Source organism: Paenibacillus sp. RC73 (genome assembly GCF_044908085.1).
Lineage (GTDB): Bacteria > Bacillota > Bacilli > Paenibacillales > Paenibacillaceae > Paenibacillus > Paenibacillus terrae_A.
This window is the reverse complement of the sequence record NZ_JBIYCV010000003.1, coordinates 634,385-692,055: the sequence shown is the minus strand read 5'-3', so window position 1 is coordinate 692,055 and position 57,671 is coordinate 634,385. Positions and strand designations below refer to the sequence as shown.

Annotated in this window: 42 protein-coding genes (2 of these 42 running past the window's edge); 5 read left to right on the top strand and 37 right to left on the bottom strand. The window is 41.3% G+C overall.

What is annotated here, in order from left to right:
• From ABH897_RS09940 to ABH897_RS09830, 23 genes are all read right to left on the bottom strand, one after another.
• Positions 1-677, bottom strand: the 5' portion of a protein-coding gene (locus ABH897_RS09940) for a phosphatidylinositol-specific phospholipase C/glycerophosphodiester phosphodiesterase family protein (protein ID WP_283653480.1). 196 nt of this gene lie to the left of the window's left edge; the window shows 677 of its 873 coding nt (coding positions 1-677); its start codon is at positions 675-677; the stop codon falls past the left edge of the window.
• A gap of 106 nt (positions 678-783) precedes the next feature.
• Positions 784-2,184 (bottom strand): undecaprenyl-phosphate glucose phosphotransferase, encoded by a 1,401-nt coding sequence (locus ABH897_RS09935; protein ID WP_283653481.1) that lies wholly within the window; start codon positions 2,182-2,184, stop codon positions 784-786.
• Complete coding sequence (locus tag ABH897_RS09930; protein ID WP_404521883.1) at positions 2,181-3,089, bottom strand: glycosyltransferase family 2 protein; 909 nt, start codon at positions 3,087-3,089, stop codon at positions 2,181-2,183. The genes ABH897_RS09935 and ABH897_RS09930 overlap by 4 nt, the downstream gene beginning before the upstream one ends.
• Before the next feature lie 307 nt (positions 3,090-3,396).
• The gene (locus tag ABH897_RS09925; RefSeq protein WP_219727884.1) at positions 3,397-3,489 is read right to left on the bottom strand and encodes a putative holin-like toxin; all 93 of its coding nucleotides are present in this window, start codon (positions 3,487-3,489) and stop codon (positions 3,397-3,399) included.
• A gap of 184 nt (positions 3,490-3,673) precedes the next feature.
• Entirely contained in the window at positions 3,674-4,597 is a 924-nt protein-coding gene (locus ABH897_RS09920) for a glycosyltransferase family 2 protein (RefSeq protein ID WP_404591764.1), read from the bottom strand.
• Positions 4,598-4,747: 150 nt separating this feature from the next.
• Positions 4,748-5,623, bottom strand: a complete 876-nt coding sequence (rfbD, locus tag ABH897_RS09915; RefSeq protein ID WP_404591762.1) for a dTDP-4-dehydrorhamnose reductase — start codon at positions 5,621-5,623, stop codon at positions 4,748-4,750.
• 1 nt (position 5,624) lies between these two features.
• Positions 5,625-6,644 (bottom strand): dTDP-glucose 4,6-dehydratase, encoded by a 1,020-nt coding sequence (rfbB, locus tag ABH897_RS09910; protein ID WP_404591760.1) that lies wholly within the window; start codon positions 6,642-6,644, stop codon positions 5,625-5,627.
• Between the two features lie 112 nt (positions 6,645-6,756).
• Positions 6,757-7,305 (bottom strand): dTDP-4-dehydrorhamnose 3,5-epimerase, encoded by a 549-nt coding sequence (rfbC, locus tag ABH897_RS09905; protein WP_404591758.1) that lies wholly within the window; start codon positions 7,303-7,305, stop codon positions 6,757-6,759.
• A 30-nt stretch (positions 7,306-7,335) separates the two neighbouring features.
• The gene (locus ABH897_RS09900; RefSeq protein WP_404591756.1) at positions 7,336-8,079 is read right to left on the bottom strand and encodes a sugar phosphate nucleotidyltransferase; all 744 of its coding nucleotides are present in this window, start codon (positions 8,077-8,079) and stop codon (positions 7,336-7,338) included.
• Complete coding sequence (locus ABH897_RS09895) at positions 8,076-8,897, bottom strand: glycosyltransferase family 2 protein (protein ID WP_404591754.1); 822 nt, start codon at positions 8,895-8,897, stop codon at positions 8,076-8,078. Before ABH897_RS09895 ends, ABH897_RS09900 begins: the two co-directional genes overlap by 4 nt.
• A gap of 19 nt (positions 8,898-8,916) precedes the next feature.
• Positions 8,917-9,732 carry a sugar phosphate isomerase/epimerase family protein gene (locus tag ABH897_RS09890; protein WP_404591752.1) on the bottom strand — a complete coding sequence of 272 codons (816 nt, stop codon included), beginning with the start codon at positions 9,730-9,732 and terminating at the stop codon, positions 8,917-8,919.
• Positions 9,729-10,511 carry an NAD-dependent epimerase/dehydratase family protein gene (locus tag ABH897_RS09885; RefSeq protein ID WP_404591750.1) on the bottom strand — a complete coding sequence of 261 codons (783 nt, stop codon included), beginning with the start codon at positions 10,509-10,511 and terminating at the stop codon, positions 9,729-9,731. The genes ABH897_RS09890 and ABH897_RS09885 overlap by 4 nt, the downstream gene beginning before the upstream one ends.
• Positions 10,512-10,527: 16 nt before the next feature.
• A complete protein-coding gene (locus ABH897_RS09880) occupies positions 10,528-11,502 on the bottom strand; it encodes a glycosyltransferase (protein ID WP_404591748.1) in 975 nt (324 codons plus the stop codon).
• Entirely contained in the window at positions 11,499-12,620 is a 1,122-nt protein-coding gene (locus tag ABH897_RS09875; protein ID WP_404591746.1) for an FAD-dependent oxidoreductase, read from the bottom strand. The genes ABH897_RS09880 and ABH897_RS09875 overlap by 4 nt, the downstream gene beginning before the upstream one ends.
• Positions 12,621-12,657: 37 nt before the next feature.
• A complete protein-coding gene (locus tag ABH897_RS09870; RefSeq protein WP_404591744.1) occupies positions 12,658-13,008 on the bottom strand; it encodes an EamA family transporter in 351 nt (116 codons plus the stop codon).
• A 130-nt stretch (positions 13,009-13,138) separates the two neighbouring features.
• The gene (locus ABH897_RS09865) at positions 13,139-15,139 is read right to left on the bottom strand and encodes a hypothetical protein (RefSeq protein WP_404591742.1); all 2,001 of its coding nucleotides are present in this window, start codon (positions 15,137-15,139) and stop codon (positions 13,139-13,141) included.
• Positions 15,140-15,310: 171 nt separating this feature from the next.
• Positions 15,311-18,331: a hypothetical protein gene (locus tag ABH897_RS09860; RefSeq protein ID WP_404591740.1), complete on the bottom strand. Its 3,021-nt coding sequence runs from the start codon at positions 18,329-18,331 to the stop codon at positions 15,311-15,313.
• Positions 18,303-19,415 carry an acyltransferase family protein gene (locus ABH897_RS09855; RefSeq protein ID WP_404591738.1) on the bottom strand — a complete coding sequence of 371 codons (1,113 nt, stop codon included), beginning with the start codon at positions 19,413-19,415 and terminating at the stop codon, positions 18,303-18,305. The genes ABH897_RS09860 and ABH897_RS09855 overlap by 29 nt, the downstream gene beginning before the upstream one ends.
• Positions 19,416-19,560: 145 nt before the next feature.
• Positions 19,561-21,900: a glycosyltransferase gene (locus ABH897_RS09850; RefSeq protein ID WP_404591736.1), complete on the bottom strand. Its 2,340-nt coding sequence runs from the start codon at positions 21,898-21,900 to the stop codon at positions 19,561-19,563.
• A 9-nt stretch (positions 21,901-21,909) separates the two neighbouring features.
• Positions 21,910-23,406, bottom strand: coding sequence for a protein kinase family protein (locus ABH897_RS09845; RefSeq protein WP_404591734.1), 1,497 nt, complete (start codon positions 23,404-23,406; stop codon positions 21,910-21,912).
• Positions 23,406-24,395 carry a class I SAM-dependent methyltransferase gene (locus ABH897_RS09840; RefSeq protein WP_404591732.1) on the bottom strand — a complete coding sequence of 330 codons (990 nt, stop codon included), beginning with the start codon at positions 24,393-24,395 and terminating at the stop codon, positions 23,406-23,408. The genes ABH897_RS09845 and ABH897_RS09840 overlap by 1 nt, the downstream gene beginning before the upstream one ends.
• A gap of 4 nt (positions 24,396-24,399) precedes the next feature.
• On the bottom strand, positions 24,400-25,704 hold the full coding sequence (locus ABH897_RS09835; RefSeq protein ID WP_404591730.1) for an ABC transporter ATP-binding protein: 1,305 nt from the start codon (positions 25,702-25,704) through the stop codon (positions 24,400-24,402).
• Positions 25,701-26,504, bottom strand: a complete 804-nt coding sequence (locus ABH897_RS09830) for an ABC transporter permease (RefSeq protein WP_404591728.1) — start codon at positions 26,502-26,504, stop codon at positions 25,701-25,703. The genes ABH897_RS09835 and ABH897_RS09830 overlap by 4 nt, the downstream gene beginning before the upstream one ends.
• 135 nt (positions 26,505-26,639) lie before the next feature.
• Here ABH897_RS09830 and ABH897_RS09825 point away from each other — a divergent pair, with 135 nt between their 5' ends.
• The gene (locus ABH897_RS09825) at positions 26,640-29,096 is read left to right on the top strand and encodes an O-antigen ligase family protein (RefSeq protein WP_404591726.1); all 2,457 of its coding nucleotides are present in this window, start codon (positions 26,640-26,642) and stop codon (positions 29,094-29,096) included.
• A gap of 87 nt (positions 29,097-29,183) precedes the next feature.
• Here the strand turns inward: ABH897_RS09825 and galU are convergent, their stop codons facing one another.
• The 4 genes from galU to ABH897_RS09805 form a co-directional block, all read right to left on the bottom strand.
• On the bottom strand, positions 29,184-30,065 hold the full coding sequence (gene galU / locus ABH897_RS09820) for a UTP--glucose-1-phosphate uridylyltransferase GalU (RefSeq protein ID WP_404519482.1): 882 nt from the start codon (positions 30,063-30,065) through the stop codon (positions 29,184-29,186).
• Between the two features lie 193 nt (positions 30,066-30,258).
• Positions 30,259-32,769 (bottom strand): U32 family peptidase, encoded by a 2,511-nt coding sequence (locus tag ABH897_RS09815; protein WP_404591724.1) that lies wholly within the window; start codon positions 32,767-32,769, stop codon positions 30,259-30,261.
• A 779-nt stretch (positions 32,770-33,548) separates the two neighbouring features.
• Complete coding sequence (locus ABH897_RS09810) at positions 33,549-35,462, bottom strand: stalk domain-containing protein (protein WP_404591722.1); 1,914 nt, start codon at positions 35,460-35,462, stop codon at positions 33,549-33,551.
• 48 nt (positions 35,463-35,510) lie between these two features.
• Positions 35,511-36,752 carry a S1C family serine protease gene (locus ABH897_RS09805; protein ID WP_283653499.1) on the bottom strand — a complete coding sequence of 414 codons (1,242 nt, stop codon included), beginning with the start codon at positions 36,750-36,752 and terminating at the stop codon, positions 35,511-35,513.
• A 343-nt stretch (positions 36,753-37,095) separates the two neighbouring features.
• Here ABH897_RS09805 and ABH897_RS09800 point away from each other — a divergent pair, with 343 nt between their 5' ends.
• Entirely contained in the window at positions 37,096-38,721 is a 1,626-nt protein-coding gene (locus ABH897_RS09800) for a nitrite/sulfite reductase (RefSeq protein WP_404519479.1), read from the top strand.
• A 157-nt stretch (positions 38,722-38,878) separates the two neighbouring features.
• Here ABH897_RS09800 and ABH897_RS09795 read toward each other — a convergent pair whose 3' ends face one another.
• From ABH897_RS09795 to uvrB, 3 genes are all read right to left on the bottom strand, one after another.
• Positions 38,879-40,093, bottom strand: a complete 1,215-nt coding sequence (locus ABH897_RS09795; RefSeq protein WP_404591720.1) for a hypothetical protein — start codon at positions 40,091-40,093, stop codon at positions 38,879-38,881.
• 408 nt (positions 40,094-40,501) lie between these two features.
• On the bottom strand, positions 40,502-43,363 hold the full coding sequence (gene uvrA, locus ABH897_RS09790; protein ID WP_404591718.1) for an excinuclease ABC subunit UvrA: 2,862 nt from the start codon (positions 43,361-43,363) through the stop codon (positions 40,502-40,504).
• Positions 43,364-43,532: 169 nt separating this feature from the next.
• Entirely contained in the window at positions 43,533-45,524 is a 1,992-nt protein-coding gene (uvrB, locus tag ABH897_RS09785; RefSeq protein WP_404580881.1) for an excinuclease ABC subunit UvrB, read from the bottom strand.
• A 208-nt stretch (positions 45,525-45,732) separates the two neighbouring features.
• Between uvrB and ABH897_RS09780 the strand changes: the two genes are divergently transcribed.
• Positions 45,733-46,560: a flagellar motor protein gene (locus ABH897_RS09780; protein ID WP_404519474.1), complete on the top strand. Its 828-nt coding sequence runs from the start codon at positions 45,733-45,735 to the stop codon at positions 46,558-46,560.
• Complete coding sequence (locus ABH897_RS09775) at positions 46,544-47,356, top strand: flagellar motor protein MotB (protein WP_404519473.1); 813 nt, start codon at positions 46,544-46,546, stop codon at positions 47,354-47,356. The genes ABH897_RS09780 and ABH897_RS09775 overlap by 17 nt, the downstream gene beginning before the upstream one ends.
• Positions 47,357-47,587: 231 nt before the next feature.
• On the opposite strand, the gene ABH897_RS09770 is transcribed toward ABH897_RS09775, so the two are convergent.
• Positions 47,588-47,812 carry an aspartyl-phosphate phosphatase Spo0E family protein gene (locus tag ABH897_RS09770; RefSeq protein WP_283653504.1) on the bottom strand — a complete coding sequence of 75 codons (225 nt, stop codon included), beginning with the start codon at positions 47,810-47,812 and terminating at the stop codon, positions 47,588-47,590.
• A 245-nt stretch (positions 47,813-48,057) separates the two neighbouring features.
• Positions 48,058-49,479, bottom strand: a complete 1,422-nt coding sequence (locus tag ABH897_RS09765) for a DNA-binding protein (protein ID WP_404591716.1) — start codon at positions 49,477-49,479, stop codon at positions 48,058-48,060.
• Positions 49,480-49,737: 258 nt separating this feature from the next.
• On the opposite strand from ABH897_RS09765, the gene ABH897_RS09760 reads away from it, so the two are divergent.
• A complete protein-coding gene (locus ABH897_RS09760; RefSeq protein ID WP_404591714.1) occupies positions 49,738-50,109 on the top strand; it encodes a helix-turn-helix domain-containing protein in 372 nt (123 codons plus the stop codon).
• Between the two features lie 100 nt (positions 50,110-50,209).
• Here ABH897_RS09760 and ABH897_RS09755 read toward each other — a convergent pair whose 3' ends face one another.
• The 5 genes from ABH897_RS09755 to ABH897_RS09735 form a co-directional block, all read right to left on the bottom strand.
• Complete coding sequence (locus ABH897_RS09755) at positions 50,210-51,607, bottom strand: helix-turn-helix domain-containing protein (RefSeq protein ID WP_404591712.1); 1,398 nt, start codon at positions 51,605-51,607, stop codon at positions 50,210-50,212.
• 413 nt (positions 51,608-52,020) lie between these two features.
• Complete coding sequence (locus tag ABH897_RS09750) at positions 52,021-52,290, bottom strand: hypothetical protein (protein ID WP_404591710.1); 270 nt, start codon at positions 52,288-52,290, stop codon at positions 52,021-52,023.
• A 376-nt stretch (positions 52,291-52,666) separates the two neighbouring features.
• Positions 52,667-53,338, bottom strand: coding sequence for a hypothetical protein (locus ABH897_RS09745; RefSeq protein WP_404591708.1), 672 nt, complete (start codon positions 53,336-53,338; stop codon positions 52,667-52,669).
• A complete protein-coding gene (locus tag ABH897_RS09740; protein ID WP_404591706.1) occupies positions 53,338-54,546 on the bottom strand; it encodes a hypothetical protein in 1,209 nt (402 codons plus the stop codon). Before ABH897_RS09740 ends, ABH897_RS09745 begins: the two co-directional genes overlap by 1 nt.
• An 849-nt stretch (positions 54,547-55,395) precedes the next feature.
• On the bottom strand, positions 55,396-57,671 hold the 3' portion of the coding sequence (locus ABH897_RS09735; RefSeq protein WP_404591704.1) for a glycosyl hydrolase. 1,789 nt of this gene lie beyond the right edge of the window; the window shows 2,276 of its 4,065 coding nt (coding positions 1,790-4,065); the start codon falls outside the window, past its right edge — the gene reads right to left on this strand; its stop codon occupies positions 55,396-55,398.

Below are 57,671 nucleotides of genomic sequence, written 5' to 3'. Positions count from 1 at the left end.
GTCACTGCTGTTATATCGTTTTGTTGTACAAACCGGATGATTTGGTCGTCCGTATCTTGTGTCGCATAAAGCGTATAAATAATGGAGGTATAGGGATAGATGCTCCGCAGCGTTCGCAGCATTTCTTCGTCATAAATTTGCGGGACAATGCGGGACAAAAGATTCGGATTTTTGTCCTGTGCCTGACGGGTCAGTTGCGCAAATAACTGTTTTATTTGGGCCGGGTCCTGTTCTTTCGTATCCGTCACAACATAGGCATCCGGGTATTTCTCCAACAGATCCAATGCATCATTCCAGTCCACCGGGGTGTAGGAACCATGTATGGGGGTGTTTTTGAATTGCTCGTAGCTCCAGGGCTTCCCGCCCTGTTCTGTACTAACTACCTGCTTCTGCTGCATTTGCTCTGTAAAAGACTCCGTCCATTCATGGCGCGCCACCAAATGTCCGTCCGAAGTAAACATCAGGTCGACCTCAAATACGCGGCTGCCTTTTTTATAATTATTCACAAATGCTTCACGCGCATTGGTATAGGCTAAACCGTCAACGGCTCCCATAGCATGCGAAATCACACGATGGGTGGTAAAACCGGTATGCTCCTCCGTGGATTGCCCTCTGTAAGCCAATAAAAACGTGCCAATCAACATTAATAGAATTACCGCCGCAATCAGTCGTTTCATAGGGTGTCACATCCTTTTCGTACAGGTCAATACCCTGCATGCGCACACTTAAAACAACTTCTAGACACAAAAACACCCTCCGGCTGAACCGAAGGGTGAATCTGGATTAATACGCATTCTTGAAACCGTTGCGGATGGTACGGAAAATAATTTTAATATCGAATAAGAGCGACCAATTCTCAATATAGAAAATATCATGCTTAATCCGTTCCTCAATGGACGTGTCACCACGCAACCCGTTGCTCTGTGCCCAGCCTGTAATACCAGGACGAACATGGTGCTTCACCATATATTTTGGGATTTCCTCGCGGAACTGATCCACGTAATACGGACGTTCCGGGCGGGGGCCGACAACACTCATATCTCCTAGCAACACATTGAAAAACTGTGGCAGCTCATCGAGACTCGTTTTACGAATAAAGGTGCCAAAACGCGTTCGACGTGGGTCATTGGCCGTCGTCCAGCCTGTATCGTCAGTCCCGGGTGGTAGTACCTTCATTGAGCGGAATTTGTACATCATGAAGGTACGCCGATTCAAGCCCACCCGCTCCTGTTTGAAAATGACTGGGCCTCTCGATGTCGTCATCACGCCAATTGCCACTGCCAGCATAACCGGAGAAGTCAGAATAATAGCGAACAATGAGAACAGAATATCGAACGAACGCTTAAACAATCGGTTCCCCGCCACATCCAGCGGAATATCCCGTACATTGATCATTGGCATGCCTGCAAAGTTATCAAAATACGGTCGAGCTGGCAGATAATCGAAAAAGTCAGGAATAATGAGCGTACGTACCCCTGCCTTTTCACACATGTTGATAATCTTGGGATACTTATCATGTGCATCCAGCGGAAGAGCCAAAATGACCTCGTCAATCATCATACGCGACAGCGTAGCTTCTAACTGATCCAACCCTCCAAGAATCGGGCGAAAATGCGCTTCTTCCTCTTCATCCCAGTGGCGTTTATCATCGAGGAATCCCACCACTTCATATCCCAGATCAGGATACTGTCCAAGATTATGATAAAAGCGTTGGCCCAGAGTACCCGCCCCGAGAATGAGCATGAACTGCTTGTTATAGCCTTTTTGGCGGAGAGCTTTAAGTACCTGTTTCAAAAAATACCGATAAAATAAAATAAGCAGTACGTTCCCAATCATATAGATCGCCAGATAGGACCGTGAAATGTCGATTTGCTTCACGAAGAACATGACACTCAACAGCACGAACAGGCCAACAATATGAATCTGGGTGACGCGAAATACGTCGTCTGCAAACCGTTTTTTACGTTTGGGTGAATAGAGAGAGAATAACATCCCCAGCACCACGGCAATCAGACCGTAGATTAAGCTCCAGCCTCCATATACTTGAATAGGAAGCGGCTCTTGATAGGTAATCCATTCACTTTCAAATTTGAAGAACCAGGCGATCAGAAAGGATAACTGAATGACCGCGAAATCCGCCACAATATACAATTGGGTTAAAAAACGTTGATTTCTGCGTATCATACTTTCACCTCGGTACGAGATTGTTCGCCACTGTCCGGCTTGGCCGGTGCAGTGAGCTTATTTTTCAAAAAGGCCATTCCAAATTTCACTGTAATTCCCGCGTATACAGCCATGTTCGTGATCCAGCTATACTGCTGTTTATAATGCTTGCGGTGAAATACCCACATGGCTCTATGAAACTCGTAAATAATTTTCAAAGGACGACGACGAGCGCTGCCTCCTTTGATATGAATAATATATGTGCGCGGATAGTAGTAAATGCCCCATCCCGCCTGCTTAATCCGGTAACACCAGTCAATGTCCTCACCATACATGAAAAAGGTTTCGTCCAAGCCGCCGACCTGCTCAATCGTCTCCCGGCGCACCAGCATAAAAGCACCCACCAGCACATCCACTGGATACTCATCATCCGGGCTTAAATGCCCGAGCTGGTATTGATTGTACTTCGGGTTATCCGGGTAACGCTTCGACCAGCCGAAGGCGTAGTAAAAGGATGCAGAAGGCGTAGGAAACCCGCGCTTACAGGCCTTATCCAGCGAACCATCTGGCAAAATAACCTTGCAGCCCGATGCTCCTATCTCCGGATGTGTATCCATGAACCGAATCATCGTATCCAGCGTGTCCGGCTGCACCAACGTATCAGAATTCAGCAGTAATACATAACGCCCGCCCGCTACCTCGATGCCCTGATTGTTTGCCTTGGCAAAACCCGTGTTATCCTCATTGGCAATCAACGTAATCTCCGGATATGCAACACGAATGGCTTCCACAGACCCATCATTGGAGTGATTGTCGATAACAATCACTTCATATCGATATTGCGTCTCTGACGCATACACCGACTGCAAACAATCCAGCGTCAAACGGCATGTATTATAGTTGACGACCAGTATGCTTACATCCATATTTAAAACGCTCCTGACAAATTCAGTAATCTATTCTACTATCGACTATTATAACATACCCAACAGATCACGGGGCGCAAAAAACCACATAACTTGTTACCTTACACAGTTAGCAGGATTTTGCAAAATTCGATTCCAGCCGCTTATTAGATTTTTGTAAAATCCTCGGTTGAGGTATAAAAATCATCGTGGTAAGATATACATGGAAAAAGGGCTGGTGCCAGCCAGCCCCTGCGCAACCAACGCTCCAAGAGCGGACGGTTTTGGAACATCAGGCCGAAAATAGACCCTTCCTTGCGGGGGCGGTCTATTTTCGTTTGTTAAACTCTAACAGTGTGACGATCAACGCCCCGAACGTCAGCATTAAACTGAGCGCCTCAAACACTGTCACAGGCTTCACCCCCCTCCTCGGGAGAGTTAGCCGACCGCCCTTGCCAGCCTATATCGGTTGCACTTTTCAATTATACTATATTTTTCCATAAAGGAACATGTATTCGATGGTTTTTTATCTAGCATTCATTGTACCTTTTATTATTTGACGCTTATATATGGAAAAAAGTTTCAATTTTTTCCTTTCCATACCTCTATAACTTCCCCAGTATGAAAACCAACTTATAAATCCAGTTGTCCAACCGTGACTGCCTATAAAATGGAGATTGCCAAATGTATTCCACACGGTAAAATAACCCCTTTTGATAGCTGTTCAGGAACTGATCAATATCTTTATACATTCGAGGAGACAGGTCCTGTCCATACAGTTGAATGAACTGTCGGGCTTGTTTGCTTAGAATATAGCGATTTTTTCCTTTTACAAATCTGTTCAGCCTTTTTCTCCACTTGCTTGCCCATCCATCTGTAGAGCCCCCAAGCACATTATTTTGATGCTGCCGATATAAAATGGAGGGTTTGGGGTCGAAGACAACCTCTCCTAAAGCGGATACACATAAGTAAATCCACCAGTCATGCATTATAACATTCTTCAAAGAAGCTGGAATTCTCTTCTTCACTAATTGGAGAGCTTGTTTGTTGATCACCATGGTACAACCTACACATACATTCTCAATTAAAGCATTATAAAAAGACAAAGGTTTAGGAATATCTGCTGGCCATACCTTAAGAGGTTCCAACGTGTGAGAAACCATTTGCGTGGCAGAACAGTACATCAACGGTCGGCCCTCCTCTTTTTCATTAAGAAGAGATACCGCTTGACCAAGCTTGTTCGGCATCCACACATCGTCCTGATCACAGAATGCGTAATAATCGAATGTCTCAGACGATCTTTGGATTAGATTAAAAAAACTTTCAATAACCCCTTTGTTGCTTTCAGGACATAAAATGATTTGGTGGGGATGTTTCTGCTTCAGGGCATTCAACTTTACGGCTGTACTATCCGTAGAGCCATCATCACGAATTAGAATCTGAATATCTACATCTTTTTGATTTAACAAGCTTTCAATTTGTTCCTCTAGATAAACTGCTCCATTATATGTAGATAATAAAATTTGCACGCTGGGCCTGTTCAGAATGATGCCCTCCTTATAGCTGAAAAATGATTGAACTAATTATAATACTTATTGAACTTGTTCGACATATGTCTCTACATAATAAAATCTCCCAATCAAAACATGATGGGAGATCGCTGTAGATATAGTGTACCTTTATTTGCTGGAACTTGCCAGATACTCTTTTAGAAAATCCCGTAGTCCCTCACGCCAAGCGCGCAAATCATTTAATCCATTTGTTCGAATCGCAATATGCTCCATTACGGAATTACGCGGACGAGCTGCGGGTCTGGGGAATTGCTCTGTGCTGCACGGCTCCAGCTTTGCTGTGATCTTGGCACCTAATAATTCAGCCGCATCCTGCAAGATCGCTTGCGTAAACTCATACCAGGTACAGGAACCGCTATTGGACGCATGATATACACCATACTTCTCGGTTTGAACCAACTCAGCTAAAAAGCGAGCCAAATCCACCGTATAAGTAGGTGAACCTTTCTGATCGTTCACAACCTGAAGCTGCGGCTTTTCCTGTCCAAGCTTCAGCATGGTTTTAACGAAATTATTCCCGTGCAGTCCATACACCCAAGACGTACGAATAATAAAGTACCTGGAGGAAAGTGTCTGAGTCAATATCTCTCCCGCTCGTTTGGACTTTCCGTAGATACTCTGCGGATTGGTATTATCGTACTCATGATATGGCTGCTCTGCCGTTCCATCGAACACATAATCCGTACTGATATAAACCAGCTTGGCTCCTGCTTTTTCCGCAGCCAGTGCCATATTACGTGTTCCTGCCGCATTTACCTGATAAGCCCCATCTACATCGGACTCCGCTGCATCCACTGCCGTATACGCTGCACAGTGGATGACAGCGTCAGGTTGATATTGTCCTACGATCTTCACAGCTTGCTCCAAATCCGTTATATCTAGCTGTTCCCGATCGTATCCAAGGACATCATGTCCTTGCTCCTGAAAAACCTTTACTACGTCTTTACCAAGTTGACCGGATGCTCCAGTAACCAGTACCTTCATCTTATGCATCCCCCAGACGGGCACCATACTGCTTAGCATAATATTGTTGATATTCGCCGGATTGGATGCGAGTCCACCATTCTTTGTTGTCCAAATACCAACGAATGGTTTCTTTAATACCCGTTTCAAAAGAGTGTTTTGGCTTCCAACCCAGCTCATTCATCGTTTTGGTCGGGTCAATACCATACCGACGGTCATGGCCCGGACGATCCTGTACATACGAAATCAGAGATTCTGGCTTGCCCAGCTCCTCCAATACCGTTTTGACAATGTGTACATTGGTCCGCTCATTATTTCCACCAATATTGTATACCTCACCAAGCTTCCCCTGGTGAATGACCAGATCAATTGCGCTGCAATGATCCTCTACATATAACCAATCACGGATGTTCAAGCCATCCCCGTAGACGGGTAGTTGCTGATCACTTAACGCACGTGAGATCATTAGCGGGATCAGTTTTTCCGGGAACTGGTACGGACCATAGTTGTTGGAACATCGTGTGATATTTACAGGTAAACCAAACGTTTCGTGATATGCACGAACTAGCAGGTCTCCGCCTGCCTTCGAAGCTGAGTAAGGACTGTTAGGTTGAAGTGGTGTTTCCTCTGTAAACAATCCTGTTTCACCCAGAGAACCGTACACCTCATCTGTCGATACCTGTACAAACTTGGTCACGTTATATTTCTTAGCTGCATCCAACAGCACCTGTGTACCCAATACGTTTGTTTTCACAAACACTTCCGGTTCCAGAATACTCCGATCCACATGTGACTCCGCTGCAAAATTTACCACCACATCAATTCCCTGCTGCATCAACTGATCAATTGCTTGTGCATCCGTAATATCTGCTTTCACAAAGGTATGTTTGGGGTGATTTTCAATAGATTTCAAATTTTCCAGGTTACCTGCATACGTAAGCGCATCTATATTCACAATTTCGTAACCTGGGTGTTGCTTTAACATGTACAATACAAAGTTACTGCCAATAAACCCGGCACCGCCGGTGACAAGAAGTTTCATAAAGACCTCCTAAAACGTGCTTTAATACATACAACATATGCTTTCAAACTAATAACGAACAAAGATGAGTTTATTATTAGTTCAATTGTCTATATAATTGCGGCTAAATTCTTTAATCAAAATTAATGTCTGCATCGGCTAGTACTGGATGCTTCTGATCCTTCTCCGAAAGAATAGCATGAGAAGTCGGCCAGTCAATTCCCAGTGCAGGATCATTCCACAGGATACCACGATCATTTTCAGGTGAATAATATTCGTCTACCTTATACAACACCTGGGTATTGGGAACAAGCGTACAGAATCCATGAGCAAAGCCTTTAGGCACCAGTAACTGACGTCTATTATGCTCGCTCAAAATCACTCCAACCCATTGACCGAATGTTGGAGAACTTTTACGAATATCCAAAATAACATCGTATATGGCTCCAGAAATCACACGAATGAGTTTTGTCTGTGCTTTAGGATTAAGCTGGTAATGTAAACCACGGATCACGCCAGTTTCTGCAGATAAGGACTGATTATCCTGAATAAAGACATGATTAATTCCGTTTTGTTTCATGATTTGCTCATTGTAACTTTCCATAAAAAAACCACGGTGATCACCATGAACCACGGGTTCAATAATTTTTGAACCTTCTAGTTTCAAAGGGATTACTTTCATGAATATGTATCCTCCCTTCAATTATAATTATTATAGCTTTAATTTCCCAAATTCCTCGCCAAAGACGATATCTTTAGCTAGTTCATTTGCACGTGCAAGAGATGGATGGGTTCCAGCATCAGTCCACCAGCCTTGAAGAACATCGTATGTCAATGTTCCATTAGCAATATATGCATTGTTAACGTCAGTGATCTCAAGTTCTCCACGAGCTGAAGGTTCAAGTGTTTTTACAATTTCAAACACACTATGATCGAACATATAGATACCTGTTACAGCATAATTACTTTTTGGATCTTTAGGTTTTTCTTCAATTGATACAATCCGCTCCCCTTGAAGCTCAGCCACTCCAAAACGGTGTGGATCTTGTACCTGTTGAAGAAGGATCTTCGCCCCCGTGATTTGATTACGGAAATTGTCCACAAATGGTGCAATGTCATCTTCAAATACATTATCACCCAAAATAACGACCATTTGATCATCACCTACAAATTGTTCAGCCAGATCAAGGGCTTGTGCAATCCCACCTGCTTCGTCCTGAACTTTATAAGTGAATGTTACGCCCATCTCACGACCGCTACCAAGAAGGTTAACGACATCTCCCATATGCTCTTTACCTGTAACGATAAGGATATCGTGTATGTCAGCTTGCTTGAGCTTGGATACAGAATGGAAAATCATTGGGTACTTACCAACGGGTAATAAATGCTTATTTGTTACTTTGGTTAAGGGGTAGAGACGTGAGCCTGTACCTCCAGCAAGTATTATACCTTTCATTGCTCCTCCTTAATTACTTTCAGATTATTTTTGGAATCATATTTGCCCAAATATAAGTTTAACAATATTTTAATAAGTAACATATTTCCTCGCAATGGGCTAATCTTAGTAGGTACTTTTCCCTTTGGATATGAACGTTCAACAGGAATCTCCGTGACTTTATAGCCTAATTTGGGCGCTTTAACTGACAAATAGCCCAACAGCTCATAAGTCTCAAAAACATCTCTAAAAGGATGCAAATGGGGATCTTTTAAAAACCGAGCAGAATGGGCCCTAAATCCATTGGTAGTGTCTGTATAATGATATCCTGCAACTAGTGATATAAACGGTGCATGAATAAGTTTAATAGCAAGTTTTCTCGAGATAGGAGTATTTATTTCCTTACCTCCTGGTACATACCTTGAACCTTGAACAAAATCATACCCTTCGTCAAGTTTCTGAATGAACTCAGGAATTGACTCAACGCTATCTTTATTATTTCCATCCACAGTAACGATGCCCTCATATTGTTCTTGTAATGCGTAAGCGAATCCCATCCGTAGTTGTGCACTTAACTTACCCTTATCTTTTTTAACTAGAATAGCTCTTACATGATTATCTAAAAGAAATGATTCATCTAAGGAACCATCGGTGCTTCCACCGTCTAGAATAATAATATCAACAGTTTCTGCAAGTGATTTTAACTTATTAAGTTGTTTTTGAATTTTTATCCCTTCGTTAATAACAGGAATGCATACACAGTATTTACTATTTTTCAACTTAAATTCTTTAAGCTCAAAATTAGGTATTTCCCAATTTTTATTTTCAATTGCATTCATTGGCGGGATATTCTCCTTATTAAGCGTAAATTTCTGAAGCGTATATTAGAGCTTGTTCAACATTAGCTACATTCGGATTGTCCCCATTTTTCATTTCAATAGAAACCCAATTTCTATATTCGTTTTCTTTTAGCGCCTCGGCTATTTTCCTATGCGATGACACACTTTCCTTACCACTGACCTTATTAAGATAAGGTTCGCTAATATGAAAATGACTCAGATAAGGCATACTTTTTTCAATAGCAGAAGAAATATTTTCGTTATTTAAAATAAGAGCGCCCGCATCAAGATGCAATTGAAAACCAACATGGTTTACTTCCTGAACCAATTGTATACCTTCATCACTATTCGTAATGAAATCACAACCATATTGGGGTGGATTAGGCTCTATACACAAGGTTACATTTTCTATAACAGCAGCCTCGGCGAGTTCCGAAAAAAAAGGAATAGCGATATTAAGTTGCTCATTCTTGGATAGTCCATTGGAAAGTCGGTTTTTAGGAGAACCAAATACTAGAGCTTTAACCCCTATTTTACCTGCCAATCTCATTATCCCCACTACATATTCTTTTAGCTTGTTACGAGAATCAGCCTCTGAAAACAAAGTCAACTCATGCTGTCCAAATAATAATGATTGCATAGCAATTAAATGAATATTTCTTTGTTCCCAATACTGCTTAAATTGTAGTAGTTCGCTAGTTTGGCAATCTAATGGCCGTTCCCAAAATTTAGTAGGGGCAATTTCAATTCCACGAATGCCAAGTTTATTAAGCAACACAATGATCTCTTCATCCTCATTACTATTCCAAGCAATATTGGAAATAGAAAGTTTCATTGAAGCGCCCTCTTTTCTTCCTCAATAAATACTCTAATCTCCTGAAGAACTTCTTCTTTAGATTTCATATAATCTTTATTGTCACGGTCACTGAAAATATGTGAATACAGACTTCTCATATCATATGAGACGGGCTTTTTCTCCGTTTCATTGGAAAAGTTAATATTCAGCCCAGCCCGAGCAATTTCTTTTGCACTTACAGGCTCTGTAGCAAAATTCACTATGCTTAGCGAATTAGCAAGTGCGGTTTGAATATCATCCCACAAATGATTCATATTATAAAATTGAAATTCACTTAGATGATGAGTTAAATGTAAAGCATTGTCATGAATCAAATCATAAATGAAATTTTTCTTAAGTCCTCTGCCGAATAGGCCAGGGAGACGAATAATCAAATGGTCATGGAAAGTTTTGCTAACGAATTGTTCTAAATAAAAACGATGTTTTCCGTAAGGTTCTGTTGTTTCTGTTTGTATATTCGAAGACTCATCAACTTTGATAGGAGTACTATATACATCAACTGTAGAGATGAGCACAAACTTTTGAGCCTTGACCTCTTTTAAACAGGAAATCAGTTGATTGATATTAGCAAGATCTTCCTCTGGGGCTTGATTGGCCTTCCATTTGACAGCTGGGGCGGCCGCACATACAACTAAATCATATTCCTTACCTTTAATAGACTCAATATTGGACGAATTATACAACTCATCAAATGCTGTCTGTGCAAGTAAAGTGGAGCCTACATACCCGGTAAAGCCTACAAGACAATTCTTCTTCACAACACTCTCTCCTTCCTTATTGACCAGAAGCACTCTCTTTTTCTTTAATTAATTCCAATCTAGGCTTTTTCTCTTTATACATTTCTACAGACTTGGTACTGTAAAAAGGACGATTTTGGATCTCAATTAATATGCGCGAAGTGTACTCCCCAATAATCCCGCCAATAAAAAACAAACCTGCAAAACCAAGAGAGATTAAAATCATAAGTGTAGTCCAACCTTGTACTACTGACTGATTAAAAAAGTAATTATATAAAGCGTAACCCCCCATGAACAAAGAAAACAGGAAAAATGCACCTGTTAGAAGATGGGCTGTTCTTAACCCAAAATGAGAAAAGGAGACCAATGCATCTACAGCTAGCGATATATTCTCCCGATTTACTTTCCTGCCAGTTAATCTATTTACAGCCTTGTAGTTAAGCAATGTTTTAGAATAGCCCGTAAGCTCATAGAGCGCTTTCCTATATCTTACCTTTTCTTTTAAATTTAGCATAGCGTTTAAAGCACGACGCGTTACTAAACGTGCAGTCTCCGTAGAAAGAGATAAATTTAAGTAAGACACCTTATTCAGTATTCTATAAAATATTCGAGATTTCCAACCAGCTTGTCCAGACGTAGCAGCGACTATATCAAACCCTTTTCCGGTTGCCGTTTTGAACATGTCATACAGCAGGTCTAAATTAAAATCAATGAATAAAGACTCAATTTCAAACACAAAGTCACCCATTGATTTATTAAGTCCGGCCATCATAGCATGCTCAACACCATGTTTTCTGGACAGATTAATAATCGTAGTGTCCCCATAAATATTTTCCATAGCACTATGCGCGTTCTCCAGCGTCTTATCTTGGCTAAAATCGTTAACCAGTATGATCTCATAGTGTTGAAAATATGTCATCATGGTGCGATCTAATTCAGTTAATGCCTGCACAATTTCTTGCTCATTATTGTGCGCATACAGAACAGTAGAAACAAAAACCTGCTCTTTCATAGCACTTCCTCCAAATCATAGATGGTGTTAAACTTTCCAGAAAAAACAGATACAAATCTCGGGTTTTCTGAAAATTCTTTAATAACAGTAGGTCGAGAATCATCAAGCTCTGAAGCACTAATCAATGCTTTTACAGCAAATAGAGATTTTTTGTAGGTTATTTGAATTTCAGGATTAAGATACTTTTTAGCCAACTGGCTCATTCTTGTCCAAGCTGTGTAAGGTCTAACCGGACAAGTATTACAATTGCTTAATTGCCTTACATTACAAGCATCATTGTATTTCTGACAAGAGAATTCAGGTAAAGCGTTAAAAGACGACTCATGCGGAGTATGTCCAACAGATGTAAGAGAATGATACCCGCTTTCTCCAAAAGGCATTAAAGAAAAAAACGGCCCATCCATTACAGTAATTCCTACATCTTGAATGTTTTTGGTTACTCCCGTCATAATCACTTCACATATTTCATATTTTGTTGAAAATAACTCATAGTCAAACTTACGTAGAATCTGGTTAATACTCGCATAGGTTGCGTTAAGTATGTTGGTAGCTGTACAATCGGATCCATCAGCGAAACGAAGTACATAGTGATCCTCTTCAATGCTTACTTTGTCAATTAGTTTATTGAAACACAGAGACACATTTTTAAAACCCTGTAACTTCTCCATGTACCAATTACGAATTAAATTAGCATCATAGCTATATTCCATCGTTTCGAATGCTGCTTCCACTGCTCCTGGATTAAAATACATCCTGCTGTTAACCTCTACCGCGGGTACTTCAACATAATCGCAGAAATGTTGAAACTGCTCAGCATTTGTTAAGGAATCATTCGCGGAAATCGCATATATTTTCTTAAATCTATCGTTTATAGCAAAAGAAAAATCACGGACAAATCGCTCATAATAATGAGCAGACTTTGCAGCGGTAGAAACACTTCTTGGGTAATGGTACCCGTTGTGAACTCTAGCTTGGTTAATATAACTTGCACGTTGTAAAGGTTTGTCATCAAATTCAATTACAGCTATTTTCAGATCTTTTTTTGCTAATAAGTGAGCTGCATATAGACCGTATATTCCAGCGCCAAAGATAACATAATCGTAATTCAAAAAAGTCATTCCCCTTTTTTCAGTGCCACTTTTTGTATAATCTTAGTTAATAAAAAATAATAACAGTTCCAACAATCAGCAAGATAATGCCCACAAGTTTAAAAACAGTTATCGGCTCGTGAAAAATCAAAACAGACACTGCAACAATACCTAGTGTAGTCAATGCCTGCGATACAGGCGAAATTCTTCCCAATTCCCCCCTAGACAAAGCAAAGATGTAGAATACAAAGCTAACACCATATAAAATTGCACCGAACCATATGTAAGGTGAGGTAGACAACTTTATAAGTGATTGAAAGCTAATCCCGGTAAAATTCAATACATTTATTCCATGCTTTAAAGTGATTTGAGCGACAATGTTAAAAAGCATTGCTAAAAAAAGCAACAATAATAGCATTATAATCCCCTAACAGTTTATTTATTGTTTATTCTATCACTTGTAAAAAAAATTTGCATTATGAAGAATTTTGTCAAACTGATAGTTCTCCGCCTTTCAATATCCAAACAAAAAAATGCAAAAGACCTAACTATTTCACAGTAAATGAATTTGGAAATATCAATTTTTGAATATCTTTTTCTTTAAGACTAAGCTGAATCCATGGTCCGTTAATAGAAATGTTTAAAATATGATACTCTTTTCCTTGTCTATCAATTAAAATTGTTGGTTTTTTCTCTAACACTTGATTAGTCTCCATATTATTTTCAAGTAAGATTGTTGAGTTATTACGATGAACGCCTAAGTACCAGTTACTATCTGTAAAATCAGCTGTTGTAATATTTAAATCTTTAAAAGGTATACTTATCTTAAAAATGGAATTTTCATTTTTTCTAGCCAATTTACTATCTAAATGAATGATTCCTTGAGGAGCTATTCTATAAATCGGTAATATTTTGTTGTTTACTTCCAAGCTAGATACATTATTGTCTGTCATTAAATTCACAACATTATTATCAATTAGAATCGCACCTTCAATAACATTTTTAGGGATTATTCCTACGATTATAATTTCGCCTTGATTTCGGTCATATATTATAGCATTTCCCCATGAGAACAAACCGTTTTTAAGAGATTTACCTAAAAGCCATACAATATTTTTATCTTTATAGACTTGTACGGCATCATCAGCAAGTTTCTTTCTATCTTGTATTTTTTCATAAACTCCCCTGTGTAGCAGTAAATTTGCGTATCCTCTAACGTCGCCATTATTATAAAAAACCGCATTGTGATACTTAGAATTGATATATTCAATTAGTGTCTCGCTGGCAGCTAAATCTTTTTCTTCCCATACTCTATGACTATTATAAAATTGAACAAGAGTAACTACAGCCGATAGCACAATCAAAATACTTATTTTTTTAATATATATAGATTTTACACTAGCTACCCCCACTAAGATTATGAGAATTATTAACAAGGCAAGCTTCAAACGATCAAATGAATATATTATTGCATGTTGTTTCATAATCACATTTTCAAAAATGGGGAATAAAAAAAGAAAAAACCATATTTTTAATTTTTTGAAATTACTAAGGAAATCAGGACGAATGTTTCTATTTAGTAAACAAAACAACACAATTAACCCTGTTAAGATTAAATATGGTCCAAAAGATTCCCAGTAGCCTTCAAATAGGTATCTCCATCCAATAGAATTCGCAATATTGCGTGCGAAAAAACGAGATTCTAAAGTATTGATCAATGCTTTTGGACCAATAGCTATCCAAAATGGTATCAAAAACGAAGCAACCGCAAGTAAAGTGCTAGAAATAATAATAGAAAGTAAAGTCAAATTATTTTTACTCTTAATTCCCAAGAAAAATAAACATATTAGAAAAATAAAATTAGACAAATATCCTGTCCATTCTGTAGCCGGCGCGCAAAAAGATAAAAAGAAAAACAGAAGATACATATAAACGTTGTTGCCACTTTTTAATTTTAGCAAATAATTAATTACAATAAGCTGACTTATCCAAAAAACCTGAAATAATGATTGAGACCAATATATTACACCATGAGAAAATAACGACTCTAAGTTGAAAATATATACTGTGACTGCAATAATAACTCCATATAAACAAAGTTTTTTATTATTTGTTATCTTACTAATCAGTAAAAAACATAAAATAGCTACCAAAATAGAACAAATAAAATGAATTATTAAATTAAAATACATTAAATTTATGATAGTAGTGTTAAGCCCCAACAAACTAAAAAACAGATAAGGGATGATAAAACCAAGTTGAGGAAAAGAAGTATAAAAATAATTTCCTTTTTTATCAGAAACAGTTGCGCCCCAAGAAATATATTTATCCTCCACCGACCCCAATGAAACAATAGGTAAGAACAAGTGATCTTTGATCGAATTCTCTTTAAGTGCATCTATGGTTAACAGGACATGATAGGAAGCATCAATATTAGTTATATTTGAGTATGGTTTTAGATTAGAAGTTCTTACGAATATAGAAATTGAAAAAATTAATATTATTAGGAATAAAAATAGAAAATACTCTTTTTTTGAAATTTTCGGCATTTCGTTTCCTCCATTATCAACACATGACTCCATACTTCTTAATTAACTAGAATTCCTAGTCATTCCTAGATATGTAGCACATAATGAGCATGAATACATAAAGTACGATGCATGCTCTTATGCGCTTTTAATCACAGTTTGGTAACCAACCATAGCTGAACTTCTATCTGGTCAATTTACTAGCTTAACCAATTTAATAGAGTTAATTTTAACTTTTACATTAGCTTTATCTCCAATGTCGAATCTTAGTTCATTGTGGCTATTTCTTAGCCAGTCCGGATCTGAACCTAAGGGAATTAATAATTGTCCACTAACCACATTGAATAAGAAAGAATTATCTTCTTTATATTTCTCACTTTTTCTGTTACTACTATTCCAATAAAGTTGGCCTTGGAAAGGTTCCTGAGATCCTACAATATTGAGGTCAATTAATAAAAAGTCAGCATCTTTTCCTTGTATAGAAGAATCAAGTTTAAAACTCACATATGGATCATTACCGTTGGTCACTATACTCCCATCCGCTTCTTTGATAATCTCATTAGATCCTGACAATGGCATATAGTCCGGTAAAGATTGAAATCGATCCTTCATTTCTTTAAAGTTTCTTCCCCAAGAAACTGGTAACGATTTTAAATCCTTTTGATGAAAAACTGCTCTTAATTCGTTTTCACCGGCATCAGTTGTACCTTCATAAGCTTTAGTTTCCAACATTCTCTGCTTGCTCACCAAAAATTGAAGAGAATTATATTGATAGTACACGTAGTCTCTTTCTAAAAACCATTTATATAATCTATAGGCACGTATTGAAGCGGGTCCTCCATCATGCCTGATTGCTGGACCAATAAAAACTAATGGCGGCTCTTCTTTATCAAGATTTTTTATCATTTTTTCTTGAATCTCTTCATTGGCAGCAAGATAATCTGCAGAATAGAAAGTAGGAACTTTTTTGTTAGTTATCTCATAAAAAAGTGTCCGATTTGTTAAATCCGCATAAGTCTCTCCTGTTTTCAACATTTTTGAGAGTACTGTTTTAAAATCCAACATCTCTTGCCATCTTTCCTTATCAATAAATCCCTCACCGACATCTGGAATTCCCTGCTTTGCACCATTTACAAAGATAGCGTTGTCTGGCACAACCATTGGTTGTATTAGCTTTTCTGTAATTCTAAAAGCCTGCTGCTGCCCAAAAGCTGCCACAGAACCTAGCAATATTGCAAATACGATTAAATATATATGATGAGCTACACTATTAAACCTATTTTTAAGAAAAAAGACATACAGAGCTGGTATTAAAAAAGCAAAACATATAAAAGTAATTGATCCAGAGCGATGCATTGAACCAGAATCTAAGCGCCCTAAGCTATACCCGGTGATTAATACTAAGAATACAATCGATGTAATACAATATAAAATCATGAGATAAGTTTGCTTTTCTTTATTGAAAGACACTGCTCTTTTCACATTAAAAATCATTAATCCCACAAAAAGAAACAGAGTAAATATCCATCCTCCAATTCTAATGGATTCCCAAAGTAGTCTATTTAGTTTATCGTACGGAAAGGGCTTAGGAAACCATTCAGGAGAAGACTGGGTTTCAGAAAAAAGACTTATCCCGTATGCAAGGGTATTAGCAGAGCCATTATCAAGAATAAATTGAACAGTCCCCAATAGTGTTGGGAATAACATTACTAAAGTACAAAGTTGAATTACCAATAAACTACAGAATAATAATTTATGTTTGAAGAATACCTTACTCCATAACTTAAGCTTTATCGTCCTATATAACATCACACCAAATAGAGGTAAAAAGGCTACTGTCAAAGCTGCACCCATGGATGGATTATATAAACAATGGACTAAAGACATCCAAAAATAAAAAAAGGTCCACTTCACAGGATTAGACAGCGTCTTTTTGTGAAAAAGAATTAGCATATAAGGAACAATTAAATAAGTTCTGTTCATGCCCGATTCATATAATATTGGCAAAGAAAATATGATGAATAAAAAAGCCCATTTTGAACCATATAATTTTTTTATAAGCAACACTACGAAGACACCCATAATTATAGGGAATGCTGCAAACGTATAGTTGATACTTGATAGGTTTCCATTAAAAATATAATCATTAACAAGACTATACATTGGGCCCATTATACCCTGTATTGACATTACATCTACGTTAAGTCTCATTCCATAATTCAACATTTGTTGTAAGGGCATGAAAATTTCCCCTAAATGGAAATCATCTGAAACAAAGCCGCTATAAACAGGAGTGGAGTACAACATAATAATGGTTAAAGGTATTAATGAAGGCCAGAATATGTAATCCCACACATTGCTATTGCTACCTTCACTTTTTCTATGTTTTAAAATCAATAGGAACGTGTAAATAAATAGTATAACAGCTATAGAAGCCATTATAGCTAATGTATAATTATTTCTATGCAATTCAATTTTACTTCCCGTCTGATATACACCAAACACTAACACCAATGTTATAAAAGGAAGAATTAATTGAGATAAATACATTAAGGTCTTTGTCAGAGTGGTTAGAAGGCGCTCTTTATAAAAGTAAATTGCAACTTGAAGCATCCAAACTAATAGAGTCAGAACTTCCGGGAAAAACTGTGCTAATTTGTTAGAGGAATTTGGGTTAACAAAACTAAAAACGAAAAGCAGCGTTATAATTGCGAAATAAGTAAAAGTAAGCGATACAATAAGACTTGTAAAGACTTGCTCTTTATCGGAGGAAACTGTTTTTTTACCTTCAACAACAAAATAGGTAATAAACATCAATATAGAGATATAAATAAAAGAACTATTCCCACTAAAAAAATAAAAACTGACCGCGTAGAATAAGAGAAAGAAGCAGACCAATAAATTTTTTGACACGAAAAGTCCTGCTGGATTCATCTGTATTTCCGCTATATTTTTTTTATTCACAAAATATATTAAGGGAATTAAAAACAAACAGAAGCAGAGAATGAAGAAGTAGATTATCGAGTAATCCAAACTCTTGAATTGATCAGACCATACGATATTCCCTGCAATGATGTCATGATAAACTTGTTTACCGTTAGCATAAATCTTTAGAAAAGCAACGCTTGAAACTAGAGATAAAAGTACAGCCAGCACACTTGATATTAAAAGGTGCATTGAGGATTTAGGAAGAAACGACTTCAAATTGCTCATGCTCAGGCTCCCTCTTTTTCTTATGAAGTGATTTTAAACTTAAAAATTTCTTTTCAACTAGATGCCAAGATAAATACGAACAAGCCAAACAAATAATAAAAGAAATAGAAAAATGAAAAAAGGTATTCATCTTGCCACCGCCGAAAATCCATGTAACAAATTGTTGAATAGGAAATGCATAAATATACATACCGTAAGTAAAATCCCCATACTTATTTATTTTATATATTTTTATTTTTTGGGAGTAAGCAAAACAAATAATAAGATAGCTTCCAAAGATCATGAAAACTTCTTTTAAACCACCAAATTTAAAACTTATTAATATAACTATAAATGAGCATAACATTAGCTTTCTCGAAATAATAATTTGGTCTCTATAGCAATATATAACTGTACCTGCCAAGAAATAGCCTAAGAGATAATTTGCGCTCCCCATACTTATCCCGTAAAAGTTATAATTATCAAATATATGAGGTGAGAATATATTTAGATATAAAACCAATACAAATAAAAGTAATACGGATTCGCGAGTTTTATGACTAAACCAGCCAATATATCCTATAATCAAAACCAATGCATAAAATAGAACCTCATAGGGCAAGGTCCACAATGAGCCATTTACTGAACTGGAATAAATATTTTCAGTAAAAACACCTGGTAATTCATAGTAAACAGGAAAAAGAAATGAACTCTTTAAATAATCATATGTCTGAGGATTAGTTAAATAATCACCTAAAGTATTATTAGTAACAACAGCTCCAATGACGAAAGTTGAAAATAAAACGGCACATATCAAACCCGGCAAAACCCTTAAAATTCTATTAAAAATAAACCGGAGCTTACTTTGAGTTTTATTAAAACTCATACTTATTAAGAAGCCACTAATAACAAAAAAAATAGCAATAGATAGCCCTCCAAGAGGCCATTGACCATTTGTAATTTTCTCAAAAAACTCATTTGCATTCCCTGAGATTGGATATGAATGTGAAAGCAACACCATAACTGCAGCGGTAAGCCTCATAAAATCAAAATTATTCTCTTTACCAATCATTCGTTTTTCGAGTAGTACTGATTTCTGGCTCAAATAATCAACTCTTTCATTAGAATTATTACGCCCAACACAATCTATAGATAATCTAAAAAAGAAAAAATCCTACAAGGAAAGCAGGATTTATCTGTCCAAATTTGCTAATAGAATATTTATATAAAAATGCTAATTCACATCGATTCTATCTTTTTAAGGCTTTGAACTTAAGAATAAAATAAATTAGCTTCTTTCCCATTTTCAAAGAACCTTTATTATTGTTTCTAAGCTTAGTTAAAACCTTCCACCCAATTGTGTTTCTCATATTCATTAATTCTGTTTCCAGTTGGTTAAGTTGGTTATGGTACTCATGTGATGTTATATTACTATCATGAGGGAAGTAATATTTTAAAGAGACAAGAAGATTGGCATTATCGAATACAGTTATTGTTTTAGTCGGTTCTTTGGAAACTTCGGACCTATCGTACAATTCTATATATTGAGCTACCATCTCTAATTTTGTTTTAAATTTATACTCACTAATATTAATTTTAATTTTAGCCAGTTCATTTTGCCCATCATCAATAATTTCATCCAGTTTCTTCATAACATCGCTTAGTTCAAGAGATTGGGATACCCATCCACCGCCGACTTTATTAACTCTTTCCTTAAGGGCTCCCATAGGAGTAACCAGGACAGGTATATCATGCAGCCAAGCTTCAGTTAACGTATAAGAAAAAGTCTCAGGCCATGGAGATAACAAACAAATCAAATCCAGATCCAGTTGTTTTATAATATGGCTCAGTTCTTCTCTTTTGTACTCCCCATGCTTATGGAGATTATTTTGATTCAATAAATTTAATTTTTGGTCTCCCAGACCACCAACTAAATGCCAATTAATATGATTCCTAGGGTACTTTGTGATCAATTTATAAATCAAATCACTACCTTTATTAGGTGCAAGCCCGCCTAAAAATCCAATATTCCATTCTTTAATTTCTTGTTCCTCTGATTTCACATATGAAATTTCAGAACCTGTTAAATTATTCTCAATAGTAACTCCATGTTCAATAGCAGAAATCCTATTTTCTAATGAGGGAAAGTGCTTTATAAATAAATCTTTTGCAAAATCACAAGGTGTAATAAATTGGTCTACTTTACTAATCATCTCTTCAACTTTTTCTCGCCATTTCTTTATAAATGGAGTATGAAATCCATAAGCAACTCTTAAGGAAGAATTGAATTTTTCTTCTTCATTTCCACTCTCTAAAATATACTTATTATTCTCATCCAACAAATTCACCTTAGGACTGAATAAATAGTAATCATGCAAAGTAAAAATTACTGGTATATTAAATTTATGAGCAATATGAGGGATATCAAAAGAATGCCTGAACAAATGGTGTATATGCACAAGGCTAATCCCAAACGCCCCCAAAATTCTTTCTACAATTTCACTATATTCTTGATGATGAAAATGTTGTATAGAGATAGAATCACGTAAAGGAAAATGATACTTTGCAATAAAATCTCCCTTAAGATACTGCTTTAGCACCAACTCATTTCCATTCGTCACTAATACAAAAGCATAAAAATCTTGTAACTCCGATACAATATCTTTAACATGATACTCTGTCCCACCAATTGGCTGAGTATAGCTCTCGTCAAAGAAATTGTGAAGAACATAAAGTATATTACCGCGAGTTTTGTAAGAATCAACATAATGTGGTAATCTGATATTTATATTCTCATGTATACGTTTCAATGGATTTTCAACAATAAAATCATGAACATTTTTATCATAATAAGGATATCTGGCATTTAAAGTTTTTAAATTTTTGTTTAACAAGGCCAGTTTGTCTCCTTTAAAAGACATAGAGCCTTTATGGTATATAAATGTGTGATCATCAAGCACATTTTTATAACCATGCTCAATTACTCTGCAACAAAAATCATTTTCTTCCGCGTATCCTTTTCCAAATGTTTCCTGATCAAACAATCCGACTTCATCGATGATCACTCTTTTGATATACATACAAAAACCAACCGCTGTAGGTATTTCAGGGTATTCTTTTAGAGAGATATTCTCAATAAAATGTGCGAAACTTTCAACTGTATAACCCTCGGGAATTGAGTTATCCTCTAAAAATTTTGGAACAGAGCAAATACTTCCATTGTTTGTTAGCGGTGTAACTGTTGCAATAGATTTATCTGAATATGCCACCTCTTTTATCTTTTCCAACCATCCAGCGGTAACGACCGTGTCACTATTCAACAGTACTACATCCTCCTGTGAGAAGGACATACCTCTGTTAACCGTACCTACAAAACCTAGATTTTCTTCATTTTGCAGGATAATTAAACCTTCCTGTTTATCTAAGGTATCAAGATATTCATTCACCTTAGGATCTGGACTACAGTCATTAATAATTACAACTCTATTTTCTTTTAAATTAGTATAACGGAATAATGACTGTACACATTCTTCTAGCTCTTCTGGTGCATTATACACAGGAATGATAATATCACAGGATCGCACTTCCATTTTTAATTCTCACCTTTTTCTGAATTCTTGAAAAACTCTAACTATAGGATTCTGATTTAGTTTTTCTTGCAAGCTTGCAATTAGCTGTTCATGCTGCACCAACTGCGCTTTCAAGTCTACAAGTGTTTGTTCTTTTTGTGAAATATTCTCTTGTAAAACCGCTAAATGCTCATCTTTTTCTTTTATTGAATCATGGCACAAGGAGATATATCGATTATTCTCCTCTAATTGCCCATCTTTTTCAGTAATTGTAGCATGGCAATGCTCAATATATTCAGTATTTTTCAATAGCTCTTTATCTTTCTCGGCTACCACCTTATGACAATGCTCTATATATTCGAGGTTTTGTGTCAGTTGTTGGTCTTTTTCCTGAATTGCGGCTTCGTAATTAGCGATTACATTTTGGCATTTTCCATACTCAATTCTAACCTCTTCATCAGTCATTTCAACTACTTTACTCTCATAAACAGCCAAATTAACTTCATTATTCTGGAGAATATCCAGCGAGATAGTCAACAGATTATTAGTTTGCACAACAAAGTCATCATTAATAAAATCAGTTTCATCTATTTGAAGTTGTAAATTACTCAACAAAAATAAAGACATGTAATTAAAAAGCGATTCTTGCTTATACCCTTCAATGGTGGCCTCAAAAAACTCGTGAACTATCCTTTGAGTGATTTCATTTTCCACAAAAAAATGATAAAAGCTCGCTTCACATGAAAGGCCACGGAACAAATTCAATTCATAAAGTAAATAAAAATAATAAAAACTAAATCTAAATGGATCTAGAAAACAGCTTTTAGAAGGGGTACTGAATTCAAAATCAATAAGGTTGAGTTCCCCTTTATCTACTATTATATTTGATGGGGTTAAATCAAAATGCACCATTTTTGTCGGCAGATTGATTTCCTTATAATCCTCAAGCATCTCATTTAATATTTTAAGATTGTTATCGGACAAACTTAATAAAGAAGTTAATGCATTATAGTTTTCTAGTGCTCTGTGTGCATAGTTACTGTTCTCATCCACTTCTAGAATCGGCATCTCTATGCTTCCAAAGTCGTTCAATAAGACTCCGGTATTACGAAAGTCTGAACGAACCTGATCAATAACATCTTCTAATTTATTTAAAGAAAGTTTGTTGACCAATCGTTGCAATCTCGACTTAAGGGAAATACCTGGCTTAAATTCTTCAAATGCGACATACCGATTGTTTATTCTTAACAAATCAAAAGGTTGAGGAGCACGACCCCAACCACTAATTTTATCAAGAATCTTATATTCTCCAACGATCTTCTCCTGGCGTCCCTTACGATCTCTTAAAAATTTAGCGACTAGGGTAGGATTGGTTTCGTAGTTTTTAAAAATAAGTATTGTGCATTTTCCATGAGTGATCTTTTTCCCTTGAGGATTAGATAATAAAAGAAATTGGAGATTAGAGGTTTTAACCTCAAAGAATTGATTCCAATTTGTTTCTAGATAGTTTTTAATCTGAGGTATCATTAGTTCTCCTCCTTACGAGCAAAGATACTATAAGAAGCAGGAAATGGACTTAACTGTTCATATTCGATTAGAAACTTCTCCAAATCATTTACCCGTTCACCAATTGAAGAGCTGGGTTTTGTGTAACGTAAAAATTCGACTAAATAGCTCGATACGTTTTTTTCGGACAGGCTGTACAAAAATTCAATTCGTTTGTAATCAGGGTGCGGATAGAAAAAGTCAACATTACTGTAACCCGAGAGCTCCAACAATTCTTGATAACCCTGCTTTGTGTACGTATAGGTACTATATTCATTTTTATTCCATTTTAGATTCATTTCGTTGGCTTCTTCTCTGCTCAAATAACTAATGTATTTAATGCCTGTATGATCGTCAGGTTCGCCAAGCAAATATTTTAGCCCCAGAGCGTTTTCAATCCCAATGTATAGATAGCCTCCAGGTTTGAGTAAACTGTAGGCTATTCTTAAAGCCTCTTTCTGTCTTTCTTGTGGGTTCTGGCCCAGATCATTAAGTCCCACCCACTCTAAAACTCCATTAAAGGAAACTAAGTCAAAACTCTCCTCTTTAAAAGGATGCTTAAATATGTCTGCGTGAATAACCGTAATATTTTCTATATTTTCTTGCTTTGCTCTGGTAGACAGAAATTGAAGACGGTCTAAGGTTCCATCCAATGCAACAACATGTTTAATATTACGTGCGAGAGGGACGGAAATAGTCCCCCATCCCGCACCAATATCCAATGCAACTGAATCTTCTGTCAATGGCAATAGATACTGCCAGTCCGCTCTGGATTCATCTGTAATGATGTTAAATAGAAATGGATTACCATAAAAATTCTCTTTAACAGTCTTCCTCCATCCTTTAGAGACACATTCAGCAACTAGTTTACTCATCCTCTTATTATCCAAATCAGAATAATAGTGGCCGCTTTCAGAACATAAGTAAATCCCATCATGTACAGGATAAATTTGTTTGAACAAATTATTCATAAGATCACTCCGAGCTCTCTAAAGTTAAGTTATCCATTACTTTACTAATATTTATTTCAACTTTAGGATCTACAAGGCCAGCTGCTTTTTTTGTTTCTGCCACTTTAAAAGTTAAAACATCATATCTTCTGTCCATGACTACGATGTTATCATCGACTAATTCAATAAACCCCAAAGAAACTACATAATCGCCTGCATTTAATATTGTGTTTTGTGTAAAGACGACATTTAAAATATCATTTTTCTTATAATTTTTTAAATCCACACCCTCAAAACTGGTATTCGTTCCGGTTATTTCAACCCCCGAAACAGTTTTAATTGTATAGGCAGCAAGAGAAGAATAAGTATCCTTGTAATACTGGAGTTTAAGGGAGATTGTTATTTTTTCCCCATGCCTGTATATTCTCGATTTATTCCCGTCTTCGCCATCTAACCTAAAGGATATAATCTTCCCTTCCCCATTGCCGTATCTATACTCTGAAGGAACTTGTTCGCTATCCAACAATTTTGATTCGCCCAAAATTGCGATATCTTTACTTCTTTCTGTTGGCTTAGTGACTCTCACTCCATTTTCCATTTCAGCAATAAGCTTAGTATATACATTTATGACGTGATTCGGGTGTCCTTGCTCGATAAGTTCCCCTTTATAAATAAGAACGGCTTCATCACAAAATTGCTTAACTAGCCCCAAACTGTGAGTTACGAACAATATAGTGACGCCCTTTTCTTTTAGTTCCTCGAACTTTCTAAAGCATTTTCTTTGAAAACTCTCATCTCCTACTGCGAGCGCCTCATCAACAATGAGAATATCAGGGTCCACATTGATGGCAACCGCAAATGCCAACCTCACATACATACCGCTGCTGTATGTTTTAACTGATCTATCAATAAAATCGCCAATTTGAGCAAAATCGATTATTTCATCTATCTTTGTTTCAATTTCTTTCTTCTCTACTCCTAGTATGGAAGCATATAAAAATATATTTTCCCTCCCAGTATAATCCGGATTAAAACCCGCACCAAGTTCTAGCAGTGCAGATATCCTGCCTTTCACGTTAAAATATCCAGATGTAGGCTGCAGAATTCCTGTGAGGATTTGAAGAAGTGTACTTTTTCCAGAACCATTAGGACCAACTATACCGCATGTCTTCCCTTTTTCCACTTTAAAAGAGATTCCTTTCAAAGCGTTTATTTCAGTATTTTTTTTCCCTAAATTGAAAATCTCCAGTAATCTATGATAAGGCTTATTGTAAACCTTATATGTCTTCGTTATATTTCCAATTTCTATTGCCAAATCGTTTTTCATCATAGTACATCAACAAATCCTTTTTTCGATTTTTGGAATATATATTGCCCCAAACAAAACACTATAATTGAAAATGCATAAAGATAAATGAGTTTCCCGTTTTCAATAAACTGTAATTTAAACAAACCATCTCTTATTCCTTCCACCACATGTATTAGTGGATTCCAGAAAAACCAACCTTGGAATTTCTCTGGCACAACATGTATAGGGTATATAATTGCGCTGGCATAAAAAACGATATTCAACACTACACTTACGATCTGTCCCAAATCTCTAAAGAAAACATTTAAACTGGCACACAACCAGCAAAACCCTAGAGTAAACAAAACTAAAGGGAATATATATACCAATACATAAAGTAACGAAAGACCAGAGACATGTTGACCTAAGAAAAACATCCCGCCAATTAATATTAGAAAGCCTATTAGAAAATTTACCGCGTTAGAAAGCAACAGAGAAATCGGCAAAATTTCAGAAGGAAAAACTGTTTTTTTAATTAAATTACTATTATCAAGCACAACTGAAGTAGCTCGGCTAAGGGTTTCTGAAAAGAAAATCCATGGGAGCAGACCTGCAAACATCCACAGTGTAAAATTATTGGTCCCCAGTTCCATACCCACTCTCATTTTTAACATCCATGAGAAAACTAGTGAGTAGACTGCAAGAGTTGTCAACGGATGGATGATTGACCACAAGAAACCCATCATGGAACCTTGGTAGCGATTTTTTAAATCCTTGATCATAAAATTCTTAATTAGATATTTATGGTTAAAAATACTTTTTAGTGTTGTTCTTAAATACATACTTAAGATCTCTTCTTCCTATAATTAAGTTTTTAACTAAACAACCGAATATCCCCTTGATATACTGCTAGTTGGTTCCATCGCGTCATTATGCTAAAATATTGACGTATCTACAAGAAAAGGAGATTGTAAACCTTGTCGAATCCAGTATACGGGAAACAGGCCAAAACGTCGACCCGTGACGATAAAAGGCCGGCTATATTTTGGGTGTTAATTGTTGGGATGATTTTGTTTTTAGCTTGGGCCCCCTTCCAGGCTGCACTTTTTAATGGACAAATGCTCGATTTTGAGAAGCCACTATATTGGGCTTTGATCATCAGCACGATTCTATTGATTTTAGGAATCTTAACCTATTATAAGAAATTCAAACTGGAAGATCAAAGAGACTGGCTGGCGGTGCTTGTTATGTTACTCCCACTAACCTACGTGCTCTCATTGGTTTCCGCTGCTTCTCATTATCTCGCGATGAATATGGTAGTAGTGCAGTGTATCTATGCCGCTCTGTTTATCATTTCAATTTATCTACTTCAGGATCGGTTAGGCAATAAAATTATTCACAATGTGATTATGACCGTTGCTTATGTCATTGTCGGCTTTGGCTTTATCAACTGGTTCGGACAGTGGGTACTTGCTGGCAAACTGGTGGGCTGGCTTAGCCAATATGTTTATAATGACCGCTATACCAATGCAGTCATGACAGATACAAATGGGCTCCGGCTGACATCAGTGTTTCAATATGCGAATACATATGCCGCCTTTCTAATGGCTTTCCTATTCGCAGCCGTTTTTTGTCTGATGAAATCAAAATCATGGTATGGCAAAGCTACTCATGGCTTCATGTTGGTACCAATTCTGGTCTCGCTATTCCTGACCCTGTCACGGGGCGGTCTGGTTATGCTGCCAGTCGTATTCGTGCTGCTCTTGCTTTTCTTTAAACCTGCACGCCAAATTATATGGATTTTGCATTGCGCCATTGCTGGTGTAGCGTCAATATCTATCTTGACTCCGATTACAAATATGGGATTACAACTCAATAAGACCTACAACGGCGGAGAGGCGGCCAAAGCCTGGGGATTGCTTATTGGTGTCTCCCTTGCTGTAGCTGTCGTTCTGTGGCTTGTTGAACGTTATCTGGCACCAAAGCTGGAGAATGCCCTCAAAGGCTGGACCTCCCGGAAGTTATCCAACCTGTGGTTGCCTGTCGGATCAGTTGTAGTAATTGGCTTGCTGGCTTTTCTGTTTATTGGAACTGGCCTGCGCAGCGTACTGCCTGATAACGTCCAGGTCCGGTTAGAAAACATCAACTTCCGCCAGCATAGTGTACTGGAGCGGCTTGTATTCTATCAGGATGCTGCCAAATTGATTAAAGATCACCCTGTCATTGGAACCGGTGGGGGCGGTTGGGCTACTCTGTATGAAAAGTATCAAGATTATCCTTATACTAGCCGTCAGGCCCATAACTTTTTCATGCAGTATTTAGTTGAAGTGGGTATTCTCGGTTTCGTGATTTTCATGTCATTCATCTTATATATTTTCTACAAATATATTCGTAGCTATATTAGACAAAATGATGAAGATCGGGATTCTCACTTTTTGTATCTTATTTTGGCACTCTCGATCTTACTTCATAGCTTGTTGGACTTTAATCTCAGTTACGTGTTCATGGGCATACTGGTATTTATGAGTCTCGGTGGTATGGCCGCTGCTATGGACAGCAAGCCGCTTAAACGCCTATCCATGAGCGCTTCCGGTTTCCGGATCACGTACAGTGGAGTCATTGGTATCCTGAGCATTGTGCTGCTATTTGCAGGTCTTCGCTTCGTGCAATCGGCTAATGCTGCCACATATGGCAAACAGATCATGGCGGTCAGCACATCATATGAGGAAATTCAAAGTGCTATTAATAAAGATCTTGAACTTCGTCCTACACATCCGGATTCGGTTATAAGACTGGCTGCACTGTACAAGAGTGTTTATCAGCAAACGAAAAAAGAGGAATTTTATAATGCTGCAATAGAGGTTCTAAATACGGGCCTGAAAGCAGAACCGTATAATAAATTCATGTTTAGCTCCAAAATTAACCTTTTACAAATAAAGGGTGAGAATGAGCAAGCCCTCAGCATTTTGGAAAATAACATCTCCAACTTTAGATGGGACAATGACTGGTACAATATGTTGATCACTCAAGCTTATTCTCTTGGTGATAAGGCACGTGAGCAAAAGGACACGGCCAAGGAGCAGAAATATTTCCAGGCAGGTCTTGCTGCTTACCAGCAGGTTCTGGATGGGATAGCTCATATTAAGACGGTTCCACCTGAAATTCAATTGACACGTACTTTTGAAGTAACCCCAAGCATTGCGCTCAGTGCTGGCAAAATTGAGTTCATGTCAGGTAAGCCTGCAGAGGCTGCCAACATCCTCAAAAACGGCTTGAAGGACGATCTGAGTGATGTTACGAATCGTGAGGTGGCTCGTTATTATATCGTCGCTCTGCAAAAGCAGGGACAGGATGACAAAGCTTTGTACGATAAGCTGATAAAAGCTGATCCGAAGGAGAAAGAGCAAATTGATCAGTTGAAATCGGAGAAATAGAGCAACACAAAGAGACTGCCATGATATCACATCATTTGGCAGTCTCTTTTTCATACTAAGCAAGAGAGAACATATTGAAGCTACGTCCTATTTTTGTTGATCAATTTCCTCAATAACCCGTCTCATATAAGCCAGCACTTCATCTTTAATTTCGTTATGCTGCAGAGCATAATGAATGGTTGTTTCAATGAACCCCAGCTTTTCTCCAACGTCATGGCGATTTCCATCAAATTCGTAGGCCAGGATCGGATTCTTTTCACCCAGTTTGGACAATGCATCCGTCAATTGAATCTCCCCGCCTACTCCAGCGGATTGCTGCCCAAGGATATCAAAAATATCGGGCGTCAAGATATAGCGTCCCATGATCGCCAGGTTGGAGGTTGCTTCTTCCTTTTTCGGCTTTTCTACCAGACGTTCTGCTTCCGAGATTTTGGTGGTAAGTGCATGACCCTCAACAATCCCGTAACGATGAACCTCGTCCCAATCCACTTGCTTTACACCTACAACAGAGCGCTGATACTCGTCGAAAACGTCGATCATCTGTTTGAGACATGGATTCTCAGACTCAACGATGTCATCACCTAAAAGTACAGCAAAAGGCTCATCCCCTATGAATTTACGTGCACACCATATAGCGTGACCTAAACCTTTGGGCTCCTTTTGACGGATGTAGTGTATGTCTGCCATTTCTGATGGCTTGCGCACCTCATTGAGCAGATTCCATTTTTCCTTGGCGGCCAGATTATGCTCCAGCTCAAATGAGTAATCAAAATGATCCTCAATCGCTCTTTTACCTTTACCTGTTACGATAATAATATCTTCAATTCCAGATGCTACAGCCTCTTCGATAATATATTGAATGGTTGGCTTATCTACAATCGGAAGCATTTCCTTAGGCATCGCTTTGGTAGCAGGTAGAAAACGGGTTCCTAATCCTGCAGCAGGAATAATCGCTTTACGTATTTTCATGGGTTAATCTCCTTTGTCTTCAATATAACGGATAGATATACTTCTATGATTATAACAGGAAGGTGGATTAATTTAATAGGCTAAAGAAGAAGACATCTTCCCTCAAAGAGAAAATGTCCTCCAATCACTAGCTTGCTATATGAATATATTATGCTTCTGTAATCTTTTTAGCTCCAGACAAATATACAGTTATTTACTTGACCAGTTGCCCGCGTGTAACCCCAAGTTGATTCGTCGCTTTAAGCGTCTTCCAGACCTGCGTACCACTGATCTCTCCGCGCAAGGCACGGTTGTAGAGGTCAATCACCTCATGCACCTGCTCCGGTGTCTCCTCCAAAAACTCCACGCGGTAGCGGGACACGCCCAGCTCCATAAAGTTGGACAGATACTCGGCACCTGATTGCTCGATGGCGTTGTATACCGTGTTGCGGCAGCCTTCGTCCACGCGAACGGGGTGAGACATACCAATACGGTCGCGCAGGGATGCGCGATGGTCCTCACATGGACGTCCGCAGTTGGTGTAGTCCGTGCCTTCGCTCATGAAGGTGCAGTATACGCAATGTTCGGTATGGAACATCGGCATATGCTGCTGAATCACGATCTCCAGCTTATCGGTACGCGTGCGTCTGAGCATATCGACCATTTGCTGGATGTTCAGATCATACGACGGCGTAACCAAGTCGCAGCCTGAATCCAGGAACAAATCAGCCGCTTTGTGGTTGGCTACATTCAACGAGAAGTCACCGATCAACTGCGGATGATGTGCGTCCGGATTTTCCAACCGATGACGCATGTAGAAATACAGCGCCCCCGGATTGCGTACCAGCACAGCATCTGGCTTTAGGCGCAGGATGTTGTTGTGGTAGCCGTTTTCACCCGGCATGTGAATACGCGGGGTCGCTAGCGCAATTCGGCGCCCTGCAGCGTGTACAGCCTCCACGGCTGCCGGGAATTGCTTGATGAACTCGAAGTCGGCGTAGATGAACTCCACGCCGGCCTCCAGCGCAGCCTCAACCTGCGGGAGGCTGCGGCACAGCGCGGTCAGTTCTGCCTGACCGCGTGCCACTGGCGATGCAGGAACCGATGCATCGCCATACACCTCTACCGCCCGCTTCGTGTACACGGGCGGTTTGGGGCGCTCGCCCGCGAGCAATTCCACCGCCTGACGGCGGATACTGTTCAGCTCGCGCATCGGCACGATGACGTCCCCATGCAGGTGGACGTCCATTTCTTCCAGCTGGAACACTGTTCCGCCCAGTCGGCCGAACTGCTCCTCAAGCAGTTCGCGCGTCATTGGACGCTTCTGGGCGATTTCAAGTTCCAGCTCGGAATCCACACGGACCGTCGTGCCTTTCTGCACATCGGTCCACCAGGTCGACAGCGGCTGCCCTGGAGAGCCGCTGACACGCACATGTACCGGGAAGACCCGGTACGGCTTGTCGGTGTCGTACGTCTGGCGCAGACGCTTGTCCAGCGCCGGGTCGTTGGTCTTCCAAATGCGGTCGCCGACATGTACACGGCGCAAATCCACATCGTTGCGTCCCGCTACGATGTCGATGATCCAGCCTTCTCCGGCTTCGCCCTCGATCTTTACACCCTTGCGGCGGATATCGTATACGCGTCCGCCTTCTTCTTTTTGCGTGGGATCTCCTGCATCGAATACAATACCGTCGCCACGCTTCAGCGGTGCATCAATACGGCACACTACGCCGTCACGAAGGATTTGTTCTACCCGCCCCAGATAAACACCCCGGCTTTTCGGGAACGTACCGTCAACCAGCTTCTTGTTATTCGTTCCTTCCAGAAACCCGTGCGTAAAGCCGCGTGAAAAGCTTTGCTGAAGCTCGCGGATATCTTCTTTGCTGGTCTTGGACGTGTCACCTTCGAAATACTTATCAATCGCCTTACGGTACTTGCTGACCACGTTCGCTACATATTCAGGCGTTTTTAGTCGTCCTTCGATTTTAAAAGAAATGACACCTGCACCAATCAACTCCGGCAGCAGATCAATGGCAGCCAAGTCCTTGGGTGACAGCAGATACGTCACATCAGCCATCGGCTTTTGCACGCCATCCACCATCAGATCGTAAGGCAAACGGCATGCCTGTGCACATTCGCCACGGTTCGCAGAACGTCCGCCCCACATTTCAGAAGTCAAGCATTGACCCGAGTAAGATACACATAACGCGCCATGCACGAATACTTCCATCGGAAGTCTCGCCTGCTCCCCTATTTTTTGAATCTGTTTTAAGTTATTCTCACGTCCGAGCACGACCCGCTCAATATTGTACGGTTTCGTAAACTCTACCGCCTCCGGCGAGGTAATCGTCATCTGGGTAGAGCCATGGATCGGAAAATCCGGCGAGATATCGCGGATCATTTTCACCAAGCCCATATCCTGAGCAAGCAACGCGTCCACACCCGCATCCACGCAGGCATCGACCAGCTCCTTCGCGTCCTCCAGCTCGTTTTCAAACACCAATATATTGAATGTCAAAAAGCCCTTAACCCCATAGCTATGCAAAAACGCCATAATTTCAGGCAGTTCCTCCATACGGAAATTGTTCGCCCGCGCCCGTGCATTGAACTTTTCTACTCCGAAAAAGATCGCATCGGCTCCATTCGCCACCGCCGCACGCATACAATCCCAATCACCGGCCGGTGCCAGAAGCTCGACATCTTCTCTTCGTACTGCTGATTTCATCATTGTCCTCCCTATATGCTGAAAACGAATGATCACCCATTGGCTAATCGTTGTTTTCAGGGCAGCTATGCTGCTTACCTGGTAATCTTATGAGTAATTCATCGACTCATTCCAAAGCTGATCATGTTGAGTCAGGGAAATTAAAGTCTATTAGGAATCACATTTTTAAATCCTATCTGTTTCTATCATCTTGTCCGATCATCCACACCTTGAACCATCGGTTCCTCGCATGAATTACATCCAACTCAAAAAATCCGCATCACAAATCTGCGGCATAATCATTCTTATCTTGTAACTAATCTAGTGTACCAGACTGCGCCCCAAGCTTCTACACTTTCCAAGCGATTCCTTGCAAAAATATCATACTAAAAACAAAAAAACACCTCCATATCCGTCAAGCAGTGCTTTGGAGGTGAATCATATAAAACTAGAAAGAAGCGAAGTAAATATCGCTGCTCAGACTACTTCTTAAAAAAAGGAAAAGTAGATAGGATAGGCAACCTAGTAAAACGTACAGTCTTTGCTCTTCTCTGCTCACCTCACTCTTTAAAAAGATTGGCGATCTTATGGCGGGTGCCAGCGGAGCGGGCCATTTGAATCCGGAGAAGCGTCAGCGCTCGCCTGAAAGCTTTCCAAAGGAAAGCTACTTCGTAAGCATACGCTTGCGGGATTTTTACCATTCAATCCCTTATACAATCAAAAAAATCCGGGTCAACAGCGATCGCAGGATCAAATGGCACGCGTAGCGCTCCCCCACCATAACTCGCTAATTCTTTCTCCTAGTTCACAAACATAAACGAATTCAGCGTTGAATCCAGTGCATTAGACTGAACGCCCGTATTGTTCGCGTCATTCAGCGTCGTTGTCACGGTATACGTTTTTCCGTCACGCTCCAGAACGATTTGGCGGCCTGTATAGCCAATGCCTTCTTCCACGCGGTGGAATGTAAAGGAAGCTGCCGAAACCCCGGCGAACGTCACGTCCTTAACCTCTTCAACCTTGAGATTTTTGTAGCTTTTACCCTGCTTATCGTAAAAGTCCTTGAGCTGGGATACCGTTAACTCGAACGATTTGTCATTATCGACTTTGATGGAGAAGCTTCCTCCGGTAAACTGGTACTCCACATCACCCAATTCAAATTGGTCACTGATCGCTGTCCAGTACCGTGGAATATTCACCGTGTACTCATAGGCTTTCGAAGTCTTTTTGACCGTTTTCGTTTTGTCTGCCAGATAGTCGTCCTCTTCCAGTTGTCCGAAGTTGCTCGCTACAGTTTGGAAATCGATTTGAAGCGAGGAAATGAGCGCATTGAACTGATCATTCCCTTTGCTCACTTTTTCCGGCACAGCGTATTCAGCCAGATAGCGGTATCCATTTTGCTGAATCAGCACATTGTATTCCTTAACCCATCCGTCGCCAAAGTTGTATCGATACTCCTGAACCAGCCCCTGAACCCCCGCAACCTCAAGTGGATACGTCTTCTGGGCCTCATAAGCTGTAGAGACAAATGAATCACTCAGCCACTTTTGCAGCTGTTGGCTCCAGTTTTCCAACTTGGCATCAGCCGGAGCTGAGGTCACTTTCAAGCGGAAACTTGATCCATCGTTGCTTTCGTACTGCATCCGCTGATCGTCCATTTTCCAACCTGCCGGTATGCTAAGCGACACACCATAGTCCGGGTTTCCAGCCTCACGTGTTCCCCCCACAACGGTCGACAGGTCTTTAATGCTTTTATCCTGTGCATTGAAGGAAGTCTTGAAGGAATTTAACAGACCCGCATACTGTGCGAGATCCTTATAATTCGTTGCTTTGGCATCGGAAAAATAAATGACGTACAGTCGCCCGTTGTCATAATACTGACGGTTTTCCCACAGCACGCCGTCTCCATCCTTCGTAATGACACGCGCATAAGGTACCTTCGATTTCGGGAAGGATTTTCGATCTACAACGATTTCTCCCGTCTCCTTGGCGGTTTGCACCAATTGTTGGAGAAGGTCGTCCGCATTCAACGGAACCGGCTGTAAGGCCGTATGCACTTCCAGATAATACGCACTATTCTCGTCCATAAATGTAGAGATGCTCTCATCACCGCCACCCTGACCGATGACCAGTCCTGTCGGATAGTTCATGGACCAATCGTAGTAGCTGTTCCCGATTTGCGTCTTTCCCTCATCATTATCGATGCTTGGCGTCTCTTCCGCTACCTTACCTGCCTCTTCTTGCGCCTCCATCCGAATGACAATTCCCGCACCATTCTTCTCCAGCTTGCCCCCGAGACCTTCTGCTACTTGACGCAACGGAACCATCAGGATACCTGATGACATCTCCGGTGGAGCCGGAAGTGTCACCTTGTGACCTCTCACCCAGGCAGTGCGGCTCCCGATGGTCAGCGATACGACGTGAGCGCCACTACTAATTTTGACCACATTATCTTCAGCCAGCCGAATTTTGCTGTTAAATGCTTTTTTGAACACACCAGCCGGAACCATCAGTGCACCGCTTTTCGAATAGGGTTTGGCAATACTTGCATTCTGACCGTTCACGATGGCTGTGTTGCTGCCGCCTTGCAGACGCAGCTCCAAGATCGTTTTATCGCTGTCCGCCGCAACTGCCGGCAAAGTAGATAGCAGAACGGACAATGCAACGGCGCCAGCTCCCAGCTTATGCATCATTTTTCTTTGAATATGCTTCACAATAATCTCCCTCTAGCTATATTTGATATCATAACGCACCGTTTTCAATTACTTTCCTGTAACGGCCGCCTGTTGGACTGACTCAGATGCTTCCTTGGAAGGCGCTACATTGCCATCACCAGCCGACTCATCCGAGTCCGCAGAATCCTCTCCGCCCTGAATAGATTCATAGATTTCGCCATTATCCTGTGACAGTACCAGCTTGCGTTTTACAATATCGCCGTCCGTCTGCATAAGCAAGCTCACCGTCTGCCCAGGCTGATAGCTTTTAAGCAACTCGTTGACGTCGATAGCGGAAGCCACACGCTTGCCGTTTATGCTATACAGCTCGTCGCCTTCCTTGATTTTGGCCTGAAGAGCACTAGCCGAAGTAATTTTTGTGACTTTCAAAGGGTCCTCCGTAGGCAGCCCCACGATCGCCGACCAGCTCTCTTCCAATCCTAGACCAAGACTGGCACGCCGAACCTCACCATACTTGAAAAATTGAGCAATCACATATTTCACTGTATCCGAAGGAATCGAAAAGCCCATATTTTCAATACCAACAGCCGAAAATTTCATTGTATTGATCCCGATTACCTCACCCTTGAGGTTTACAAGCGGACCGCCACTGTTACCAGGATTGATCGCAGTATCGCTTTGGATAAGTCGATAGGCAGCGTTGACGCCACGGTTCAATCCGCTGACGACACCCGAAGTTGCCGAATTACGCAGGGAAAAAGAGATAGGCGTTCCGATAGCCACTACCTGCTCTCCCACCTGGAGATTGTTCGGCGAGCCTGCTAGGGTAGCAGGTTTGAGGCCGCTTGCTTTGATCTTAACCAACGCCAGGTCACTGACCGGATCGCTGTAGCTATCTGTAATCCCGTAGGATTTACCGTCCGATGTCACGACCACAGCATCATTTAATCCTTCAATGACGTGCGCATTCGTGACAATCCATCCATCTGTCCGAATGATGACCCCTGTGCCGTGAGCAAGGTTGTACCGATCTCCGCCTGCCACGGCTTGTCCCGTTGCTGAGCGGCCGATGATGCCTACCACAGAGGGAGATACGTTTTTAACCACCTGCGGCACACGATCAGCCGATAACGTATATGTACCATTTGCGCTGTTATACGCGCCGCTGGTTCCTAATGCTTTATTCATATCGCCTACATTGACATAGACTCCGCCGTTAATGACCTTTGCCTTCAAAGCGGTTCCGCTGCTGGCTGCACCTGCTGTTCCAGATACACACAAAGCGCTGCCCAAAGCCAGTATGACCGCCCTTTTCCCCATCTTACGCATATGTTCACCTTTTCCTCTCTAACATGACCCTGTTCTATCAGCTAGTCCAAATCTACCATAGAGGAGACACGCATACAATCGCTTTTAGCCCTATCTTTTTCTAAAAAAGCTATGTTTGCCGCTAACATGACCCCTCATGTCATTTATACTATAAAATTACCAAATCCTTATATCAAGAAAATAAGCAAAAACGATAAATAATCGTTATAGCGTTTGGGTCATTCCTTCGTTTACTGGCACTTCCAACTATGATACCATCACATTATATCTTAGTTCTATTGTCGGAAATAAAAAGTATAACTTTGAATCCCTGTAAACAACGCTTATGAAGGAGGTTAAAAGGATGGCTTACGAACCAATCTGGACCGCTCATCCCGATAAACTGAACAAATTCGAATTTGCCAAGCTGGAAAAGGACGGCCTCGACGTCATACGCACCATTATCGAAAACTATGCGAGCGCAGGCTTCGATTCGATCACTGCGGACGATATGGATCGTTTCAAATGGGCCGGAGTGTATCAGCAAAAGCCCAAGGATGGCCATTTCATGATGCGTGTCCGCATCAACACAGGTATCATGACATCAGCGCAGGCACATGCATTGGCGGACATAGCCACGCTGTACGGACGCGGTCTCGTTGATGTTACCACCCGTCAGGCTATTCAGTTTCACTGGCTGACGGTTCAAGACTTACCTGATATTTTCGAGCGGCTGGAAAAAGTCGATTTGTACTCCTTTGAAGCCTGTGGCGACTGCCCGCGTACAATTGTTGGCAATCCTTTGGCAGGCATTGATCCGAATGAATTGGTCGACACCAAAGACATTGTGGATGAAGTCAACCGTTTTTTCGTATTAAATCGGGACTTCTCCAATCTGCCGCGTAAATACAAAATGTCCATCTCCGGTAATACGTACAATAACGCGCAGGCTGAAATTAACGATTTGTCCTTTACGCCAGCCACTAAAGTGATCGACGGGAAAGAAGTCATCGGCTTCCATGCGATGGTCGGTGGGGGCTTATCCGCCAAGCCGCATTTGGCGCAATCGCTGGACCTGTTTGTCCGTCCTGATGAAGTTTTGAAGGTTTCTATTGCAGTCACCACCATTTTCCGTGATTACGGCTATCGGGAAAAACGGCACCATGCTCGCCTGAAATTCCTCATCGCCGATTGGGGCCCGGAAAAGTTTTTAGCCAAGCTCACCGAGTATATCGGCGAAATGCCCGGCCGGGGCGAAGATAAAACGATCGGCTGGCAAGCAGCTTATTTTGACGGCGTGCATCCACAAGCGCAGCAGGGTCTAAACTATGTCGGCCTGAATGTGCCCGTAGGCCGTCTGGATGCTGACGAGCTGCATGAGCTGGCCAACCTGGCTGATCGCTACGGTGATGGACAGATTCGTACGACCATGTCGCAAAATATTTTGCTGAGCGGCGTCCCGGACGACCAGGTGGATGAATTACTACAGGCTCCTGTGCTGCAACGTCTGACGCCACAGCCCAAGCATTTTATGAGCCGTACAGTTTCATGCACCGGGAATGAATTCTGCAATCTGGCGATTGTGGAGACTAAAAAGCGGGCGGTTGACGTTGCCGAGTATTTGGATCAGCACGTAGAGCTGGATGAAAAAGTGCGCATTCATTTCATCGGCTGCCCGAATTCCTGCGGACAAAAGCATATTGCTGACATTGGTCTGCAAGGCTCGCTTATTAAGACACCCGAAGGCATGGTCGACGCGTTCGATATTGCTGTCGGCGGAGCGCTCGGACCGGGTGCTCAGTTCAATAAAGCGCTCAAAGGCCGCGTACGTGGTGATCAGGTCGGCCCTGTGTTGGCAGAACTGATTCTGTTTTACAAAGAAAATCGAAACGCCGATGAAACTTTTTATGCGTATGTACAACGAGTAGGCATTCCGACTTTTCAGGAAAAGCTATCTGCTATTTTGCAGTCCAGCACCGTCGCTTCCTGAGGCTTGTAAGTAAAGCTCTTCTATAATGTGTTCTCTTAACCTAATAGGCCTTCCAAGGCAGCCTGTTTGTATCTCGCATACAAGCAGGCTGTTTCCTTTTGGTCAAAACATGGCTGCAAAAGGTCATCTTCTGCGCTTTCAAAAAAAAGACACCGGATTATTCCGGTATCCATATTTTTGCAAAATCAAGCACTACCGGTTTATGAGCGCCACCGGATGTGGATGTCACCACTGCATAGCCTGTCGGTATTTTGTATATGAGTCCTGTGTCATATCGGATGCCGAAGGAATTGTCTTCCTTGTAATGGGTAGTGGTTTCCCAAACCTTCGCACCGTTTCCTTTCAAGCCAGTGATGGTGATCCCATGCATCTTCGTGGTGCTTCCCAGCGGATCATATCGGTCACTAAACCGAACGTACACCTGCTCCTCCGGCAGATATACCCGGTCAGTCGGATAATCCTCTGTATCACCGAACAATTGCAGTCCGTTGCTCAAAATCTGTGTACGCTTGCTGTTCCCTTTAAGCCCTGTCACGGCAATATGGCCGCCAGGCAACTCGCGTACTTCTGCAATGTCTTTACCAGAGCCCAGGTCAAAATTGATGTTACGGATTTCCCGTCCGTACACATCTGCCTGTACTCCTACCGGGCCATGAGGACTGTTCATAAGTGCATAATATCCATCGTGATTGCCAACCAACCAACCCGAAGTCACCCCGTCCTTCGTTCGATTCCACAGCTCCTCACCAGCTTCTGAGTATTTGAGTACGGTAAATGCTTGCTCATCCCGGTTCAGAGAGGATACAAGAAATCCGCCGTCCGCAAGCGGTTCCAAACCTATAAGAGAGTTTTGTCCATGGGATGCCAAGCCATCCGTTTGTAATGTTCTGGACCACACGGCATTCCCGTCCACATTCAACCGTGAAGCCTGTAACTCCCGTATCCCATCCGGCTTCGTGTAGTCAATAAGCAACAGCGAGCCACCATCCGACGTCTCCCGCTGGACTCCCCTACTGCTTGCACCAGACTGCACGTTCAGATCCAGCTCATGCTTCCACACACCCTCCAGCGAGCTGTCCAGCTTACCGTACGTGACATGCGCCACGCTTGCCTCAGTGTTGTCTTCGATGTTCAGTACCAGAAATCCACCATTCGCTGCGGGCTGAATATAATTGTGTGGGTTCCCTTCATCCTCAAAGCTTCCAATCGCTGCGCTTGTTTCAATCTCAGCTTGCTTGGGCACGGCCGCTTCGGACACCTCGGATGCATAAGACGGAATAGCGCTAAACCCCATGACCAATGTCGCTAAAGCAACTCCTGCTGTCCATGAATAAACACGTGTTCGTAGAAACCCGTTTCGCGTTCCCTTCAAACGTTCCAGCTCCCTTCATGACTTTACCTCAGAGATGTTTTTAAAAACCTTAGATGTGATAAGACTACAAACGGTTTCGCTTCAACTTGTAATGGTTGTCACGTGGGCACGGAACTTCATGCGATGCTATACAATCATGAGTTATATATTTACCTCTTCAAGCCCGAGCCCAAACATTTGAAACTCCAAAATGGAGACTGCTCAGAGACTTTCTACCGATGAATATACGTATAGATTTATTATTCCAGCGCTTGGTAAACTATGTGTCACATGCTTTAACGCAAGATTTGGATAAAAGTTCTCTTTTTTTACAAAATAAAGCCCCACCAAGGCAAAGGAATGAATACGCTAATTCGTATTCTGCCTTCATACCTGTGTGGGGCTTACAAAACTTACATTAAATGACGTCTACAGATCGGCTGTCTGAAGCGCCTGGCTGCGCTGTGTATCCCGTTCAAGGATCGGCTTCAAATACCGTCCTGTATAGGATTCTTCGACCTTCACGAGCTGCTCAGGTGTTCCAGTAGCCAAAATCGTTCCACCGCCGCTACCGCCTTCCGGTCCCAAATCAATCAGATAATCGGCTGTTTTAATCACATCCAGATTATGCTCGATGACCAGTACTGTTTCTCCCGAATCGACCAAACGATGCAGCACCGTCAGCAATCGGTCAATATCGTGAACATGCAGACCCGTTGTCGGCTCGTCCAAAATGTAAATCGTCTTACCCGTGCTGCGACGATACAGTTCGGAAGCCAGCTTCACGCGCTGCGCTTCGCCCCCGGACAAGGTAGTCGCAGGCTGTCCCAGCTTGATATATCCCAAACCTACATCCAGCAGCGTCTGAATCTTGCGATGAATCTTCGGAATATTTTCAAAAAACTCTGTCGCATCCTCTACCGTCATCTCCAGCACATCGGCAATACTTTTACTTTTGTACTTCACTTCAAGAGTTTCCCGATTATAGCGTTTACCCTTGCATACTTCACACGGAACGTATACATCCGGCAGAAAGTGCATTTCAATCTTGATAATGCCGTCGCCCTTGCAAGCCTCGCAGCGACCACCCTTAATGTTAAAGCTAAAGCGACCTTTTTGGTAGCCTCGGACCTTGGCCTCATTTGTTTTTGAAAATAAATCACGAATATCATCAAATACCCCGGTATAGGTTGCAGGATTTGAACGCGGCGTGCGGCCGATCGGAGACTGATCAATCTCAACGACCTTATCGATATTTTCAAGCCCGCGAATTTCCTTATGTTGACCTGGACGCACTCTGGCCCGGTTCAGATCGCGCGCCAGAGTTTTGTATAGAATTTCGTTGACCAGCGTTGACTTCCCAGAACCGGATACGCCAGTAACAGCCGTGAAAACACCTAACGGGATTTTAACATTCAAATTTTTGAGATTGTTCTCCTTGGCCCCGCGGACCTCCAGCCACTTATCCGTAGGCTTGCGCCGTTCGGTATTGACCGGAATGAACTTGCGTCCGCTCAAATATTGCCCGGTTAAGGAATTCGGGTCTTCCATGACTTCCTGCGGAGTCCCCTGTGACATGATCATTCCGCCGTGGATTCCGGCCCCCGGACCGATATCAATAATATAATCGGCCGCCATCATCGTATCTTCGTCATGCTCCACCACAATCAGCGTATTCCCGAGATTCCGCATATGCTCCAATGCACTAATCAGGCGGTCATTATCCCGCTGATGCAACCCGATGCTTGGCTCGTCCAAAATATACAGTACACCCATCAGGCTGGAACCGATCTGTGTCGCCAACCGGATACGTTGTGCCTCACCACCGGATAACGTGCCCGCTGCACGACTTAAGGTCAGGTACTCCAATCCAACATTAACGAGAAATCCCAAACGACTGTTAATTTCCTTAAAAATGAGATTGGCAATGGACTGTTCCTTCTCACTCAACACCAGCGTTTTGAAAAATTGAGACGCTTCGCCGATGGACAAATCAGTTACATAGGCAATGTTACGCTCCTGAATAGTCACCGCCAGAGTTTCTTTCTTCAAACGGTGTCCCTTACAGGTGTTACACGGCTTTGCGCTCATAAATCCTTCAATAAATTCACGGATACCGTCAGAAGCTGTGTCACGATAACGACGCTCCAGATTCGGGATAATTCCCTCGAAGGTCACGTAGGCTTCCTTGCGTTGTCCAAAATCATTTTCATAACGGAATCGGATCTTCTGGTCACCCGTTCCATTTAATATGGTGTTCATCTGTTCCGTGGTCAGCTGGCTGACAGGAATGTTCTGTGGAATACTATAATGCTCGCATACGGACTGCAAAAATTGCGGATAATAGGTGGAAGTTCCTCCACTCCACGCCTGAAATGCTCCATCTTCTACACTTTTCTCTGGATCAGGAATGAGCAGGTCGGGGTCGACCACCATTTTAACGCCCAATCCGTCACAATCCGGGCAAGCACCGAACGGACTGTTAAAAGAAAACATCCGTGGCGACAGCTCGTCTATACTGAAACCACAGATCGGGCAGGCAAAATTAGAACTGAAGCGCAGCTCTTCTTGTCCCATCATGTCCACCAGCAACTGACCTCCTGAAAGGTTCAATGCTGTCTCAATAGAGTCGGACAGACGTGTACGCACATCCTCCTTCACTACGATCCGGTCTACAACCACTTCAATGGAATGCTTCTTGTTTTTCTCCAGCTCGATCTTTTCGGACAATTCACGCAGTTCACCATTGACACGCACCCGTACAAAGCCTTGCTTGGCAATATCCGCGAATAGCGTTTTATGCTCACCTTTGCGTCCCGAAACCAATGGGGCCAAAATCTGCAGCCTTGTCTTTTCAGGGTATTGCAAAATGCGGTCCACCATTTGTTCAACCGTTTGTGATGTAATTTCAATGCCATGTTCAGGACAATGAGGGTGACCAATTCGGGCAAACAACAGCCGCAAATAGTCATAAATCTCTGTAACCGTACCGACAGTAGAACGCGGATTACGGCTCGTAGTCTTTTGGTCAATGGAAATCGCAGGAGACAGTCCGTCAATGGAATCCACGTCCGGCTTCTCCATCTGTCCCAGGAACTGACGCGCATACGCAGATAAAGACTCCACATAACGCCGCTGTCCTTCTGCATAGATCGTATCGAAAGCCAGTGACGATTTACCTGAGCCACTTAGCCCCGTGAGAACGACAAATTTGTCCCTTGGGATAGTCACGTCAATATTTTTGAGATTATGCGCCCTTGCGCCTTTGATGATGATGCTTTCATTCGCCAAATGTTTCATCTCCTTAGCCATAGTTCACGTCATGCTATACTGCAATGGAATACCCCATGCAAGTGATATATCGCAAAGAGAACGACCGCATGGGCCGCCCTCTCTATTTTCAAAAGCAATCATCCATTTCATTTTCAATGTGTTCGCGCTACTAGCCGCCCCTGAAAGCTTAGTCAGCCCGTAGCTCCAACAAAGCGTCACGCAACTCGGCAGCCCGTTCGAACTGAAGATTCTTGGCGGCATCCTTCATCTCCGCTTCCAAACGCTGAATCAGCGACTGACGCTCCTTCTTGGAAAGTTTACCTGTCTCGCCAGGAAGGTAATCATTACGTGCCTCGGCCACCTTGGTCGCTTCAATGACATCACGAATCTTTTTACGAATCGTTTGCGGGGTAATGCCATGGTCTTCATTATACTGAATTTGAATCGCACGGCGGCGTTCGGTTTCTTTTATCGCTTTATCCATAGAATCCGTAATTTTGTCACCGTACATAATAACACGACCATCGCTATTCCGTGCTGCCCGTCCAATGGTTTGAATGAGCGAACGTTCGGAACGCAGGAAACCTTCCTTGTCCGCATCCAAAATCGTCACCAGTGATACTTCTGGCAAATCCAGTCCTTCCCGCAACAGGTTGATCCCAATCAGTACATCAAAGGTACCCAAGCGGAGGTCCCGTAAAATCGCCATCCGCTCCAGTGTCTTAATGTCTGAATGCATATACCGGACCTTGATACCCACTTCTTTTAAATAGTCGGTCAGATCCTCAGACATCTTCTTGGTAAGCGTGGTGACCAGTACCCGCTCCTCACGCTCCATACGAAGCCGTATCTCGCTAATGAGATCGTCGATCTGTCCCTTGCTTGGACGAACCTCGATGATGGGATCAAGCAGGCCTGTAGGTCGGATGATCTGTTGTACAGTCGTTTCGCATTTCTCCAGCTCATAGGGGCCTGGTGTAGCTGATACGTAGACGATCTGACTCACCTTGTCCTCGAACTCTTCAAACTTCAGCGGGCGGTTATCCAACGCAGATGGCAGACGGAAACCATGGTCCACCAGTACATTCTTACGCGCCTGGTCACCATTATACATCGCCCGAATCTGCGGCAACGTAACATGAGACTCATCAATCACGATCAGCATATCATCCGGAAAATAATCCATCAACGTATACGGTGTCGCCCCCCGCTCGCGGAATGTCAGTGGACCTGAGTAGTTCTCGACGCCGGAACAAAAACCAACCTCTTTCATCATCTCGATATCATAGCGGGTACGTTGCTCCAAACGTTGTGCCTCCAGCAGCTTCCCTTGTTCCTTCAGCTCCACTAACCGCTCTTCAAGCTCACGTTCAATGTTGACCAGTGCTATCTTCATCGTATCCTCATGAGTAACGAAGTGAGATGCAGGGAAAATGGCAATATGATCACGTTCACCGATCAATTCACCCGTAAGCACATTAATCTCGGTGATCCGTTCAATTTCATCCCCGAACAGTTCTACCCGTATAGCGTGTTCCCCATGGGAAGCCGGGAATATTTCAACAACATCCCCCCGTACACGGAAAGTACCCCGCACGAAGTTGATATCGTTCCGCTGATATTGAATATCGACCAAGCGGGACAAAATCTGATTGCGGGGTTTCTCCATGCCGACTCTAAGCGAGAGCAGCAGGCTTGAATATTCTTTCGGGGAACCCAGACCATAAATGCAGGAGACACTCGCTACAATAATAACGTCACGACGCTCAAACAGAGAGCTTGTGGCTGAGTGGCGAAGTTTATCAATCTCCTCGTTGATGCTGGAATCCTTCTCAATATACGTATCGGAAGACGGAATGTATGCTTCCGGTTGGTAGTAATCATAGTAACTGACAAAATAATCGACTGAGTTATTCGGAAAAAAATCCTTAAACTCACTCGCCAGTTGGGCAGCCAAAGTCTTGTTATGCGCAATAACCAGAGTAGGCCGATTCAATTTGGCAATCGTCTGTGCGATGGTAAACGTCTTACCCGTTCCCGTAGCACCCAACAGTGTTTGATGCTTTTTTCCTTTTGTAATCCCCTCTACCAGTTCAAGAATGGCATGAGGCTGATCGCCTTGAGGTTGGAATTCCGACTGAATTTCAAAAGTCTTATCGCTAACAACGATATCACTCATTGCCCTGCATCACCCTTATCGTCTAAAATGGAAACATCATGTTTCTACAACAGTCGAGCTGAAACGTCTTTACCTGTAAACCTATGTCGATATTTCCCGAGCAATGATACTTGGGAAATATGGTTGGATAGGAATGTTTGTTCCCGTATTATACCTCTTTCTTTCCTTGGATGCAAACGATAAGTCTTGAATAGGAGTGAATTAAATTTTGGATATCACCATCGTGTTGGGCATCATCGCCGGAATCATAGCATTAATCGGTGGCTTCTTATGGGAAGGCGGACAATTTACAGGGCTGCTTCAGGGTACATCGGCTCTGATTGTGTTTGGCGGAACGCTCGCAGCAGTTGTTATCAGCTATCCCGCCTCCAAGCTGAAAACCATACCAGCTGCCCTTCGGATGGCGTTTAGCCGTGAAAACGACCTCTCCGAGCAATATATTGAAGATTTGGTTTCCATGGCAGCCACCTCACGCCGATCCGGAGTGCTTGCGCTGGAGCGTATTTCCTCAGAGCATCCGAATGCATTTCTGCGCGAAGGTCTTCAACTGGTCATTGACGGAACCGAGCAGGAACAAATTAAACAAATTCTGGAACTCGAGTTAGATACCATTGAGCATAAGTACGAAGGATATGCCAAAATATTTGAATCCGCAGGCGGCTATGCCCCTACGATGGGGATTATCGGTACTGTGATGGGCCTGATCCATGTACTCGGCAGCCTGACCGAGCCGACAGCGCTTGGACCGTCCATTGCTGTCGCTTTTATCGCCACACTATACGGCGTTGCCAGCGCCAATCTGATTTTCCTGCCCATCGCATCCAAGATCAGAGCATGCAGCGAAAGTGAAATGGTCACGATGGATTTACTGCTGCAAGGCATTCTCGCCATTCAAAACGGAGAGAATCCGAAGCTTGTACGCAAAAAACTGGAGTTCTTTATCCGTTCAGAGCAAAATCTGGAGTCTAAGCCGCCTCGTCGCTCACGTTCAGAGGACGCTGCTCCAAAGGAGGACTTCCATGAGAGCGCGCGCTAAGCGCCGCCAACATCAAGGAGGCGGAGACCATCGTGACCGCTGGATGATTACCTATGCCGATCTAATCACACTGCTGCTCATTTTTTTCGTTGTGATGTACGCTATGAGCAGCCTGGATGCGAAAAAATACGATGTCGTTGTTCAATCCCTACAGGATACGTTCCATAAAGGCGATTCTATTTTGGAGCAAGGTTCAGGCATTACAGGTACGGCGGATCGATACACAAGCAAGAATCCGCCCACAACCAAGCAACCTTCATCCGATAACAAAGCAGCCGGACCGACCAAACTGACCGAACGCGAGCAGGCATTTCGCAAGCAGGAAAAAGAACTGCAAAATCTGATGAGCGTCATTGAGCAATATATTTCGGATAATAAGTTGCAAGGTCAGATTTTCGTATCCGATCAGCCACGTGGTATTGTCATCACCCTGAACGACCGCTTTTTATTCGATCAGGGCAGGGCTGCACTCAAGCAAGGCTCTGCAAACACGTTATCCAAGCTGGCCAGTCTGTTCCGGGATTTGAAAACGCCGATCAGCATCGAGGGCCATACGGACAATATTCCGTTCACACGCTCTTCGAACGCTTCGACCTACAAGGACAACTGGGAGCTTTCCGGGGCACGGGCGCTATCCGTGCTTCGATTCTTTCTAGACAGAGAAGGATTATCTCCTACAGAATTTCAATACGCAGGTTATGCCGATACACGACCGGTTGGCGATAATACCACCGAGGCCGGACGACAAAAAAACCGCCGTGTCGAAATTACCGTACTGCGCCAGCTTCAACAGTAAATGCCAAAAACCTCCTCAGTCACACTCAACGTGAACCGGGAGGTTTTTGTATACATTTTATAGTTCTACATGGCTTCCGCTCTGATGACGCAGAACAATAAACCGTACGAACAGCGTTGTATAGAGCGGCGTACGAGAGATGAGGGAGGTTATTTTGTTTAAGTCTATATTCCCACTATGTATTAGAAGCCAAGGTGAAGTTAGATAAAGCCTGGTCATGATGCTGGAAAATCAATAAGATAAGGCAAACTCGTGTTGCTTCTCTCGCACTGGTGAAGTTGTGGAGATGCTCTGCTTGTGATAGCTATATTTCCAATCGCTGTACAAATTAAGGAGCCGATCCAACTCCATAGACTTGGTCAACACCTGTCGATCCTTCAATCCCACCTCTTTCGCCAAATCATTTAACTCCTTACGCTTTTCTTCGATGCAATCCTCCAATTCTTTCAATTTCACATCAACAAACCTCCTGTTTGGTATGGTATTTACAGTTAGTTTACAAGCTGATACCTTCCCTACAGGTTAATAATATAATAAAACCCATTTCATCCCTTTAACGGAATAAATCAAAGAAGCCAATCCCTAGGGATTGACCTGGAGAGTGTGGATTCTACTAATGTCCATTTCCATGCCCAAACGTGCTATAGTTCCCATTTCCATGCCCAAATGTATTCACAACAATATTATCTAAATTCCCAAAATTAATTAGACTTAGTGCCAACAAGGAGAGCATCGTTAATTTTTTCATCATCTAATATCTCCTCCATTATAGTTTCATAATTTGTTTTGTGCTGAGATGTGGAGTTTTTTCTAAACTTTTCAAACAAAGCAACACATTCTACAAATTTCGTTTTGTTATTAATATTTTTGTAAAATTTCAGACTTTCTAAAATACAATCTAGGCCTTGATAGATTTTATCATTACTAAAATAGTAAATTGCCAGTTTGTAATGTAGATCAGCATATCTGTCTACAGTTGGCGCTAACTGATAATATCCACTATCCAGAGAAAAACTATCATTGAAGCCTTTGATTTCATCCGAGAAATCGAAAAGGATAGTATCAATGCAGAAATTATGTTTAATAGCAGATTCTACGATAGTAAGCAAACCAGGCAATACTTCAAGGGGATTTGCCTTAAGAAAATTAACATACAAAGGTAAACTACCCTTTTCACCCATTAGAACCTTTAAATTAAGTTTATTTGCTTCTGCCCATAATTTGAGGAGTTCTACTTCTTCTAACCCTAGTTCATCTAGTCCTTCAAACCAACTTAAATCAGCATAGCCTTCAATATACTCCATTGCTTTTTCATACATTCCCTGTAGTTCCAAAGCGTTGCCTTTGAGTAAATAACCTTGACCATAGTAAACAACGAGCGGTCTTTCAGTCTCTAACAGTCTAAATTTACCTACATTTTTTCGCTTCTGAATTTCATTTTTATATACAATTGTCGCTAGATTTCGTAGTTCGTCAGCGTATCTCTCGACCTCTTTCCATTGGTGGAGACTAAAGTAAATATTGGCTAACTTCAATAAAGCATCTAAATGATAATTTTCAGGTAAACGATTACGGTAGGGAATGAATCTCAATACTGATTCCAAATTCCTCTCCAAATCTTGACCTATTGAAGCTACAAACAATTTATAGTGACTGATGGCCAACCTCTCGGAATGTTGGTACTTCTCATTTTCGATTACACATTCATAGAAAGGAACTGCTTCTTGCAGCTTCCCTTCCTCATACAGTTCCTCTGCCAAAGCAAAGATCGTTGGAATGTGGTTAAGATCTTCCATTAACCGTGAAAGCACCTTCTCCACGCACCGCAGATTGCCCACCTCAACACAACGAATCAGGAATGGTTTAACCCTTTTCCAATGAGGTCTTCCATCGTAAAAGCATTCATCTACGTATAGGTCATACAACCAGTCCTCTGGATAGTTAAGCGCTTTAGTAATCAAATCCATTTGTCTTACAGAGATAGGTTTAGGCGGATTTCCGTTAAGCATAGCACTAAATATGCCCCGATTAAGACCCGTAGCTTGTCCAAAACTATTAAAAGTGTATCCACCAAGTTTTAATTCTTTCTCAATTTCCGAACGAATCGTGGTTGCATTTTCCAATAAAAACACCCCCCGGCGTATTCAGATGATTTTAAAAAATCACCCTCCTCGACAAACAATTACAATATACTAGAAATTATATGAATAAACTGGATGATGGTCAACCCCTTTTTTTTACACCGTTTTAATATATATTGGAATTTAATGTGTGTTTAATAGTCTTTACAAGAACTTAATATTATACTATTTAGGCAATACAATTACCTCCACGCTTGATCTACCTTTGTCTACACTCATACTATAGGAGTGTGGATGTCTATGGAAACAACAAAACTCATAGGAGCGAAAATCCGCCAATTTCGGACGTTGCGTGGTATTACACAAGAACAACTGGCGGAAGCATCCGATTCAACAGGCTCCTATATCGGCAAATTGGAGCGCGGTGAGGTCAATGTACAGATTAAAACTTTGGAGAAAATAGCCGAAGCGCTGGAAACAAACGTATTTGCATTTTTTGACTTCAACCCATATGAAGAACTCAAAAGTCAGCCCTGGATATGGGAATGTGTTCATTTACTCTCCCAGCAGAATGAAGCCGATCAAAATAAGGCATATCGGATATTGAAGGAACTGTTCACCTCTTCAGAAAGCGGGCTTACAGCAAGTAACCCCGATGAGTCCAGCGAATAACGAAAAAAATTTATTTTTTTCCCGATTGGTCATGAACATAATATTTCAAAAGGGCTATGTTACTCTACCTTAGTAGTAGGTTACATAGCCCTTTTATGTTCTAAGAAGTCATCTGCTTAATGTTACACTTCACTTCTTTAATCACTTTTTCATATTCTGTCTGCTGTTCATGTGTCGAATGATCCTTATATTTCTCAAACAATAGCGTAATGGACTTGATATAGTAAGCCTTATCGTTTAACTGTGAGGATGCTTTGAGACTATTCAACATACTGTCTATTGCCTCAAAGTAGCTCCCTTTATTAAAATAGTAGCGACTAAGCTCAAGAAAAAAGCGAGAATAGGTTACCAGATTGTAATTTGTATGATAGTAAGAAATATTTGTACGCAAGTCCCTAAATTCATTAATATTTTCAGCAAAAAGGAGCAGAATATCGTCTATGGAGTGATTGTAATTATTAGCCGATTCCATAATGGTCAATAACCCATGTAATATTTCCTGAGGATTATTCCTAATAAGTTCAACATAGGCGGGTAATCTAGTCATATCTCCAATTAGAATTTCTAAATTCAAACGGTTTGCTTTAGCCCACATTTTAAATTTCCGCGCCTCTAGTATTCCAAGCTCATCTAGCCAGTCACAGTCAATTAAATCTTCATAAAAAGGGATGAATCCCATAGCTTTTTCGTATAGCCCTTGTTTTTCAAGCATGTTCCCTTGCATTAAATATGCTTGACCATAATACACGATTAGATGTCTTTCCGTGTTTAGAGATTTTACTTCACGTTTTTTTATTCTTGCTTGAACTTGCTGCTGATAAACATTTGTGGCAAGTACCTCAAGTTCTTTTGCGTATTGTATAGATGTCTCACAGTCATAATCTTGAAAGTATACATTTGCCAGCTTTAATAAAGCATCCAGTTGATGATTCTCAGGTAAATTCTTACGAAAAGGAGCGAATTTAATAGCCAGTTGGCAATTATTCTCCAGATCTTTGCTTAAAGAGTAAGAAAATAACCTATACTGACTAATCGCTAGCCGCTCCGAATGGTAATATCTTTCGTTCTCTACTACACACTCATAAAAGGGGACAGATTCCTTTTCCTTTACTGCCGAGTGTAGTTCTTCTGCAAACTGAAATATGGTCGGCACATAGGACAAATCCTCTGTTAGCCTCGACAATACCTTTTGAATGAAGTCCTGTCTTCCTAGCTCCACACAACGCAACAGAAACGGCTTAATCCGCTTCCAGTGCCCTTTTCCTTCGTAAAAGCATTCATCTATGTACAACTCATATAGCCAACCGTCAGGATACCCCAGCGCCTGAGTAATCAGATCCATCTGTCGAACGGAGATCGGCTTGGGTGGGTTGCTGTTAAGCATGGCACTGAATGTGCCACGGTTAATACCGGAGATTTTACTAAAACTGCTAAATGTATAGCCCCTTTGCTTCAATTCTGTCTCTATCTTTGAGCGGATCGTAGGTGTATGTTCCATGCTAATCCTCCTCAATAAGTTTTAGACATATTATCAGTGATACTTTATATGTAAACCCTATCCTTTAGGTAATTCATTTCAATACAAAATCACGTAAATAGTGAAATATATGGTCTATATAGTCACTTTAATTTATGATGCCTTAGAAAGAAGTCTTTTTTTAACGATTCCCGTGATAATTGAAAAGTTTAATGAAGTACATAACGTTTAAATCCTTCATCCAATATAAATTGAATCTGTGGATCGGCTATAGTTAGTTGGACAGATAAAAAGAAGTTAAGTAGCATGAAAGCAATAACGAAACGAAGGAGCCAAAAGCTGGAGATAAAAAAAGAACCGGCAGAGGACGCTTCCCTGAAAAAATAAAAATACGTTCCTGGGGAAATTAAACTTCCCCAGGAACGCGTATGGAGCTAATTACTTTTTCTTCTGAGATACTTGGATGCTGCTGCTGCAACAATCACAAATACCACTATGGAAAAATAAGGATATGAATCGGAGCTACCGGCATTGTTAAAAGCTTTGATAAGCGCATACAATGCCACCAATCCAATGAGACCAACAACGAATTGGGCACTTCTTCGTGCTGGCTGCTTTGAACGCTTAAATATGAACAGGACAGCAGCAACGCCCAAAAGAGCATAAACCATCAGAAAAGCAGTGACATAAAAAGTTGGGTTCATAATCATCCATTCCTTCTTTTACAGAATATAAAATATTATAGTAAAAATAAGGTGTTTAGCGAAAATTTTAGTTAGAATTAACTGTATAATAAGTAGCTGGCAACCAATGCAGATTAAGCGTAGTACCGCGTGAACCGTTATAGTTGTCTAAGCTTGAAGCAAGCAAGTCTGTTCCTAAAGATACCAACGCAGCTGCGGCACTGGCACTTATGCTGTCATTGGTAAGCAGGCGCAATGTTCGCTCCTTTATGGAATCCATAATGAAGAAGCCTCAAATAAAATTGATTGTTTCTATGCCGAATGGAGTCAGATAGAATAGTGGAATATCTTTCATTGAAATATTATATAGTACTCTATCAGTTTAAATCATGTGATTTTACGAGGTTCTTGGGCGTAATTGAGTCCATCTAGTAGGGTTATTTACGGTTGCCGCTCCACACTGTACCCTTGGACTAACTTCAATCCAAGGCTCATCATATCCTAAATTTGCATGGTATTGTACATTTACTTTACTTGATATATCAAAATCTGTTGGATTCCCTGAGTTTGTTCCAGTACTAGATGGCCCCCAAACATAAACATCATTATATTCATAGGCATACTCGATAACCCCATCGCAACGTATATCTGTGATTTCATCAACATGGACGTAGGATGATGAGCGATGATCGTCATGCATAAGTTGCGCTTGAGCAGTATAAGAAATGTCTGGATCGGCGGTCATTGCAGCAACTGTGCTTACAATATAACCTCTTTTCGAATCTGTTATAGAAGGATTGGTATAAAATCCATAGAATGTTTTACCAGATTTAAAGCTATTAAAATCACTCAATACAACCCCACTGGCAATGCCCCTAATTTCATAAACCACACCACTATTTCCGCGTACGCCACCATGGTCACTTCCAAAAGTAAGCCATCCCCCCTCTCTATATCCTGCATCACCTCTATCTGCCGCGTGAGTGTAACTAGCTCCTACTAAAACTAATAGTGGAAGTAGTATAGCTATCAGTACTTTTTTATTTAGAAGCGAAATATTATGCATCATTATTTCCCCTCCCACTTCTTGGTATTAAACTCATCAATAAGATTTTCCGGTATAATCGTCTCTAAAGCGTGTTCTGCTGATTTGATAACCTCTGAGTTTTTGGAATTTTTATGGATTTCTTTTATGTCAGGGTACACTTCTCCATAATTGATAATTTCTGATGCTTTTAAAGCTGTTATGGTTTTATCATCAGATTGGCTCTTCAACATGGATGAAATGGTGTTCAAATTTCTTAGTAAGGAGTACTTACCAATTTCCTCTGCATTGCCCTTAAACTTCCCCTGATGCTGTACAACTAGATTTACTGCTTCCTCACCACCAGAAACACCAAGCGCGTATATTGTACTTCCAAAAACTTGCTCATCCTTAGTTTCATTAAGAATTTTCTTCACAACTTCCGTATAATTTTCTAGCTCTCCGGCTTTTGCAGCGCTTGTAACCAAAGTGCGAAGTAAAGGATCATTCGCGTTCTCACTTTTGCCTAAAGAAGATAAGACCCCTTTAAAATTAGGATCGTTTAACCTCCGCATAGCTGTAATTGCGGCGGACCTTACTTGAACAGATTCATTAGAATCATCAAATATTGCTTTCAAATTAATAGACTTTTCTTCAGCACTTAATGCAGCATCTTTTTGTGGCTCCAGTTGCAATAAAGCATATCTTCGAAGATTTTCGTCCTCACTCTTATTTTCTACAACGGTTTTAATCTTCTCGAGACTTCTTTTATCCAATTTGTTACCATTAGCCAGTATATCTATAATAAACGCTCTTAATTTTGAATTATACTCTTGGTCAGTTACGATATCTGAGACTCCAGCAGGCACTTTTCCCTGCCATTGTTTTTTTAAATAGGGTAAAATGGATTCTGCATATTTTTCAAAATTTGGCTCGTCGTAAATTGAAAGCTCGCCGAGTGTTTCAAATAACTCGTTACCATTTAATGTTTTCAAATATTCAGTTTGTTTTACCCGGCTATCCGAGTCACCATACACTGATAAGTTGACTGTTAGAGCGTTATTCATTGATTTCAATACTTCGACATGATCTAAATCTTTAAGCGACGATATGGTTGGTTTAACAAAGCCTGTCGAATCTTTTGAGGCAGCATTTAATGCTAGAGCAGCAGGTACTACAGAGGAAATTAAGAGAATGGTAGTCCCGATTGTTACAACCGTCTTATTTATTTTCATCACTTGACCTTCTTTCATGTTTAATGAATATTAGCTCATACTATCCAAGAAGTAAGTGTATACTTAGTTGTATTATTTTTTTGCAACTACGACGACTATATGTTATGTTAACTGTAAATATTTGTTTGGAGGTATGGTCAATGAAATCATTTCGCTTTTGGTTGGTCCTAATCTCAATTTTAGTAATTATTGTAAACATTTCAGGATACGACGACTACAATATACTATTGGCTATTATTAGTCCGTTGGTTTGGATTTACGAATCATTTCGATTTGTACGAGAAGCAGATATTTCAATAGTAGTTGTATACTTGACTACACTAGGTTTCTGGTATCTTGTTGGTTTGGTTTTGGATCGTCTAATAAAAAAAACAAGATAATTTATTCCAAAATGCGACACTACCTTATGTCCTTTGAGCATGAGGTACACAACAGATCAGCCCCTCTATAAAACTATTTCAATACCTACGAACTCCTTTCAAACAAGTAGTTTTAACTCCTTTGTTAAAATGCGAGTCGCTTTTAGCAAGTTCCTTCTGATAGTCGTCCCTTCATCCACTAAGCCAGTTGCTATCAATCATGCACGGTTATTCATCTTAAAGGCCTATCCTCCTTCCCACCAACTCTAAAGAAATTATAATTCTTGATGTGTTACAAGAACGATGAAAATAAACAAATCATCTCTTTTTTTACAAAATAATCAATAAAAAAGACCAATCCCTTAAGATTGGCCTAGTCTAATTGCATATGATCTTGAAGACTCTCCATAGAAACTGGTGGCTTAGACCAAGAGAAGAACGTAATGCCCCCCCCTCTCTTGGCAAATAATCGGTTGATTCACATGTTGCCGTATAACGGACGCTTGTCTTAATTAGCTGTCGGTTCGGTTCCCCAAACAAGTACGCCATTATGATACAACGTAGCTTTCGTATGATCAGCATATGAAGTTTGCGTGCCTTTATACGAGTAATCGTCACCTTCATTATAGTTCGACCAGTCTGTTTTATGAATACGGGTTTGAATTTCGCCCGAGCTTCCTCCAGGTGCTAACACGCCTGCATTCGAGTTGAAGCTGACTTCCAAATAATAATCAGCCCCTGTTACAGCTTTATCCATTTTAACCAGCTTACCATTCAGCTTCGAGCAGCTCAGCACGGCATAGTCGCAGTTAAATGTCTGCGCGCGGTCGCCGTCAATCGTGTAGTAGTAGCGAATTTTCAACTCGTTGATCGGTACGGAGGTTGTACCTTTGTTTAAAATTTGGAAATGTGGCTTCAAGTTATTGTCGTTCACATTTGTATCCGCTGCGCGATACTGGAGCAACAGTCCCTTTGTCGGCTGCTGAACATCCGCTTTCGGCGCTGCGCTAGCCGTGTTCGAAACCGTTTGTCCTGCATCGTTCTTCGCTACGACTTGGTAGTAGTACGTCGTGTCTGCCGTTACGGCTGTGTCGGTGTAGCTGCTTCCGTATACATCGCTCGCTACTGTGGCGAACGCGCCGTTTTCAGCCGTCGAACGCTTCACTTCATAGCTTACCGCCTTCGCCGATGCTGTCCAGCTCAGCTTTACTTTCGCCGTTTCGCCCGCTGCGTTCAGCGTGAAGCTGCCCGGTACTGACGGCTGTTCGGTAATGCCATACGTTTTTAAGTTAGTCGGGAGCTTTTCAAGCGTAATGACGTTCGGATGATTATACACTTTTTTCAAATGCTCAAGACTGTTTTGTTTGCCATCTCTCAAGAAATCCCCATACCATGTAGCGAACCAGCTCCAATGGGCTTGATACGCCTTCATCAGATCAGGATCCGGGATAGGTCCGTTTTCGCTCATGGCAACTAATTTTTTGTCCTTGCCCAATGTAACAAGGTCTTCATATTTTGCAATTTGCGGACTGTAGTCGCCTGCTTGCGGATAAGAGTCAAAGCTCAAAATATCCACATACTCGTCTCCCGGATACCAATCCGGAGCAACAGAATTCCATACCCAAATCAGATTGTTCAATTTGTGCTTATTAGTCAAACGGTCGTGCATCAAAATATACAATTTTTTAACAGGCTCAGGACCTTTGGAGCCCCACCAGAACCATTTGCCTTCCGCTTCGTGCAAAGGACGGAACAGGACAGGAACTTTCGCATCCTGCAACTTCTTCAATTGCCCTGCAATCACATCGATGTCGCGAATAAGCAATTTATAATCTTCGGACTCTGGATTATTCATCGCATATTCTATATCGAATGTGGTCGAGTCGGCATAGAAGCCTCTCCACCATTCTTTTCCCGGCGTATCGATAAGATCTTTCGGCGCGTTCCAGTGCCATGCAAAGGTAACAATGCCCCCTTGCTTATCCCATTCAATCGCCTTTTCCGTCTCTGTGGAACTAAGACCGTGTTCCGCTCTGCTTGGTGAATAGTCAATCAGGTCAAGCGCCGCAATAGCCGGCTTTTTACCTACATTTGCTTGAAGCCAATCAATTTCGGGCATATCCTCTTGACCGGAAAGCATATTCTTCCCGTATTGATCAACCAGGTAGTTCATCAATGCTTTTGCTTCTACCGTCGCATTCGGATTGATGAGCGTTTTGGTTACCGCATGCGGTGGACGGTCAGCAGCAGGCTCCAGCTTGACGTAGTCGATATCGTACCAGCCCCAGCCTGTTTCAAAACCGATCGTATTCGCTCCTGCATTCAACAGAACCTTACCACCGGTAGTTTCTTTAAAATCAGCCGATTTCCAAAGTACCAGCTCGCCAGACGCTTTGCCGTTTAAAGAGAAATTCGTGCGTTTGTCATCATAAGGAGAACGGTAGCCGATTGCAAGATTGTACAAGCCTGCCGTTGGAGCCTGGATCGTCATCGTAAGAGAATCCCCTGCATTGTGGAAATTAGTTACGTAACCAGTACCGGAGAAGCCGGTCCCGCTGGATTCCACAATTGTTCCCTTCAGCGTGCCATCTTCGGCTTCATAGCGAACAGGACCGTCTACAGGCGTCCTCGGAACCGCTTTCAAGACATTGGATTCGCTCGTTCCCGCATTTGTTTTTGCGGTTACTTTGTAATAGTAAGAAGTGCCGTTCGTTACGTTAGTATCCGTATAAGACGTTTCGATCAAGTTGGATGCTACAGCAGTAAAAGGACCGTTTTCATACG

What these genes read in the sequence shown, in the direction of transcription:
- ABH897_RS09805 (WP_283653499.1), bottom strand. Translation starts at nt 36,752, where the DNA reads ATGCGTAAGATGGGGAAAAGGGCGGTCATACTGGCTTTGGGCAGCGCT.
- rfbD (WP_404591762.1), bottom strand. Translation starts at nt 5,623, where the DNA reads ATGAAGGTACTGGTTACTGGAGCATCCGGTCAACTTGGTAAAGACGTA.
- ABH897_RS09750 (WP_404591710.1), bottom strand. Translation starts at nt 52,290, where the DNA reads ATGAACCCAACTTTTTATGTCACTGCTTTTCTGATGGTTTATGCTCTT.
- ABH897_RS09875 (WP_404591746.1), bottom strand. Translation starts at nt 12,620, where the DNA reads ATGACTTTTTTGAATTACGATTATGTTATCTTTGGCGCTGGAATATAC.
- ABH897_RS09935 (WP_283653481.1), bottom strand. Translation starts at nt 2,184, where the DNA reads ATGATACGCAGAAATCAACGTTTTTTAACCCAATTGTATATTGTGGCG.
- ABH897_RS09775 (WP_404519473.1), top strand. Translation starts at nt 46,544, where the DNA reads ATGAGAGCGCGCGCTAAGCGCCGCCAACATCAAGGAGGCGGAGACCAT.
- uvrB (WP_404580881.1), bottom strand. Translation starts at nt 45,524, where the DNA reads ATGAGTGATATCGTTGTTAGCGATAAGACTTTTGAAATTCAGTCGGAA.
- ABH897_RS09830 (WP_404591728.1), bottom strand. Translation starts at nt 26,504, where the DNA reads ATGTATTTAAGAACAACACTAAAAAGTATTTTTAACCATAAATATCTA.
- ABH897_RS09800 (WP_404519479.1), top strand. Translation starts at nt 37,096, where the DNA reads ATGGCTTACGAACCAATCTGGACCGCTCATCCCGATAAACTGAACAAA.
- ABH897_RS09860 (WP_404591740.1), bottom strand. Translation starts at nt 18,331, where the DNA reads ATGAGCAATTTGAAGTCGTTTCTTCCTAAATCCTCAATGCACCTTTTA.
- ABH897_RS09760 (WP_404591714.1), top strand. Translation starts at nt 49,738, where the DNA reads ATGGAAACAACAAAACTCATAGGAGCGAAAATCCGCCAATTTCGGACG.
- ABH897_RS09845 (WP_404591734.1), bottom strand. Translation starts at nt 23,406, where the DNA reads ATGATACCTCAGATTAAAAACTATCTAGAAACAAATTGGAATCAATTC.
- ABH897_RS09865 (WP_404591742.1), bottom strand. Translation starts at nt 15,139, where the DNA reads ATGCCGAAAATTTCAAAAAAAGAGTATTTTCTATTTTTATTCCTAATA.
- ABH897_RS09840 (WP_404591732.1), bottom strand. Translation starts at nt 24,395, where the DNA reads ATGAATAATTTGTTCAAACAAATTTATCCTGTACATGATGGGATTTAC.
- ABH897_RS09870 (WP_404591744.1), bottom strand. Translation starts at nt 13,008, where the DNA reads ATGCTATTATTGTTGCTTTTTTTAGCAATGCTTTTTAACATTGTCGCT.
- ABH897_RS09815 (WP_404591724.1), bottom strand. Translation starts at nt 32,769, where the DNA reads ATGAAATCAGCAGTACGAAGAGAAGATGTCGAGCTTCTGGCACCGGCC.
- ABH897_RS09835 (WP_404591730.1), bottom strand. Translation starts at nt 25,704, where the DNA reads ATGATGAAAAACGATTTGGCAATAGAAATTGGAAATATAACGAAGACA.
- ABH897_RS09740 (WP_404591706.1), bottom strand. Translation starts at nt 54,546, where the DNA reads ATGAAAGAAGGTCAAGTGATGAAAATAAATAAGACGGTTGTAACAATC.
- rfbB (WP_404591760.1), bottom strand. Translation starts at nt 6,644, where the DNA reads ATGAAACTTCTTGTCACCGGCGGTGCCGGGTTTATTGGCAGTAACTTT.
- ABH897_RS09900 (WP_404591756.1), bottom strand. Translation starts at nt 8,079, where the DNA reads ATGAAAGGTATAATACTTGCTGGAGGTACAGGCTCACGTCTCTACCCC.
- ABH897_RS09930 (WP_404521883.1), bottom strand. Translation starts at nt 3,089, where the DNA reads ATGGATGTAAGCATACTGGTCGTCAACTATAATACATGCCGTTTGACG.
- ABH897_RS09890 (WP_404591752.1), bottom strand. Translation starts at nt 9,732, where the DNA reads ATGAAACTTTCTATTTCCAATATTGCTTGGAATAGTAATGAGGATGAA.
- ABH897_RS09850 (WP_404591736.1), bottom strand. Translation starts at nt 21,900, where the DNA reads ATGGAAGTGCGATCCTGTGATATTATCATTCCTGTGTATAATGCACCA.
- rfbC (WP_404591758.1), bottom strand. Translation starts at nt 7,305, where the DNA reads ATGAAAGTAATCCCTTTGAAACTAGAAGGTTCAAAAATTATTGAACCC.
- galU (WP_404519482.1), bottom strand. Translation starts at nt 30,065, where the DNA reads ATGAAAATACGTAAAGCGATTATTCCTGCTGCAGGATTAGGAACCCGT.
- ABH897_RS09745 (WP_404591708.1), bottom strand. Translation starts at nt 53,338, where the DNA reads ATGATGCATAATATTTCGCTTCTAAATAAAAAAGTACTGATAGCTATA.
- ABH897_RS09755 (WP_404591712.1), bottom strand. Translation starts at nt 51,607, where the DNA reads ATGGAACATACACCTACGATCCGCTCAAAGATAGAGACAGAATTGAAG.
- ABH897_RS09880 (WP_404591748.1), bottom strand. Translation starts at nt 11,502, where the DNA reads ATGAAAGAGCAGGTTTTTGTTTCTACTGTTCTGTATGCGCACAATAAT.
- ABH897_RS09895 (WP_404591754.1), bottom strand. Translation starts at nt 8,897, where the DNA reads ATGAATGCAATTGAAAATAAAAATTGGGAAATACCTAATTTTGAGCTT.